Origin of the sequence: Pseudoflavonifractor sp. HCP28S3_F10, assembly GCF_052065415.1 — a bacterium.
Classification (GTDB): Bacteria; Bacillota; Clostridia; order Oscillospirales; family Oscillospiraceae; genus Pseudoflavonifractor_A.
On the sequence record NZ_JBQHUB010000003.1, the window covers coordinates 1 to 56527 of the forward strand.

The window sequence follows — 56527 nt, forward strand, 5'->3', positions numbered from 1 at the left end:
AGTTTCTTAAATTCTGGCATATATCGTTTGTTTGGGATCCCTTTTGGCATAGTAAACACCCCACTTGTTAGATAGTATATCATACTGTCTAACAAATGGGGTGCAGTTCACGCAGGCGGGGAGGGAACTTCTGTTTCAATAGGGCAAAGGCAACCGTTACAGCAGCTCCTTTTCGTAGCAAACCAGGACCTCGTCGATGACATCCTCAAAGTGGAAGTCGGCGCTGCCGGCCAGGCGGTAGCCCAGCTTCTCATAAAAGGCCCGGGCGGGGGTGTTGCCCTCGTAGGTATCCAGCCGGATGGCTTTGCAGCCCATGCCCTTGGCCAACCCCTCAGCAAAGGCCACGAATTTCCGGCCCAGGCCGTGCCTGGCGATGACCGGATGGACCACCAGGGTGTGGATGACCAGCACCTCGCTCTTTTTGGCGGGGATGGACCAGGGGATCCCGGCGTACTCGGCGGGCTGGATCTGGTTCAGGTTGGCACAGGCGGCCACCTCGCCGCCCTGGACATCCACATAGAGGGTGCCGGCCTTGCCTGCCTTCCGGGCGGTGTCCCGGGTGGGATAGAGGTCCCGCTTCCAGTTGGTGACGCTCTGGCCGGAGCGTTCCTCCCGGCGGAGGATGGCGTCATAGATATCGCAGATCCCGTCCAGGTCGTTGGGGGTGGCTTTCCGGATCATGGTTCAAAACTCCTTCCGTCATATGGCGGCAGGAAAAGGGAAAACGCCCCGGGGTGGGCATGGATTGCCTTTTCCGGCCGTCTCCATTATAATGATACCATGTGAAAAAGTCAAACCGCGGCGGCCGGAGACGCGCCGGAGCGGGGATAGGAGACCGTTATGGCAAAGACGCTGGTACTGGCGGAAAAGCCCTCGGTGGGCCGGGAGCTGGCCCGGGTGCTGGGCTGCAAAAAGAGCGGCGACGGCTATCTGGAGGGGGAGAAATACATTGTTACCTGGGCGCTGGGCCACCTGGTGGAGCTGGCCGCCCCGGAGGACTACGACAAAAGCTGGCAGAAGTGGGATATGCTCACCCTGCCCATGCTGCCCGAGCGGATGAAAACGGTGGTCATCCCTCAATCCGGACGGCAGTTCCGGGCGGTGCAGGCCCTGATGCGCCGGGGAGACGTGAACGAGCTGGTCATCGCCACCGACGCCGGCCGGGAGGGGGAGCTGGTGGCCCGGTGGATCATGGAGAAGGCGGGCTGGAAAGGCCCGGCCAGGAGGCTGTGGATCTCCTCCCAGACCGACAGGGCCATCCGGGAGGGATTTGCCAACCTGAAGCCGGCCCGGGACTATGACAACCTCTTCTATTCCGCCCGGGCCCGCAGCGTGGCCGACTGGCTGGTGGGCCTCAATGTGACCCGGGCGCTGACCTGCAAGCACAACGCCCAGCTCTCCGCCGGGCGGGTGCAGACCCCCACCCTGGCCCTCATTGTGGACCGGGAGCGGGAGATTCGGGAATTCCGGCCCAAGGAGTATTACACCGTCACGCTGAAATGCGGCGGCTTTACGGCCACCTGGCGGGATAAAAACGGCCAGACCCGCATCTTCGATCAGGCCCGGGCCCAGGCCCTCTGCGCCAGGCTGGAGGGGAAGGAGGCCCGGATCACCGAGCTGAAACGGACCTGGAAGCAGACTCCGCCCCCGGCGGCCTACGACCTGACCGAGCTGCAGCGGGACGCCAACCGGAAGTACGCCTACACGGCGAAAGAGACCCTGTCCATGATGCAGTCCCTTTACGAGACCCACAAGGTGCTCACCTACCCCCGGACCGACTCCCGGTATATCTCGGACGACGTGGTCCCCACCCTGCCCGAGCGGCTCTCTGCCGCGGCAGTGGACGTGTACCGGGACCTGGCCCTGTCTATCCGGCGGCAGCGCCCCCTCCAGACCCGGTTTTTGGTGAACAATGCCAAAGTCTCCGACCACCACGCCATCATCCCCACCGAGGAGCAGGTGGACCTGTGGCGCATGAGCGGCGGGGAGCGGAACATCTATGACCTGGTGGTGCGCCGCTTTCTGGCGGTGCTGCTGCCCCCCTTCGAGTATGAGGAGGTGCGCCTGACCCTGACGGTGGATGGGGAGACCTTCACCGCCCGGGGCAAGATCGTGAAGAACCAGGGCTGGAAGGCGGCCTATGACCGCTCCTTCGGCGCGCTGGAGGAGGACGACGGGGAAGAGGACGAGCGGGAGCAGGCCCTGCCCGAGCTGCGGCAGGGGGACCGGGTAAAGGTCCTCTCCGCCCGGGTGAACACAGGCCATACCGCCCCGCCGGGCCGTTATACCGAGGCCACTCTCCTCTCGGCTATGGAGCACCCCGGCGCCCAGGTGAACGACCGGGACCAGAGCCGCATCCTGGAGGAGACCGGCGGCCTGGGCACCCCTGCCACCCGGGCCGATATCATAGAGAAGCTCTTCTCCGCCTTCTATGTGGAGCGGCGGGGAAAGGAACTGGTGCCCACCTCCAAGGGCATGCAGGTGGTGGAGCTGGCTCCCGCCGACCTGCGCTCGGCCGCCCTCACCGCCCGGTGGGAAAAACGGCTGGGAGACATCGCCCAGGGCCGGGAGAAGGAGCAGGACTTCATTGCCGAGATGCGGCGGTATGCCGCCCATCTGGTGGCTGAGGTGAAGGAGAGCGACGCCACCTATACCCATGACAACGTGTCCCGGGAAAAGTGCCCCGACTGCGGCAAATTCCTGCTCAACGTAAAGGGGAAGCGGGGCAAGATGCTGGTCTGCCCCGACCGGGAGTGCGGCTACCGCCGCAGCGTCACCCAGACCACCAACGCCCGCTGTCCCAACTGCCATAAGAAGATGGAGCTGCGGGGAGAGGGGGAGAACCAGATGTTCGCCTGCGTCTGCGGCTACCGGGAAAAGCTCTCCGACTTCAAAAAGCGCCGGGAGACCCGCTCCGCCGGCAAGGGGGATGTGCGGCGCTATCTCCAGCAGCAGGAGCGGCAGGAGGACAAGGGCAATTCAGCCCTGGCTGAGCAGCTGGCCAAATGGATGGCCCAAAACCAGAAATAGCGAGAAAAGAGGCCCCGGAGCAGCAGCTCCGGGGCCTTGGCATGTAATAAGCTCCAGGCTCCGCTTTCGCCGCGAGGCGGAAGCGGAGCTTAGCGGACTTTGTAGCAGGGGACCCAAGCGAAGCCCAGCGGAGCGGGTTCGATTGGGAAAGGAGGAGCAAGGGAGCGTGCGCAGCCTTCGCCGTGAGGCGGAAGCGGAGCTTAGCGGACTTTGTAGCAGGGGACCCAAGCGAAGCCCAGCGGAGCGGGTTCGATTGGGAAAGGAGGAGCAAGGGAGCGTGCGCAGCTTTCGCCGCGAGGCGGAAGCGGAGCTTAGCGGACTTTGCGACGACGCCTAGCCGGGAGGCCAGGTCATATCCCGGCCTGCCAGCACGTGGAAGTGCAGGTGGGGCACAGTCTGCTGCCCCTGCTCGCCGATGTTGGAGACCACGCGGTAGCCCTTTTCGGCAAAGCCCAGCTCACGGGAGAGCCTGGCGATGACGGAGAAGATGTGGCCCACCACCGCCTCGTTCTCCGCCGTGATGGCGGCGGCAGACTGGATGTGGGCCTTGGGCACCACCAGGAAGTGGGTGGGTGCCTGAGGGTCGATGTCATAGAAGGCATAGCACTGCTCGTCCTCATAGACCTTGTTGGAGGGGATCTTCCCCGCCACGATCTTGCAGAACAGACAATCGGACATGATTAACTCCTTTCTGCGCGCTCGATGCCGAGCACGTCATAGTATTCGTCGGAAAAACACAGGATATCGGGGTCAAAAGCGGCCTGCATGGCACGTACCGGAGCATAGGGGTCGGCCGGAGCCAGGGAAAAGGCGCGGGCAATGACCTCCAGAGCCTTGTTCCTGCGGGCCAGGAAGGGCTTACAGCCCTCCCAGTGGGCGGTGGCGTCCTCCTCCAGCAGGGAGCGGAACTGTTCCTCCTCCAGCCACCAGAGCTGGGCGATGGGGTTGCTGTCCCGGCAGAAAAGGAGGAAGGAGAGAAACTGCCGCAGGTCCTCCGCTACGGGGAGCACGTATTTGTCCGGCTCCCCCATGGCGGGGTCCACACAGAAGATCCGCTCATCCCCGGGCAGAAGGACGAAGTGGACCCCGTCGCAGCCCGTCCGGCCCACGTGTTCCGCCCCCAGAGGGGTGCAGAAATAGGGCTCCTGAGGCACGCCGGGCTCCAGCAGGCCGATGGACTCAAAATCGATATCCAGGGCCCGCAGCCGCGCCAGATCGTCCCGGGTCATCTTTTATACCCCCAGCTTGGCGGCCACGAAGTCGTCCACGCTGGCCAGCGTGTCATCCAGCTTGAGGATGTTGGAGCCGCCGCCCATGGCGGAGTCGGGCTTGCCGCCGTTCCCCGGCCGGCGTGGAACACCGTCCGGGGCCCCCTTTGGCTTTGACATCCTCGGGCGAAGTGAATTCGCCCTGCGGCAAGGACTTGCTGACGCAAGACCCTTGGACGCGCCTGAGCGGCGCGGCTCGCCTTCGCTGGCGGGCGGCGGAAGAAAGCGGTGGTCATAGGCGGCTTACAGGCCCAGCTTGGCGGCCACGAAGTCGTCCACGCTGGCCAGTGCGTCATCCAGCTTGAGGATGTTGGAGCCGCCGCCCATGGCGGAGTCGGGCTTGCCGCCGCCCTTGCCGCCGCAGATGGCGGTGACGGACTTGATGATGTCTCCGGCCTTGACGCCCTTCTGGACGGCCTCCTTGCCGCACACGGCCAGGAAGGTGATCTTCTCGCCGCTGACGGAGGAGAGGACGGCCACCACATTGGGCTGCTTGTCCCGCAGCATGTCGCCCATCTGGCGCAGCTTGTTGGCGTCGGCCTCGGGGAGGGTGGCGGTGAGGACCTTCAGATCCCCTACGAGGTGACCGCCCATAAGGAAGCGGTCGGTCTCGCCGGCGGCCTCGCGGGCCTTGTACTTCTCAATGGTGTGGCGGAGCTGGCGCAGCTCATCCATGTTCTGCTCGGCCTTCTCCCGCAGCTCGCCGGGCTTGGTCTTGAGAATGGCGGCGGCCTGGAAGAGAAGCTCCTGGTTGCGGTTCATGGTCTCCAGGGACTTGACGCCGGTGGTGGCCTCGATGCGGCGGACGCCGGAGGCCACGGAGAACTCGCTGTCGATGTGGAACACGCCGGCCTTGGCGGTGTTGTCCAGATGGGTGCCGCCGCAGAATTCCACGGAGTAGCCGCCCATGTCCACCACACGGACCCGGTCGCCGTACTTCTCGCCGAAGAGGGCCTTGGCGCCGGTCTTGCGGGCCTCGTCAATGCTCATCTCGTTGGTGACCACGGGGTAGCCGGTGAGGATGGACTCATTCACCAGGCGGGAGACCTCAGCCAGCTCCTCGGGCGTCATGGCGGAGAAGTGGGTGAAGTCGAAGCGGAGGAAGTCGGGCTCCACCAGGGAGCCGGCCTGGTTCACGTGGTCGCCAAGGACGATCTCCAGGGCCTTCTGCAGCAGGTGAGTGGCGGAGTGGGCGCGGGCCAGGGCGTGGCGGCGCTCCACATCGATGGCGGCGGTGACGGTGTCGCCCACCTTCAGCGCGCCGGCCTTGACCACGCCGGAGTGCATATACTTGCCGCCCTTGTTCTTCTGCACGTCCCGGACCTCGAAGAGGGCGGTGTCGGTCTTGATGATGCCGTGGTCGGCCACCTGGCCGCCCATCTCGGCGTAGAAGGGGGTCTGATCCAGCACCACGATAGCCTCAGCGCCGGCGCCCACCTCGTCCCGCAGCTCCTCTTCGGCCACCAGGGCCAGAATCTGTCCCTGGGCCTCATTCCGGGTATAGCCCAGGAAGGTGGTGGCGGGCATGTCCTTGCCGAACTCGATGCCGGCCCAGCCCAGGTCGCCCAGAGCCTCGCGGGCCTTGCGGGCCCGGATACGCTGCTCCTCCATCAGGGCCTTGAAGGCGTCCTGATCCACGGTCATGCCGGCCTCTTCCACCATCTCGATGGTCAGGTCAATGGGGAAGCCGTAGGTGTCATAGAGCTTGAAGGCGTCCGCGCCGGAGAAAACGGTCTCGCCCTTTTCCCTGTGGCCGGCCATCATGTCGTCGAAGATCTTCATGCCGCCGTCGATGGTCTTGGCAAAGTTCTCCTCCTCCACCCGGATGATCTTGGTGATATAGGCCTGGCGCTCCCGCAGCTCGGGATAGTGGCCCTCGTTCTCGTGGACCACCGCGTCGCACACCTCATACAGGAAGGGATCGTTGACGCCCAGCAGCTTGCCGTGGCGGGCGGCCCGGCGGAGCAGGCGGCGCAGCACATAGCCCCGGCCCTCGTTGGAGGGGAGCACGCCGTCACAGATCATGAAGGTGGCCGAGCGGATGTGGTCGGTGATGATGCGCAGGGAGACATCGGTTTTGTGGCTCTCGCCGTAGTGGGCGTGGGTGATCTCACTGACCTTGTTGGTGATGTTCATGACGGTGTCCACATCGAAGAGGGAGTCCACGTCCTGGCACACCACGGCCAGGCGCTCCAGGCCCATGCCGGTGTCGATGTTCTTCTGGGCCAGCTCGGTGTAGTGGCCCTCACCGTCGTTGTTGAACTGGGAAAAGACGTTGTTCCAGACCTCCATATAGCGGTCGCAGTCGCAGCCTACGGTGCAGCCCTCTTTGCCGCAGCCGTACTTCTCTCCCCGGTCATAGTAGACCTCGGAGCAGGGGCCGCAGGGGCCGGAGCCGTGCTCCCAGAAATTGTCCGCCTTACCGAAGCGGAAGATGCGCTCGGCGGGGATGCCAATGTCCTCGTGCCAGATGCGGAAGGCCTCGTCATCATCCTCGTAGATGGAGGGGTAGAGGCGGTCGGGGTCCAGGCCCACCCACTCGGGGGAGGTCAGGAACTCCCAGCACCAGGCGATGGCCTCCTTCTTGAAGTAATCGCCGAAGGAGAAGTTGCCCAGCATCTCAAAGTAGGTGCCGTGGCGGGCGGTTTTGCCGATGTTCTCGATGTCGCCGGTACGGATACACTTCTGGCAGGTGCACACCCGGTGGCGGGGGGGCTCCTGCTCGCCGGTGAAGTAGGGCTTCATGGGGGCCATGCCGGAGTTGATGAGGAGCAGGGACGCGTCGTTCTGGGGGATCAGGGAAAAGCTGGGGAGACGGAGATGGCCCTTGGTCTCAAAAAAGCTGAGGAACATCTCGCGGAGTTCGTTGACTCCAAATTTCTTCTTCATGGGAATCTACCTCCAAACAAATGTTGACATGGGGATGGGGACGGAGCGGGACGAAAAAACCGCCCCCGGCTCACAGCCAGGGGCGGAAAAATTCCACGGTACCACCCTGATTATCCCCGCGATGGCGCGGGGCGTCTCCTGTCGCCCGGTAACGGGGGCGGGACGGTCCGCTCATCACGGACGGCTCGGGAGTGGCGCGCGGTTCCCGACGGCCGGGGGCTCTCACTCTTCCCCCTCGCTCATGGCCAGGTATACCGCTTGGTTCCGTCAAAGCCTGATCTGATATTTGCCTGGGCGGGCTGCCGCCGGTGCGGCGGACGGCCAAGCGAAACTATTGTACCACACTTTCACCGCTTGTCAACCGTCGTTTTCCACGGAATCTTCGTATTTCGATCCATTTCCCGTTGACAGGCCGCGGCGCACCTCCGTTACAGCCCCTGGGCCCGGCGGCGCAGGAGGGACAGGGCGGGAGCCGGGTGGGGGAGCCGGATGGTGAACGTCATCTGGGGGGTGCGGGGCTCCTCCAGAGGGAAGCCGTCGCTGTCCGCCATCACCGGGACGGAGAAGGAGACGGGCTCCAGGCCGGGACCGATGAGCTCCAGCTCGTCCCCGGCGCGGAACTTGTTGCGCAGGGAGCACACCGCCTGCCCGTCGGGAGTGCAGGACTCCACCACGGCGCAGACCTGGTAGTCCCGGATGTAGCGGGCGTCCTCGGTGTACTGGCCGGGCTGGCCGAACCAGAAGCCGGTGGAGTAGTGCCGGTGGCTCACCTTCTCCACCTCGTCCCGCCAGACGGGGGCGAGAGGCTCACCAGCCAGGGCGGCGTCCACCGCATGGCGGTAGGCGCCGGTGACCACAGCGGCGTAATAGGCCGACTTGGCCCGGCCTTCGATCTTCAGGGAGTCCACCCCGGCCTCCATCAGCTCGGGGATGTGGTCGATCATGCACATGTCCCGGCTGTTCATGATAAAGGTCTCGCCGTTTTCCTCAAAGACGGGGAAATATTCCCCGGGGCGCTTCTCCTCCATCAGGGCGTATTTGTACCGGCAGGGCTGGGCACAGGCGCCCCGCTGGGCGTCCCGTCCGGTCATGTAATTGGAGAGCAGGCACCGGCCCGAGTAGCTCACGCACATGGCGCCATGGACAAAGGCCTCGATCTCCAGCTCTTTCGGGGTCTTGGCCCGCAGTTCGGCCACCTCGTCCAGAGAGAGCTCCCGGGCCAGGATGACCCGGTGGGCCCCCAGGTCGTGCCAGGCACGGGCCACCTCGTAGTTGGTGACGCCGGCCTGGGTGGATACATGGCGCTTGAGGTGCGGGGCGTAGCGTTTGGCCAGGGAGAACACGCCCAGGTCGGCCATGATGGCCGCGTCCACCCCCGCGTCGTCCAGCAGCTCCAGCCACTGGGGCAGCCGGGCCACCTCATCGTTGCGGGGCATGGTGTTGCAGGTCACGTGGACGTGTACCCCCCGGCTGTGGCAGAAATCCACGGCGGCACGCAGGTCCTCGGGGGAGAAGTTGCCGGCGAAGGCCCGCATCCCGAAGTCCTGGCCCGCCAGATACACCGCGTCGGCGCCGTAGGCCACCGCCATGCGCAGGCGCTCCATGTCGCCGGCGGGGGCGAGAAGTTCCGTTTTCATGGGGATATCCCTCCATCGAAAGGCGGCGGACGCAGAGCTCCGCGTCCGCCGCACAGGGTGTTTATTTCTGATAGAGCTGCTGGGAGGCGGTGAAGTTCTCCAGCTCCCGCAGGGTCTTGAAGAAGTGGTGGACCCCGTCGTCGCCCAGGGCATAGTAATAATAGTTGGTATCGGCGGGGCTGAGAGCGGCCCGGAGGGCGTCGATGCCGGGATTGGAGATGGCCGTGGGGGGCAGCCCGGCGTGCTGATAGGTGTTGTAGGGGTTGGAGGCGTCCGCCGTGTCGGCTGAGGTCACCGGGATGCGGCCGGTGTAGTAGATGATGGTGGCGTCAATGTTGAGCAGGCCGTAGGTGCCGCCGGCGGCGCTGTTTTCCAGACGGTTGTAGATCACCGAGGCGATCTTGGCCTGATCGGTGCCGTCGGTTTCCTTTTCGATCATGGAAGCGATGTTCGCAATGTCTCCCACAGAGTAGCCCTTCTGGGCGGCCAGATTGCGCATATCATCGGTGAACATCTCGTCAAAGCGGAGGATCATCCGGTTGATGATCTGCAGCGGGTCGCCGCCCATATAGAACTCATAGGTGTCGGGGAAGAGGAAGCCCTCCAGCCGGTGATAGTCACCGGTGGGCAGGTCCTTGAGGAAGGAGTACTTGAAGGTGTGGTTGGCGGCCACATCCCTCAGCTTCTCCACGGTGGACACGCCCTGTTCCTCCAGCATGGAGAAGATCTGGTCCAGGGTCATGCCCTCGGTAATGGTCACCTTCACCGCCTTGCGGCTGGCCGAGCCCTTGCCCATGCTGCTGATGAGGGCGCGGTAATCCATATCGGTATCCAGTTCATAGGTGCCGGCAGTGATCTTGTTGTCCCGCTCCACATGGGTCAAAGAGGCGAAGAGCTTAAAGACCGGCTTGTACTCGATCAGGCCGTTTTCCTCCAACAGATCGGCCACCTGGTCCAGGGTGGCGCCCTCCTCAATGGTGATGGTGGCATAGTGCTCCGGCTTGTTGAGGGCCAGCATATCGCTGGCGGCCACCCAGCACAGTCCGGCCAGCAGGGCCGAGATGCCGATGACAAAGATCACATAGAGCAGCGGGCCGAAACCGCTCTTGCGGCGTTTGCGGCGGGTCCGGCTGCGGGAAGACCGGGAAGCGGCGTCATCGCCGCCGCGGCGCGGCTGCTCCAGATGGGAAGGTTCGTACTGCCGGCGGCCCTGTACGCGCTTTCCCGGCTGTCTGTCGTATTCCTGTGACATGGATTCAACTCCTAACTGTGCGTCCAAAGCGGAAGGTAAAAGGGACAGCCGGCCGGCCGCACCACCGGAGGACCGGGCGCATAGGATAGGTCAGTCCGGCCGGAAGATCAAATTCCACCCGGATGAAAAATCATGAGAGGTGTGACCTATTTTATGTGCTGTGGTAACAATGGGTTTGGCGGCTGTGGCTGCCTGTGGATCATCCTGATCATCATCGTTCTGGTCTCCTGCTGCGGCGGCGGGAACTGGGGCGGCTGCGGCAACGGCTGCGGCAATAACTGCGGGTGCGGCGAAAACTGCTCCTGATACATGCGGGGGTGCGGCCCGGTGGCGGGGCGAAAGCCCCGCCTTTCGGTGTTTTACGGGCACGGAAGACGGTATGTCCCGGTCTCGGTGATCACCTGATCCACCCGGTGGTCGTGTTCTTCATGAGGGACCGCGTCCAGGAGAAAGCAGTCCCGGCACAGGGCCACGGCGGCGCCGGAAAACCGTTCCAGATACCGGTCATAGTATCCCCCGCCCTGGCCCAGACGATAGCACTGCCGGTCGAAGGCCAGACCGGGCACCAGGATCAGGTCGATGGCTTCCGGGGGAATCACCGGGCGGTCGGGTCCGGGCTCCAGCATGCCGTAGCGGTGACGGATGAGGACGGTGTCCTTCTCCACCGGCCGGGCGTCCATGACGCCGGGCTCATCGGTGCACCGGGGCAGGGCCACCGTCTTGCCCATGTCCAGCAGGGCAGGGATGAGCCGGGCGGTATCCAGCTCGGCGCCCATCCCGTGATAGAGCAGGATGACGCCGGCCTCAGCCACCGCCGGCAGGGCGAGAAAACGGGCAAAAAGGGCGTCATCGCTTTTTCGGCGCTCCTCCGGGGAGAGGGCCTTCATCCTGGCGCGGATCTCCTTACGGAGGAGGGCCTTGGCATCAGAAATGGTAGTGGACGGCATGACGTACCTCCCCGGCGGCGTCGGTCCCGCGGAGGACCTCCACCAGCTTCAGACCGAAAGCGAAGGCGGAGCCGGCGGCCTCCGCGGTGATGATATGGCCGTCCTCCACCACGGGCGTACCCTTGCAAACCACGGCCGAGCCCATCTCGTCCTCCATGCCGGGGTAGCACACGGCGCTGCGCCGGTCCAGCAGGCCCATACCCGCCAGAATGGTGGGGGCGGCGCAGATGGCGGCCAGCCAGATGCCCCGGTCATAGGCCCCCTGGATCAGCCCCTGGGCAGTGAGGCTGTTCTGGATGGCGTTCACGCCGCCCAGACCGCCGGGGAGAATGACCATTTCGGTTTCGTCCACGCGGACCTGGGAGAGCAGGAGATCGGCGGTGACGGTGATGCCGTGGCCGCCGGTGACCTGGAGTGAATCCAGTCCCACCAGCCTGACGTCCGCGCCGGAGCGGCGCAGCAGATCGGCGGGGACCAGGGCCTCGGACTCCTCAAAGCCCGTACCCAGCAGGATGATGACCATATCAGTTTCCTCCTTTGATATCGGATGAAAGGGAGCGGGACAGACGGTCCCAGATCTCGGAATGGAGTTCTTCGATGGGTCTTACCCGTCCTGTTCCGTCCACACAGGAGACGGTCTGCCAGCCCAGGCACCGGGCGGCGGCGCGGGCGGTGCGGCGGCACAGGGCCAGATATCCGGTGTCCACCTCGTGGATATCCCCTGAGGTATGGGTGGCGGCCTCCCGGCTGCGGAGCATCTCCACTGCGCGGTCGGTGGGCATATCCAGATAAAACACCAGGTCGGGCCGGGGCAGGCCCAGCTTGGTATGCTCAAAATCGTCCAGCCAGCGGAAAAAGTCCTCCCACTGGTCCTCGGGCAGCTTGCAGGCCTGATGGACGGCGTTGGAGGTGGTGTACCGGTCGGAGAGGATCAGCCCCCCTTGCCGGTAGTAGTCCCCCCAGACCTTCTTCCAGGAGGCGTACCGGTCCACCGCGTAAAAGGCGGAGGCGGCATAGGCGTTCACATCGGAGGGATGGGAGCCGAACTCGCCGCCCAGATACATGCGGATCAGGGCGGAGGAGGGCTCGCCATACTGGGGGAACACCAGACGCTGAAAGGGAATGGAGCCCTCCTCCAGCCGCCGGCACAGGCGGCTGAACTGGGTGGACTTCCCCGAGCCGTCGGTACCCTCGAACACGATCACTTTACCGGACACGCAGGTCCCTCCTCTGACTGAATGATAGCGGGGCGGCTCACTTGCCGCGGACACGCTGGCCCGCCGCCTGGAAGAGCACCAGGGGCAGCCGGGCCATGCGCTTGATGCGCTTGGGGTCCTTGACCAGACGGTAGAGCCATTCCATGCCCACCTTCTGCCAGGACTCGGGGGCCCGCTCCACCACACCGGCGAACACGTCCAGCGCGCCGCCCAGGCCCACCATAAACTTCACGCCGGTGGCGGGGCCGTTCTGAGCCATCCACAGCTCCTGCTTGGGGGCGCCCAGGCAGACCAGGGCCGCGTCGGCCCCTGACTCCCGGATGGCGGCGATGACGGGGGCGTCCTCTTTAAAATAGCCGTCGTGGGTGCCGCAGATGGCAAGACCGGGGTGCCGCTCCCGCAGGGCGGCGGCAGCCATTTCGGCCACACCGGGCTTGGAGCCCAGCAGGAAGAGCCGCTTGCCGGTTTGAGCCATCCAGGCCATCAGGCTGTCGGCAAAGTCGATGCCCGGCACCCGTCCCGCCAGGGGGCGGCCCAGGATGCGGGAGGCGTACACCACCCCCACGCCGTCGGGCATGGAGAGATCGGCCTGGTTGAGCGCAGTGCGGAAGGCCTCGTTTTTCTGCGCGGTGAGCAGGAATTCGGGATTGGGCGTGACCGCGTAGTGGAACCCGCCGGCCTCGATGAGGGAGACGGCGGTGTGAACCATTTCCTCCGGAGAGAGATCGTCAAAACGGACGCCCAGAATTTCAGTCTTCAAGATGTGTGACCTCCGAATATCACAGGATTATCCATAGGTTTCTTTAGTTTATCACAACCAGAGTAAAAAGTCCATGGAAAACCGCCCGTCTGCCCATGCGGGAGGGGTTTCGCGCCGGCGGGGAGGGGGGTGACAAAAAATAGGGGTTGACAATTTTAAGACACGTCATTATAATGAGGACAATTCAGGGCCTTGGGGCGCTTTTTTTGCGTTCCATCACTTTAATACTTAAAAGCATAAGTGTGTTAAAGACGCCCGCCATTTTGGAGGAATCTGACATGAAGAAACTGTCCAAGCTTGCCGCCATGGCGCTCACCGTGGCGATGACGGCCTCTCTGGCCGCCTGCGGCGGCGGTACCGCCAGCCAGCCCAGCACTGCTCCCGCTCCCTCTGCCGCTCCTCAGGAGTCTGTCCAGCCCAGCGCCGCCCCCAGCGGCGAGAAGTACGTGGTGGGTATCTGCCAGCTGGCTCCCCACCCCGCGCTGGACGCCGCTACCCAGGGCTTTAAGGATGCTCTGACCGAGGCGCTGGGCGACGCCGTGGAGTTCAAGGAGCAGAACGCTGCCGGCGACAGCCCCACCTGTGCCACCATCGTCAACGGCTTTGTGTCTGACAATGTGGACCTGATCATGGCCAACGCCACCCCCGCCCTCCAGGCCGCCGCTTCCGCCACCGGCGACATCCCGGTGCTGGGCACCTCTGTCACCGAGTACGGCGTGGCTCTGGGCATTGACAACTTCAGCGGCACTGTGGGCACCAACGTGTCCGGCACCTCCGATCTGGCCCCTCTGGACCAGCAGGCTGCCATGATCAACGAGTGGTTCCCCGACGCCAAGACCGTGGGCCTGCTCTACTGCTCTGCCGAGGCCAACAGCCAGTACCAGGTGGACGTGGTCCAGAAGTGCCTGGAGGATATGGGCTACACCTGCACCCAGTACCCCTTCTCCGACACCAATGATATGGCCTCTGTGACCCAGAGCGCTGCGGACAACAGCGACATCCTCTATGTTCCCACCGATAACACTGTGGCCAACAACACCGGCGTGGTGGACAACATCTGCCATGGCAAGGTGCCTGTGTTTACCGGCGAGGAGGGCATCTGCGCCGGCTGCGGCGTGGCCACCCTGTCCATCAGCTACTATGACCTGGGCGTGACCACCGGCCAGATGGCCGCCAAGATCCTCAAGGGTGAGAGCAGCGTGTCCGAGATGCCCATCGAGTACGCGCCCAATTACGTCAAGAAGTACAACGAGACCATGTGCGCCGACCTGGGCCTGACCGCCCCCGAGGGCTACGAGGCCATCACTGCCGGCTAACAGTTTCCGCGTCACTGAAAACAGTGGAAAAGGGTACTTCCCTTTTCCACTGTTTTTTGTTATACTATTGAAGTCTATCGAGTTTTTTCGAGGAGGAACATGCTTATGTCAGGCTTCATCAACGCATTGCCGGGCGCTGTGTCCCAGGGATTGATCTGGGGCATCATGGCTATCGGCGTGTACATCACCTACAAGCTGCTGGATATCGCTGATCTGACGGTGGACGGCTCGTTCTGTACCGGCGGCGCGGTATTCGTGGTGCTCTTCACCAACGGCGTCAACCTGTTCGCGGCGCTGCTGGCCGCCGTCCTGGTGGGTATGCTGGCGGGACTGACCACCGGACTGCTCCACACCTTCTGCGGTATTCCCGCTATCCTGGCCGGCATCCTGACCCAATTGGGGCTCTATTCCGTCAACATGGCCGTGATGAGCATGAAGGCCACCGTGGCCATCAACGTCACCAACCCCGATGTGCTGGACCGTCTGCTGGTCTCGCTGCGCTTTGTGGGCGACGTGGCCAAGGGGACCCGGTCCTTCGTCCGCCATCCCATTTTCGTGGTGGGACTGGTGACGGCCGTCCTTATCGCGGCGCTGTACTGGTTCTTCGGCACCGAGCTGGGCTCCGCCCTGCGGGCCACCGGCTCCAATCCCAACATGGCACGGGCCCAGGGCATCAATACCAATTTCACCAAGGTGCTGGGCTTGATGCTCTCCAACGGCATGGTGGCCCTGTCGGGCGCCCTGCTCTCCCAGTACAACGGCGGCTGTGAGATCAACATGGGCCGCGGCGCCATCGTGATCGGCCTGGCGGCGGTCATCATCGGCGAGGTCATCTTCGGCAAGGCCTTCCGCAACTTCGGCCTCAAGCTGGCGGCGGTCTCTTTGGGCGCTATCATCTACTACATCGTCATCCAAGCCGTGCTGTCCAGAGGCCTGAATCCCAACTATCTGAAGCTGCTCTCCGCCATGGTGGTGGCCATCTTCCTCTCCATCCCCTACTGGAAGGGCAGATACTTTGCCAGACCCACAAAGAGAGGGGGCGTTCGTAATGCTTGAGATCAAAAACATTTACAAGACCTTCAACGCGGGCACTGTCAATGAAAAGACCGCCCTGAACGGGGTCTCTCTCCACCTGAAGGAATGTGAATCCGTAGCCGTCATCGGCGGCAACGGCGCCGGCAAGTCCACCCTGCTCAACGCCGTGGCCGGCGTGTGGACGGTGGACGAGGGTTCCATCACCATCGGCGGGGTGGATGTGACCCGCCTGCCCGAGCACAAGCGGGCCAAGTACATCGGCCGCGTGTTCCAGGACCCCATGATGGGTACCGCCGCCACCATGCAGATCGAGGAGAACCTGGCCCTGGCAGCCCGGCGCGGCCAGGGGCGTACCCTTCGTGCCGGCATCACCAAGGCCGAGCGGGAGCAGTTCCGTGAGATGCTCAAGATCCTGGATCTGGGTCTGGAGGACCGCATGACCGCCAAGGTGGGCCTGCTGTCCGGTGGCCAGCGCCAGGCGCTCACCCTGCTCATGGCCACGCTGCAGAAGCCCAAGCTCCTCCTGCTGGACGAGCATACCGCCGCACTGGATCCCAAGACGGCTGCCAAGGTCATGGAGGTTACCCGCCGCATCGTCAACCGGGACCGGCTGACCACCCTGATGATCACCCACAATATGCGGGACGCCATCGAATACGGCGACCGGCTCATCATGATGTACGAGGGCCGGATCGCTCTGGATATTGCCGGCGAGGAGAAGCAGAAGCTGACGGTGGAGGATCTTCTGGCCAAGTTTGGCCAGGCCACCGGTTCCAGCGAGGCCGATGACAAGCTGCTCCTGTCCTGATCGGGATGGATCGAACAATAAGCGCCCCTCCGCCAACGGCGGAGGGGCGCTCTTAATTGATATCCTCACCGGGGCCGCTTTTTTTGCCCCGGGTACTTCTGCTGCGGAGGAACGCGATATTTTTTCCCGGCGGCGGCATACTATGGGGTGGGAGGTGGATGTCATGAGCGAAGTCAATGCCGACGGCGTCCTGCTGGACCCTGAGGAGGCGCTGCTCCAGCTGGTGCAGCACCGGACCAACGCCCTGATGGCGGAGCGTCCCCGGCATCTGGAGGAGTTTGAGAGCTGTTCCGAGACTGCCTATGCCGCCAATGGAGAGTGGGCGGGGCCTGTGGGCGGTATGCCCCATATGCCGCCGGACCTTTCTGCCCGCCGGAGTGTGGAGCAGCATTGGGCCGTCCGTCCCGGGCCGCAATAGCACCCCTGCGGCCTCCGCTTGAACGGGTTGTCATAGCGGAGGGCGCCGCCGCATATAAATGCCACATGCAGACCTGGAAATGATACACAGGAGTGTGGCAGTATGGAAACAGAGTGGAATGAAAATCAGGCTTTTCTCCGGGGGACCGTGCTCCTCGATCCGGCGCCCTCCCATGAGAACCACGGCGTGGTCTACGACGCCTTTCCCCTGAGTGTGAGGCGGCTGTCCGGCGCCGAGGACCGGGTCAACGTGATCGCAGCCCGGCCCCTGCTGGAGCGCTGTCCCGTCCGGGCAGGGGAAGAAGTGGAAGTGGAGGGAGAGGTACGCTCCTTCAACAACAAGAGCGGCAGAGGGAGCCGCCTGGTCATCACCCTCTATGCCAGGGCTATCCGCCCGGCGGAGGGGGAACATGTGAACCAGCTGGTGCTCTCCGGCGCGCTGTGCAAACCGCCGATCTTCCGGCGGACCCCCATGGGGCGGGAGATCTGCGACCTGCTGCTGGCCGTGAACCGCCGTTATGGACGGGCCGACTACTTGCCCTGTATCGCCTGGGGAGCGCTGGCCCGCCGCTGTGCCGCCCTGGAGGTGGGCGACACCGTGCGGCTGGAAGGCCGGTTTCAGAGCCGCAGCTACATCAAGGTGGAAAACGGCGAGAGCAGCCAGCGCACCGCCTATGAGATTTCAGTCATGCGTCTGGAAGAGCCGGATCATCCTCTCGCGGCGGCGGGAGGGAACAGGATTTCCGCAGCGGAGCGGTGAAAGACAGGGCGGGATACCCCATGGGGTACCCTGCCCTGTTTTTTTATAAATACGGCAGTTTCCTCTTGACAACTGTGTATACCGCATATATACTGTACACATCGGATATATACAGTATAACAGAGGTGTGCCATGGACATCGTCATCCGAAACACGGGCGAAGTGCCCATTTACGACCAGATCACCCGCCAGGTCAAGGGCCTGATCCTGAAGGGTGAGCTGCGGGAGGGGGAGGCCCTGCCCTCCATGCGGCTGCTGGCCCGGGATCTGCGGATCTCAGTGATCACCACCAAGCGGGCCTATGAGGAGCTGGAGCGGGAGGGCTTCATCACCACCGTTCCGGGCAAGGGGTGCTTCGTGGCGCCCCGGAACCTGGAACTGGTGCGGGAGGACGCCCTGCGCCGGGCGGAGGAACATCTTTCCGCCGCGGTGGAGGTGGCCCGCACCGGGGGCGTCACCCTGGAAGAGCTCTCACAGACCCTGACTATCCTGTATGGAGAGGAAACACTATGAAAACTGACAATGCCATTGAGATCTCCCATCTCACCAAGGATTACGGCTCCTTCCGGCTGGATGACGTATCCCTCGCCGTGCCGGGAGGCACCATCCTGGGCCTGATCGGGGAGAACGGAGCGGGAAAGACCACCATCATCAAGTGCATCCTGAACCTGATCCGCACGGACGGCGGCCAGATCAAGGTATTTGGGCTGGACCACGCGGCAGACGAGCGGGCGGTAAAGGAGCTGGTGGGCGTGGTGCTGGACGAGTGTCCCTTCCATCCCATGCTCACCGCCGGACAGGTGGGCGATATCCTGTCGGGGATATATGCCTCCTGGGACGGGAAACTCTTCCGGAGCTATCTGGAAAAATTCGAGCTGCCCGGAAAAAAGACAATAAAGGAGTACTCCCGGGGCATGAAGATGAAGCTCTCCATCGCCGCAGCCCTGGCCCACCGGCCCCGGCTGCTGCTGCTGGACGAGGCCACCAGCGGCCTGGACCCGGTGGTGCGGGACGCCATCCTGGACGAGTTTCTGAACTTCATCTCCGATGAGGAGCACGCTATCCTGCTCTCCAGCCACATCACGTCGGACCTGGAGAAGGCGGCCGACTACGTGGCCTACCTGCACCACGGAAAGCTGGTGCTCCAGGGGGCCAAGGACGAGCTGCTGGCCGACCACGGCCGCCTGGCCTGCACCCGGCAGGAGCTGGAGCGGGTGGACCCGGCCTTCGTTGTGGGCGTGCGGTCCAGTCAGTACCGGTGCGAGGCCCTGATCCGCAGCCGCCGGGACTTCCGCCGCCTTTACCCGGAGCTGACGGTGGACCCGGCGGATCTGGAGGATATCATGGTGTTTACCACAAGGGGGGAACAGGTATGAACGGCCTGCTGAAAAAGGAATTCTTCGTGCTGCGCAAACAGCTGCGCACCTGGACGATGCTCTTCGTGCTCTACGCGGCCATTGCGGTCACCGGCGTGTGGGGGCCCTATATCCTGACCACTCTGGTGACGGTGATGACTCTGATGACCCCTCTGTCCGCCTTTGGTTATGACCAGTCCACCGGATGGGAGACCTTTGTGGCTACCCTGCCCGGCGGGCGGGAGAAGGCGGTGGGCGCCCGCTACCTGTTCTGTCTGCTGGTGGACCTGGCTGCGGCAGCGCTGGCCCTGGGGCTGACCCTGCTGCTGGGCCTGCTGGGGTTTGCGGACGTAGCGCTGGACGAGGCGGCGGCCAGCACGCTCTCCTGCGCCGCCGTGGCGCTGCTGATGATCGCGGTGGCGCTGCCCCTGTGCTACAAGCTGGGGGTGGAAAAGGCCAGAGTGGTGTATATGGCGGTCTTTCTGGCGGCTTTCGGCGGAGGCCTGGCCCTGGTGAATCTGCTCTCCGGCCGCATCGCCCTGCCGGCGTGGCTGGGCTATGCCCTGCTGGCCGCCGTTGTGCCGGTGCTGGCGGTTGTGATGTACCTGTCCTACCGGACGTCGGTCTCCATCCTGCGGGAAAAAGAGTACTGAGATGCCCCTTGTTCCCGGCGAAGGTTCGTGCTAAACTGGAAAAAACGAGCCTGCGGCATTGGTTTTCCGCCGCCGGGCGGGGAGGAGTGAGGGATATGACGGAGGTATCCGCGGGGATCATCCGGGACCGGCTGGGCCGGGTGCTCATCTGCCGGCGGAAGGAGGGGAGCAACGCCCACCTGTGGGAGTTCCCCGGCGGCAAGCGGGAGCCGGGGGAGGACGCCGCCGCCTGCCTCATCCGGGAGTGCCGGGAGGAGTTGGGCGTGGAGCTGGAGACCGGCGATGTGCTGGCCAGGTACGTCCAGGCCGGGCCGGAGCGGGTGCTGTCCTTCACCTTTCTCAGCGCCCGCATCGTATGGGGAAAGCCCGTCCTCCGGGTCCATGAGGCCATGGAGTGGGTCTTTCCCGCCGATCTGAAATACTATCCCTTCTGTGAGGCGGACGCGGCCATCCTGGGCCGTCTCACAGACTGAACCGAAATTCAGCAGGCCCCGCGCCCTCCGGCGCGGGGCCTGCTGCTGCACGATATCCGGTTGCGGGAGCGGTGGGGCTTTTGGGCCCTGCCGCTCCCATTTGATTTGCGGCGCGGCGTAGCGTGGGCCTATGCGGCCATATGTTCCGACGCGATACGCTTCATGGGTTTGATGAGAAACAGGCAGAGCAGGATGGTCAGCACATCGGCGGCGGGCTGGGAAAGATAGATGCCGGTGACGCCCAGCAGCTTGGGCAGGATCAGAATAAACGGCACATAGAACAGTCCCTGGCGGATCAGGGAGAGGAAGAGCCCCATTTGGGACGAACCGATGGTCTGGAAGGTGATGGTCATCATATAGCACAGGCCGAAGGCGGGGAACAGGATGACCTGGGAGAAGAGCAGCCTGGCGCCATAGTCTACGATAATAGGGTTGCGGTTAAAGAGCATGATGAGGGGGTGGGATAGGACGATATAGGCGGCGGCCACTACTGCTGCCAGCGCCAGGGAACCCTTCAGGGCAAAGCGGACAGAGTCATGGAACCGCTTCTCGTTTTTGGCGCCGAAGGCATAGGAGGCCACGGGCTGATAGCCCTGCATGAAGCCCATGATGACGTAGCTGCCGATGAGAATCAGACGCTGCACCACGCCGTAGGCGGCCATCAGCTCGGTGGAATCGGCCATGGGCTTGATAGCCATGTTGGTCAGAGCGCTGGCCAGAGCCAGGCAGATCTGAATGATGGCGGTGGGTATGCCGATAAGGGCCACGGTCCTGATGAGCTTCCAGCTGGGCTTGAAGGCCTTCAGACGGAGCTTGATGATGGACTTGCCGCTGAGGTAGAAGCCCGCCATGATGAAGAAGGTGACGAACTGGGACACGGTGGTGGCCAGGGAAGCGCCGGCCACCTTCATGCCGAAGCCCCAGTCGAACATGAAGATAGGGTCCAGGATGATATTCAGCGCCGCGCCGGTAATGACGGCAACAGAGGTGATCTTCACGGAGGACTCCGCACGGGCGGCGCAGTTCATGCTCTGGGCGGGCAGATTAGCCAGGGCTGCGATAAACATCCAGAAGGCGTAGTCCTTGGTCTGGCCAATGGTGACGTCATCAGCACCGAAGGTACGCATGACGGGGTCGAGGAAAATAAGGCCGAACACGCAGAGGAATATGCCGATGATGGTGGACACGCCGATGATGGTGGTGACGGTGCGGCTGGCCCCCTCCTTGTCCTCGCTGCCCAGCTGACGGCCGGCCAGAACGGCGGCTCCGGCGGCGAAGATGTTCTCAATGGAGACCATAATAAGCAGCAGGGGAACGGTGACGCCCACGGCGGCCAGAGCCACATCGTCCTTTAACATACCGATATAGGCGGTGTCCACGATGTTGTAGACCGCTTTGGCCAGCAGGGCCAGGGTGGCGGGGATGGCCAGATTTACGATGGCTTTCGATGGTTTTACCGTGGAGAGCAGGGACTCTCTTGAAGACGGATTATTCTGCATGTTTCTCACCAAATACACCGTAGAGCAGGACGTCCAGCTGACGGTGACACCTTTCTTCATGTTCCCGGAGAAGGTCGCTCATGGAGCGCTCTCCGCAAAGATCTGCCTTGAAATGCAGGTTGAAATAGTCCATATACAGCCTGAAATCTTCCACCACCGTGCTGACGGTGAGGCCTTTTCTCAGCGGTTCGCTTTTCAGCAGATCGGTCAGCACGGAAATATTCAGTGCGTCAAAGGCCTGGCGGCACTGCGCGATCTCCTCCCGCAGTGCTGCCGGGGGACGGAACGCGGCATCGGCAAAAAGGGCCAGGTACAGCGGGTGCCCGGCAAAAAAACGGAGCCTGGCGTCAAAGTAGCCCTGCAGCCGTGCCTGGGCAGAGCCGGCCAGCGACCCGGCTGCGTTTTGCAGATACGCGGTGAAGGCGTCAAAGCAGTGCCCGACGCACAGGAGATACAATTCATCCTTATCTTTAAAATAGTGATAAATGATCCCCTTTGAGATCCCCTTTTCCGCGCAGACGGTGTTCAGAGAGGCACCGTCATAGCCGTTGCGGGAGAATTCCTCCATCGCGGCATCCAGAATGCGCTGTCTGGACAGAGCATTTTTTTCTTCCCGTTTCATAAAAGACCTCCAAATAAAAAAGACCATCCGGTCTGTTTCGGATTATAGCACAAACAGACCGGGTGGTCAATTATTTTTCGGCCTGTTTCTGGTGCCGCTGGATTTTCAAAAAGGACCATGGAAAAGCGAAGAGCGGTCGTTCTTCACAATTCCAATCAGGTATTTTTGCGCAGAAGAGAGAAAATACGGCGTACTGAGTACCGATGATTGAAATAGTAGTACTAATGTGGTATTATATGAGCATAGTCTTATAAGGATACAAAAGGACTTATGAGGAGTATAATATGGGAAGGACGAACCTCAGTTCTTATATGGAAGTAAAACGCCGGCTGCTGGAGATCTTCCGTACCGAGCGTTTTCCGGACAACAAGCTACCCTCTGAGGAGAAGCTGGCCAAGCGGCTGGGCATCAGCCTGGTCACACTGCGGGAGGGACTGCTGATGCTGGCCCTGGAGGGCTACATCACCAAGCGCCACGGCGTGGGCAATTTCGTCCATCCCAGTGTGCTGGACCCGGCCAACCGGCAGGACCAGGGCTTTTCCTTTGCCGATACCTTCCGCCAGAACGGCCGGGAGCCGGGGATGAAGATGCTCTACCTGGGCATGGAGCCGGCGGATGAGCATGCGGCCGGGCGGCTGAACGTCCCGCCTGGGGCCTGGCTGCAGCGGAACGAGACCCTCTACACCGCCGACGGGGAGCCCGGCGTGTTCACCATCAGCCTGCTGCCCGCCGCCATTATCAAGCGGCCCTTCCGGCCGGAGGAGAACAACTGGTACGTCCATGAGAGCATGTGGGACCACTGCGGAAGGCATCTGGCCCATTCCCTCAACGACTACCGGGCCGTCCCCGCCGGGGAAAAGGAGGCGGAGCTCTTCCGCCTGCCCGGGGGAACGCCCCTCCTCTATTGTGAGCAGCTCTTTTATGACCTGCAGGACCAGCCGGTGCTGCTCAATTATCATTATTTTCATCCACAGAACTACGGCATGCGTATCCTGCAGAACTGGGACATCGAATCCGGCCGCTGAGCCGGGAGAGCGAAAGGGGAGACGCTGGGACACGACGCCATCTCAGATACACAACAGGCCGGGGCATGTCTGTCCCCGCGCAGCAAGGAGAAGTGCGTTATGAAATACATTGGAAAGCCCACGCCCACCATCGACGCTGCGGCCAAGGTTACCGGCGAGGCCAGGTATACCGACGACCTGCGTCTGCCGGGGATGCTCCACGGAAAGGTGCTCACCAGCCCCGTGGCCCACGCCCGCATCAAATCCATCGACACCAGCCGGGCGGAGGCTCTGCCCGGCGTCCGGGCGGTCATCACTTATCAGGATTCCCCGGACGTGACCTTCAACCGCATCATGCGGTGGGCAAAAGACCCCCTGCCCGCCACCGAGCGGGTGCTGGACCGGGTGGTCCGCTTCGTGGGGGACGAGGTGGCCGCCGTGGCCGCCGACACCGAGGCCATCGCCCGGAAGGCCGCCGGCCTCATCCAGGTGGAGTATGAAGAGCTGCCCGCCGTATTTGACCCGGAGGAGGCGCTGAAAGAGGGCGCGCCTCTGGTCTATCCGGAGGGCAACCTGCTCAAGGCGCAGCGGGCCGAGTGCGGCGATGTGGACGCCGCCCTGGCAGAGAGCCCGGTGGTGGTGGAAAACCGCTTTGCCACCGCCATGATCCACCATGGCGCCATCGAGCCCCATGTGTGCATCGGCCAGTGGCACCGGGGAGACTTTCTGGAGGTCTGGGAGCCCCAGCAGGGCGTCCACCGGGCCCAGATCATGCTGGGCAAGATCTTCGGCCTGCCCTACACCCATATCACCCTTCACGGGGAGCTGATCGGGGGCACCTTCGGCGGCAAGGACGGCATCCTGCTGGAGCCGCTGACCCTGCTCCTGTCCAAAAAGGCGGGGGGCCGGCCGGTGAAGATCCGCTACAGCCGCGGCGAGTCCATGGTGTCCACCTACACCCGCCACGCCATCAAGCTCTACGGAAAGATGGGCGTGGACCGGGACGGCCGGATGACCGGCTTTGAGATCCGGTCCTTTATGAATTCCGGTCCCTACTGCGGCGGCAGCATCAACGTCCAGTCCGCTATGTGCGGCAAGATGTTCAAGGTCTATCAGACGGAGAACCAGCGCTTTGACGGCAAGGCAGCCTATACCAATACCCCGGTGGGAGGCGCCATGCGGGGCTTCGGCTCTCCCAAGGTGTTCTCTACGCTGGAGCTGCTGGTGAACAAGGCGGCCCGGGCGGTGGACATGGACCCGGTGGAGTTTCGTGAAAAGAATCTGGTGCGGCCCTACGGGCTGGACCGGGGGGCCAACGATACTCTGGGCAACGCCCGGGTCCACGACTGCCTGCTCCGGGGCGCCGGGCTCTTTGACTGGAAGCGGAAGTGGGCGGAGCGCAAAAGCCTGGAGGACGGGCGCTATGCCTACGGTTACGGCGTGGCCACCGCCCTCCACGGAAACGGCGTGGCCCCCTTCGCACCTGACATCACCGTAGCGGAGCTGATGCTTCACGAGGACGGCTCGGTGCTGCTGCGCACCGGCCTCACTGACCACGGCGCGGGCACCTATACCCTGATGAAGCAGATCGTGGCCGAGACGCTGGATATCCCCTTCGACCAGATCGAACTGACCCATTCGGACACCCATACCTGTCCCTACGACATGGGCTCCGGCGCCAGCCGGAACACCTGGTCGGGCGGCGCGGCGGTGGAGACCGTCTCCCGCCAGATGGCCAACACCCTGCTGGAGGTGGCCGCCGCCATGCTGGGCTGCGGGAAAGAGGCCGTCCGGTTTGAGGACGGGCGCTATTCCACGGACGGAGATGACCGCCGGCTCACCCGGGCCGACCTGGCGTGCTACGCTTACGACAAGCAGAAGCGCAAGATCCTGGAGACCGTGTCCTACTGCTCCGACCACAACGCCGGTTCCTATGGCGCCCATTTCGCTAAAGTCCGGGTGGACAAGGAAACCGGCGAGGTGAAGGTGATGGACTATCTGGCGGTGTGCGACGTGGGCACCGCCCTCAACCCCATGCTGCTGGAGGGACAGATCGAGGGCGCCATCCTGATGGGTATGGGCATGGCCCTCTTCGAGGGCATCGAGCTGGATGATAAGGGAAAACCTGTCAACGCCAGTTTTCGGAAGTACCGGATGCCCCGCTCCACCGACGTGCCCCCCATCACCATCCGCTTTGTGGAAGCGTTTGAGCAGGGCGGCCCCTACGGCGGCAAGAGCATCGGCGAGGCCTCCATCGTCCCCGTGGTGCCCGCCATCGTGGGCGCGGTGAATGACGCCCTGGACCGGGAGCTGGAGATTCTGCCCCTGACCCCGCAGCGGGTACTGGAGGCACTAAAAAAGTAGTACAAAGCAATTAAAAACTGTTGTAAAAGTAGTACAAGAAATTTATAATGAGAGTATAAAAACGCTTCCGAGGGGGACTGCGGTCCCGTCGGAAGAAGCGGGAAAAAAGGAGTGCGTGAAAGATGGTAAAGATCCTCGGTATCTGCGGCAGCCCCCGGAAGAAATCGGCCTACACCGCGCTGAAGGCCGCGCTGGAGGCGGCTGAGGCCACCGGCGACGTGGAAGTGGAGCTGGTGGAGCTGCGGGGCCGCAAGCTCAATTTCTGTATCCACTGCAACCGGTGCACCAGAGAGGGCGTGACCTACTGCCCGGTCTACAAGGACGATGACATGACCGAGCTGTATGAGAAGTTCTACAACGCCGACGGCTACATCATCGCCACTCCGGTGTATGAGATGAACATCACCGCCCAGCTGGCCACCTTCTTCAACCGGTTCCGTCCCACCTGGACCATCCTGAAGGATGACCCGGACTTCTTCTCCCGGAAGGTGGGCGGCGCCATCGCCGTGGGCGGCACCCGCAACGGCGGCCAGGAGCAGGCAATCAACGGCATCCTGGGCTTCTACCACACCCAGGGCATCACCGTGTGCAACGGCGGCGTGTGCGTCTACGCCGGCGCCAGCCTGTGGAACCCCGGCGACGGCTCGGGCACCATGGATGACCCCGAGGGCATGGAGAAGGCCCGGGGCATCGGCAAAAAGGTGGCCATGCTGACCAAGCTGCTGGCTCCCAAGAAGGACTGAGCGCGGGCCCTTGTCTGCGAAAAAAGACCGGAAGGCGGTATTCTGCCGCCTTCCGGTCGTTTTGTATTCACTTAGCGGCCCAGCCGCTTGCCCGCGGCCATAAAACCGAAGGCGGTACCCGATGCGCCCCCCACCAGGTGCATGAAATGGGCCACGTTGTCCTGCACGAAGAGGGTGGAGTATACCTCCTGCCCCAGATAGATGATACCCACCAGGATCAGGGTCAGGGGAATGGAGCCCGCCCGCATGCCCGCCAGAGAGGAGAGCATGATGAGCATGAACACAATGCCGCTGGCTCCCAGCAGAGCCGTGTCCGGGAAGAGCAGGCACTGGAGCAGACCCGAGATGAGGGCGGTGACCAGGATGCCCGAGAGCAGCGCCCGGCTGCCGTACTTCTCCTCCATGGGAGGGCCTACCACCAGCAGCAGCACCATGTTGCCCGCGAAGTGGGCATAGCTGCTGTGGCCCAGCACATGGCCGAAAAGACGGAAGAAAAAGAGGGGGGTCAGCGGGGCGCGATAGACCGAAAAGAGGGCGGCGGTGCTGTACCCTTTGGTGAGGGCGCCCATGAGCAGCGCGCCCAGGGAGAGAAAGAAATAGGTCAGGATGACCGGGGAATTGTAATGGATCCGTCTCATCTGAATACCTCCGGCGTATGAGTGTGGGGATGGAACGGGGACGCTGCCCTCATTTTATAACAGGTCTGCTCTTATTGCAAGAAAAGGGGTGGATCGGGGCGGAAAAGGGCTTTACACTGATTAAACTATATGGTATACTTTTATAAAAAGCGATACTGATGCGGAAGGACCTGGTCCTGACGGGGAAGGGGAGCGGAACAGAACACAAAGTCCTCAGTGTGCGAGGGCTTGTTTTGGCGTACCCTTCCGGGTGCGCCTTTTGTATTTTCACACAGAGAGGATGATAGATATGGAAAACCGTGTGGCCCTGCTGGGGCTGGTGGTGGAGCAGCCCGATTCGGTGGAGCCCCTCAACGCCCTGCTCCACCAGTACAAGGACTATATTATCGGACGGATGGGGCTGCCCTACCGGGAACGGAAGATCAGCATCATCAGCATCGTGCTGGACGCGCCGGGGGACGTGATCAGTACCCTGTCGGGCAAGGCGGGGATGCTGCCCGGCGTCACCGCCAAGGCGGTCTACTCCAAGCTGACGGAGCACCGGGATGAGAACACTGCTGGATAAGCTGGAGCGGGAGGGGACCCTCACCGGAGCGGAGTTCGCCGCCCTCATCCGGGGGCGGGACGAGGCACTGGCACGGGAACTCTTCCGCCGCGCCGATGTCCGGCGCAGGGAGTATTACGGCGCCGATGTGTACATCCGGGGCCTCATCGAGTTCACCAACTACTGCAAAAACGACTGCCTCTACTGCGGCATCCGCCGCTCCAACCGGAACGCCCGGCGCTACCGGCTCAGCCGGGAGGAAATTCTGGCCTGCTGCCGGGAGGGCTATGCCCTGGGCTACCGCACCTTCGTCCTCCAGGGGGGCGAGGACCCCTGGTACACCCCGGAACGGGTGGAAGAGCTGGTGCGCGCCGTCAAGGCCGCCCACCCGGACTGCGCCCTGACCCTCTCGGTGGGGGAGCAGCCCCGGAAGGTCTATCAGGCCTGGTTCGACGCCGGGGCAGACCGCTATCTGCTGCGGCACGAGACCGCCAATGACGATCATTACCGCTCCCTCCACCCGGCGGAAATGTCCCCGGAGAACCGGAAGCGCTGCCTGTGGGATCTGAAAGACATCGGATACCAGGTGGGCTGCGGCTTTATGGTGGGCTCCCCCGGGCAGACGCCGGAGCATCTGGCCGAGGATCTGCTCTTCCTCCGGGCGCTGGAGCCGGACATGGTGGGCATTGGGCCCTTCATCCCCCAGCACGACACCCCGCTGCGCTATCAGCCCGCCGGGACTCTGGAACTGACCCTGTTCCTGCTGGGACTCATCCGCCTGATGCTGCCCGATGTGCTCCTCCCCGCCACCACCGCCCTGGGCACCATCCACCCCCGGGGGCGGGAGCTGGGCATCCAGGCCGGGGCCAACGTGTGCATGCCCAACCTGTCTCCGGCGGAAGTACGGGAGAAATACGCCCTCTATGACAACAAGATCTGCACGGGAGACGAGGCGGCCCAGTGCCGCCGCTGCCTGGAGGCGCGGATGGCCTCCATCGGCTACCGGGTGGTGGTCCACCGTGGAGACCATATCGGCAAAAACAAAAAAATCTCTGAAGGGGAAGCTCCGCGCTGACCCAAAAGAAAGGAAGTAGACACACCATGTACGATCCTAAATCCATGAAAGCCGAGGAATTCATCGACCACCAGGAGATCCTGGACAGCCTGGCCTATGCCGACGCACACAAGACTGACGCTGCCCTCATCGACTCTATTCTGGAAAAGGCCCGGCTGCGCAAGGGCCTGAGCCACCGGGAGGCCTCCGTCCTGCTGGCCTGCGAGCTGGAGGACAAAAACCAGGAGCTCTACGCCCTGGCCCAGCAGATCAAGAAGGACTTTTACGGCAACCGCATCGTCATGTTCGCCCCCCTGTACCTCTCCAACTACTGTGTCAACGGCTGTCTCTACTGCCCCTACCACGCCAAAAACAAGCACATCCCCCGCAAGAAGCTCACCCAGGAGGAGATCAAACGGGAGGTCATCGCCCTCCAGGACATGGGCCACAAGCGTCTGGCGCTGGAGGCCGGCGAGGACCCGGTGAACAACCCTCTGGAGTATATCCTGGAGTCCATCCAGACCATTTATTCCATCAAGCACAAGAACGGAGCCATCCGCCGGGTGAACGTGAACATCGCCGCCACCTCGGTGGACAACTACCGCAAGCTGAAAGAGGCCGGCATCGGCACCTACATTCTCTTCCAGGAGACCTATCACAAGGAGAGCTATGAGAAGCTCCATCCCACCGGCCCCAAGAGCAACTACGCCTACCACACCGAGGCCCACGACCGGGCCATGCAGGGCGGCATAGACGACGTGGGCCTGGGGGTCCTCTTCGGTCTGGAGCTCTACCGCTACGAGTTCGCCGGTCTGCTCATGCACGCAGAGCACCTGGAGGCTGTCTTTGGCGTGGGACCCCACACCATCAGCGTGCCCCGTGTCTGCCCTGCCGACGACATCGACCCCGGCGCCTTTGACAACGGCATCTCCGACGATATCTTTGCCAAGATCGTGGCCTGTATCCGGGTGGCGGTGCCCTATACCGGCATGATCGTCTCCACCCGGGAGAGCCCCATGGTCCGGGAGCGGGTGCTCCACCTGGGCATCTCCCAGATCTCCGGCGGCTCCCGCACCAGCGTGGGCGGCTACGTGGAGCCCGAGCCTGAGGAGGAGAGCTCCGCCCAGTTCGACCTGTCCGACCGCCGTACCCTGGACGAGGTGGTCCGCTGGCTGATGGAGATGGATTATGTGCCCTCCTTCTGCACCGCCTGCTACCGGGAGGGCCGCACCGGCGACCGCTTCATGTCCCTGTGCAAGTCGGGCCAGATCCAGAACTGCTGCCTGCCCAACGCCCTGATGACCCTGAAGGAGTACCTGATGGACTACGCCGCCCCCGAGACCCGGGCCATTGGAGAAAAGGTGATCGCCCGGCAGCTCGTCGATATTCCCAAGGAAAAGGTGCGTCAGATCGTGGTGGAGCGGCTGGAGAAGATCGCCCAGGGTGAGCGGGACTTCCGTTTCTAAAAGGAGGACGCTGTGAGCGGTATGAATCAGACCCCCGCCGGCGAGCGGGTCCACATCGCCTTTTTCGGCCGGCGGAACGCAGGCAAATCCAGCCTGGTCAACGCCTTCACCGGCCAGGAGACGTCCATCGTCTCCGATGTGAAGGGTACCACCACCGATCCGGTGTCCAAGGCCATGGAGCTGCTGCCTCTGGGGCCGGTGCAGATCATCGACACACCGGGCATCGACGACGAGGGGGCGCTGGGGGAACTGCGGGTGCGCCGTACCCGGCAGGTGCTGAACAAGACCGACCTGGCGGTGGTGGTGGCCGACGCGACCCTTCCCCTGGGAGCGGCGGAGGAGGAGCTCCTCTCCCTCATCCGGGAGAAGGAGATCCCCTTTGTAATGGCCCGGAACAAGGCAGACCTGCTCCCTGCCGTACCGGAGGGGGAGGGAAACACCCTCTGGGTCAGCGCCAGGACCGGCCTCCACATCCATGAGCTCAAGGAGCTTGCCGCCCGGCTGGCCCAGCCGGAGGAACCGCGCCGTCCACTGGTGGCCGACCTGCTCTCGCCGGGGGATACGGCGGTACTGGTGGTGCCCATCGACAAGGCGGCCCCCAAGGGCCGGCTCATCCTGCCCCAGCAGCAGACCATCCGGGACATTCTGGAGGCCGGGGCCTCCGCCCTGGTGTGCCGGGACAGCGAGCTGCCCCAGACGCTGGAAAAGCTCACCGTACCCCCGCGTATGGTCATCACCGACAGTCAGGTCTTTGGCGCGGTGAGCAAACTGGTGCCGGAGTCGGTGTTCCTTACCTCCTTCTCCATCCTCATGGCCCGGTACAAGGGTGACCTGCCCCTGGCCGTGGCGGGGGCGGCGGCGGTGGACCGCCTGCGGGACGGGGACAAAGTCCTCATCGCCGAGGGCTGCACCCACCACCGTCAATGCGGAGACATCGGCACCGTCAAGCTACCGGGCTGGATCCGGAGACGAACAGGGGTGGAGCCGGAGTTCACCTTTACCTCCGGCGGCCAGTTCCCCGAGGACCTGAGCCCCTATAAACTGGTGATTCATTGCGGGGCCTGTACCCTGCCGCCCCGGGAGATGCGTTACCGTCTGCGCTGCTGTCAGGACCAGGGGGTCCCGGTGACCAATTACGGCATCCTCATCGCCTATCTCAACGGCATCCTGCCCCGGACAGTGGAGCTCTTTCCTCAGGTGGCCGCCCTGCTGGGCGGTGCGTAACTGCAAACGAAATAGAAAAACCGGGGGACCGCGTCTGCGGTCCCCCGGCTTTTCTGCTGGGAAGCTGAGAGAGATTTGCTTACTCCTCGTCCTCCGCCTTCTTGCGGCCGAAGGTCAGGTGCAGGCCGGCTCCCACCAGGGAGAAGGCCAGGGCCACCAGTCCCAGGGTCACAGAGGGCTCCACAGGCGCGGCCACCATGCCGGTCTGGGGAAGATCGCCCTTGGGCGTGCCGGGCTCCTCAATGTCGATGCCGGGCTCGGTGGGATCGGTGGGCTCGGCAGGCTCGGTGGGCTCAGGAATCGGCTCGGGCGTGGGCTCGGGGGTCTCGGAGGGCTTGGGATCCAGCGGGGTGCTGGGCTCGGGCAGCTCCACTTCGGCGGTGTACCACACGTTGATGACCTTGTCACGGTTCAGGGTGCCGGTCAGGGCGTCGCCAGTGGTCTCCACATAGGTGTAGCCGTCGATGCTGATGGCGTCAAACCCGGTCACATCGTACTTGTAGCCGGAGCGGTGGCGCTCTGTGTGCTGCTCGTGCAGGACCTTCCCGGTGCCCTGCTCCAGGTAGTTGACGGTGATGTCATACTTGGTGGAAGTGCCGGGATCATAGGGGGTGGTGTAGCTGTAGGCATAGTAGAGGTCGATCACATAGGTAACGCCGTCCTTGCTCAGATGGACGCTGATGGGGCTTCCGGTCAGGGCAGAGACATCGTCCTCCACTGTCAGGGTGCTGTTCTGGTACGTATAGGTATACTTGCTGCCGTCGGCGGCGGTGTACTCCCGGGCGGCGTCGGGGGTCAGGCTGACGGTCTGATCGCCGTGGTACCGGGTCTCCACGCTGCCGGTCTGGACCTCGTTATCCACCACGACGGTGCCGTCGATGGTGGCGGTATAGTGGTAGTTCACCTGGTACTGATAGGTCTTGTAGGTGTTGGTGAAGCTGGTCACGCCATTGGCGGTGGAACTGCCGGCGGTGAAGCCGTCCACGGCCTTCTCCTTGAGCTCGTAGGTATACTCGTGGCCGTCAGTGGCGTACTTGGGCAGGGCCTTGCCCTCCAGGTCGTTGGTGATGGAGAAGGTGAACTGGGCCTTGTCGGACGCGATCTTCTGCTCGAAGAGGAAGCTCTTGTCCCGCCAGACCTCCACGGTGATGCTGTAGTCATCGCGGGTGGCTTCAGGCTGGAGGGTCCAGGTCTTGCTGCCGTTCAGGACAGCCTCGCCGGGCTTGATGGTGTTGAGGAAACTGTTGCCGGCGGCCCTGGAGGAGGTGAAGTCGGTGGGAACAGTGGTCTCCTCCACGGTGTAGGTATAGGCGGTGTGGCCGTCAGCGCTGAACTTGGGCAGGTTGGGGGCGGTGTAAGTGTACAAGCCCTTCACGGCGTCGTAGGTCATATCCCTGGAGGACACGATAGCATGTTCAGTGCCGTTGCGGTAGATGGTGAAGATGGCCTCGGGCAGGTTGTAGCCCTCGGGAGCCGCCCACTGCTTGGTAAAGGTCAGGCTGGTAGTGGGATCAGTGGTGATCTCCTTGAGCTTGTTGGTGATGCCAAAGCCAGAGATGGTGGTGTCGTAACCCTCCACGGGGGCCTCTTCCACGGTGTAGGCGTACTTGCCGGTGACCTTGCCGTCACCGTCGAACTTGAACACCGGGAGAGTTTCCTTCCCCTCGCTGTCCACGCCGAAGGTGTGGGTGACGGTGGGGCTCTTCAGGGTGGTGGTGCCGAAGGGCTCGCCGTCCTGCTTCAGGGTGATGGTGATGTCGGGGCGGTCGGTGCGGCCGCCGTCGATCCAGGTCTTGCTGACCTCCACCTTGGTGTACTGCTGCTGGAGGTCGTTGGTGAAGTTGTAGCCGTTGGGAGTGGAGGTGTAGCCGTGGACGGCGTCCTCGCTGACGGTGTAGGTGTACTTCACACCCTGGCTGTCGTACATGGGCAGGTTGTCGAAGGAGTAGCCGGCGTCGTTCTTGCCGATGGTAGTGGTGCGGAAGGCCTCAGCGCCGCCGTTCTGGTACAGCTTGAAGGTGATGGTCTCGGGACGGGTGCCGTAGGCGTTGTTGTTGTCGTTCCAGGTCTTGGTGCCCGAGACGGAGGTGGTGCCGGTGAGGGTGTTGGTGATGTTGAAGCCGTCGTAGCTCACATCATAACCGGAGACCCTGGCCTCCTTCACGGAATACACGATCTTCACGGCCACCTCTTCGGTGACAGCGGGGGTGTCGGGAGTGGCCTCTTCCACCACCACGGTCTCATAGCGGTACTCCTCCAGACCGGTGAAGCGGTACTGCCAGGCGCCGTACTCGCCGGTGGCATCGGCGGCCAGACCCTCGTCGGCAGTGCCGTCCAGGACCACGGTCTTGCCGGTGGGCTCATTGTCGGCGTAGAGCTCCACAGTCACGCTGGAGGGACGGGTGCTGTAGGCGTTGTCGTTGTCCAGCCAGGTCTTGGTTCCGGAGACAACAGTGGTGTCGTGATAGTAGTTGGTGAAGTCGTCGCCGTCCTTCTCGGGGACATAGTGGGTGTCGGCGGAGCTGTCACCGGCGTACTGGACCTCCACGGCGGAGTAGTTGATCTTCTCGCCGCTGGCGTAGTACTTGGGCAGATCCTCGAAGGAGTAGGTGCCGTCGGCCTTGAGCTCGGTGGTCCGGCCGGTGCCGGGGATGATGAAGCTGACCTGGGGCCGCTCAGCGCCGTCGGGCTCCACCCAGGACTTGGTGCCGGAGATGGAGACAGTGCCGGTGAGGGTGTTGGTGATGATGTTGCCCATCACTTTGCACTCGTAGGAATCGCCGTCGTTATTGACAGTACCGATCTCATCCTCAGACAGGGTGTACCAGATCTTCTCGCCGTTGACCTTGCCGTCGCTGCCCACGCGGTAGACCGGCAGGGCCTCGCCCTGGGCGTCGGTGGTAAAGGTGTAGCTCCACAGGTTGGCGTTGCCGGCAGCGGCATTGGCGGAGGACAGCTCCGCGCTGCTGACCACTTCGCCGTCAGCCAGCAGGTTGACCGTGATGGTGTCGGGACGGGTGCCGTAGGCGTCGCTGTTGTCGAACCAGACCTTGGAGACGGAGACGGTGGTAGTAGTCTGGTTGATGCGGTTGGTGAAGTCGTTTCCGTTCTTTTCCTCAGAGTAGTTGGCCAGGTCGGTGTTCTCGCGGACGGTGTACTCGATCTCGCCGTCTGCATCATATTTGGGCAGATCGGGGAAGGAGTAGCTGGTCTCGCCGCTCTTCAGGGTGACCGTTTTGGCGGGGGAGAGGGGCTCGCCGTTGGCCAGCAGCTCGATCTCGATGTCGGGATGGCTGGTCTCCGAGTCGATCCAGGTCTTGGTGCCGGAGACGGAGGTCTTGTCATTGGCGTAGTTGGTGACGGTGTAAGTATCGTCGCTGTAGGAGGTGCTGTAGCCGCTGACGGCGGACTCGGCGACCTTGTAGGTGTACGGAGTGTTGTCGTTTACGTCCTTGATGGGCAGCTTCTCGGTCTGAGACGCACCGAAGGTGTAGCTCCACTGGGTGGGCTGGCCGTCCACGGCGTCGGCAGAGGTGAGAGTCTTCTCCCAGGTCTTTCCGGTAGCGGTATCGCCCTTGTACTGAGTCAGGGTCAGGGTGATGGAGGGGCGGTTTGCGCTGCCGCCGTCCACCCAGATCTTGGTGACGGGGATGGTGGTGTACTCCTCGCTGAACTTGTTGTCCACCACATTGGGGACGGTGGTGCCGCTCTCGTCCAGCGCTCCCCAGGCCACCTTGACGTCATAGGGACCGGCAGCGGTATAGCCCGCCGGGGCGGTCTCGGTCAGGGTGTAGGTGTGGCCGGAGGGGATGCCCGAGAAGGAGACCGTGCCGTCATTGCCGGAGGTGGCGGTGGCGCTCCAGTTGGAGGAGATGCCGCAGGCGCAGTCGCTCTTATGGGTCAGGGTAAAGACGGCACCGGCAAGAGGCTCGCCGTAGGCCTTCTTGGTGAAGGTCAGGGTGCCGGCGAATCCCTCTACCTGGGGGATATCCACGATCTTAGCGGTATGAAGGGTGCTGTCCAGGTTGCCGTTTTCATCGGTGAGCATATAAGTAAGGGTGGTGCTGCCGTTGGTGGCATAGTCTGCCCCTGCGATAAAGCCGTTGTCCAGCGTATCCAGACGGACGATATAGCTCTCCTCATAGACGTACCAATTTACATTGTCCACGGGCTCTGCTCGGTCTGGGGCGTCACCCTTCAGATTCCAGACCAGCTGCTTATTTGCGGTGTCGTAGTAAAATACGTTATCCGTATTATCCAAAGGAATGTTGCTGTTGTCCTCGGGAAGGAACTTGATATGGTTCTCAGCCGGGATAAGGTCGGTCAGGATCCAGGCCTTGGCCTGATTCTTAATAATGTCGGTGATCTGTCCAAGACCCCAGTCAATATCATTGCCTGCGGGGACATTCTTGTTGGCGAAGCTGGAGAGCCACGTGTCAATGGGCTGATTGTTGACCTTATCCCGGATGCTTCCGTAGGACACGGTATACAGCAGGGCGTTCTCCTTGATGTCGCTGGCCACATTGGGCACATCTACATAATCGTTGTGCGTGGCCTGGTTGCCGCCGCCCTTTTTGCCATCAATGAAGGTGGTGCTGGTGGGGGCACCTTCCACATAATACGTGGGCACGCCGTCTGTGATCAGCACCACATACTTGTTTTCGATATCAGTGGTACTCAGAAGGTTGCCGGCCAGCCGGAGACCGCCCTCGATGTTCGTTCCGCCGCCGTCGGTATAGGAATCGCCGTGAGGTCCGTCAAAACTCTTGGTGTGGATATGACCCTCGTAGCCTTTTTCAAACAGCGTATGCCAGCGGAGACTGCCGAGAATGCTGTCTTTCACATAGTACTCACAACCCGGAACATTGCAGCGCCATTGCAGGTTCAGGAAACCGCCCCACTCAATGGTATTGACCTCGTGGGTGTGCGAACCGGAAATGGTGCATGCCGGATAGCTGAAGTTGACCTTGACATTATCCACTGCGCTCTTGGCAGTGTCTGTATCGGCCCAGCCCTGAATGGTATAGGCGGAGGAACCAAACTCCACGATAGAGACCTGCCGCCGGGCATCTCCGGCCTCTGCGGCAAAGCTGTCAATGAATTTCTTCGCCGCGGCCTTCGCCTTGTAGATCCGCATGTCCTCCTCGCGTTTGGGATCGCTGCCGCTCACAGTCTCCTTCATGCTGTTGGAGACGTCCATGACCAGCACGACCGCGGCGTCGGGGGAGACGACCTGTTCTGTGACCTCCTCCGAGGTCTTTATGGTCAGGGTAATTTTAAACTCATTCTCTCCAAGTTGTTCAATCATTTTGGAGTGCTTGACTTTGCCATCGTCAGTGACAACTTCCTTGCCGTCTCTGACTATCTGGTTTTTGTCTGTCCCCGCCGCGAAGGCCGCGGTGGGCAGCAGGCCGAGGACCATGATAACGGCCAGCAGGGACGAGAGCAGACGGTTGAGCTTCTTTTTTGCCAACATCTTTCATTCCCCTTTTCTAAAGATTTGGTGAGAATGGAATCAGTGGCGGCCGGACTGGCGTGGCGGTCTCCCGCGTTAGCCTCCTGAGCTTTGCGTCCCGGCCTTTCGGCCGGTTTGCCCTTTTCACGGTTCCCGCTTTCCGGTTTCCGGAAAGCGGATCAGGGCTTCTCCCCGATCAGAACGGACTTAAGATCATGGCTTCCGAAGGCGGGCGTCAGGCCAGCTCCGGCTGGAACTCGCCTCCTTCCTCTGACAGCGTACTGTCGATGAGCTTCAAAAGCTCCAGCGCGCTGCGGAACGGCGCCTGTTTCTTTCCGCCTGACCAGGAAACAGTACCCTGCCATGTGGAATTCTGGGCGCTTATCACTTGAATGACAAAGGTCTCATGCATACGGATCTCCTCCAAGCCGGGATCTGAGGGGTACCGGGGTTCTTAGTATGGCATCAGTATACAGCGCAATGGTTACATCTTGGTCACATTTTGAACCGCTGCCGTACATAATTAAAAAATTTTTTAAACCCTTCTCTGTCCGCGTGGAGCCGGGAAAGGGCAGAAAAGCCCGTCTCCGGCAGGAGGCGGGCCCTCGTTTTGCATTTTATATCAGTTCTGCCCGCAGGCGCGCTCAGCGGCCTCCACCACATGCCCAACCAGCACGCAGGTGGTCACAGAGCCCACGCCGCCGGGGACGGGAGTGATAGCGTCCACCACAGGTTCCACCTGGTCAAAGGCCACATCGCCGCAGAGCCTGCCCTCCTCATTGACATTGATGCCCACATCCACCACCACCTGACCGGGGGCGGCAAAGGATGCGTCCACCACGCCGGCTCTTCCGGCCGCGACCACCAGGATCTCTGCCTCCCGGCAGACAGCGGGCATGTCCGCCGTGCGGGTATGGCAGATGGTGACGGTGGCGTTTTTCTGCAGCAGCATCATGGCCACGGGCCTGCCCACCACCAGGCTGCGGCCTACCACAGCCACCTTTTTTCCGGTCAGGTCGTAATTATAGTGGGCCAGGATCTCCATGCAGGCCTGGGCGGTGCAGGGGGGAAAGCCCCGCTTCACCCCGGCGAACACACCGGCCAGCGAGCCGTCGGTGATGCCGTCCACGTCCTTCTCGGGGGCCAGCGCCTGGCGGACGGCCTCGTCGTCGATGTGCCGGGGCAGGGGACGGAAGAGCAGGCAGCCGTGGATGCCCGGGTCGGCATTGACCCGGCCGATGACCTCCAGCAGTTCTTCCTGGGTGCATCCGGCGTCCAGCACGAAATGGCGCACCGCCACGCCGATCTTCTCGCAGCGCTTGACCGCGCCCCGCTCGTAGCTGAGGTCATCCTCACGCTCGCCCACCCGCACGATGGCCAGGGTAGGGGTCACGCCTCTGGCCGTCAATGCAGCGGTCCGCCGGACCAGGCTGTCGCTGAGGGCGGCGGCAACTTCTTTACCGGAGAGAATGGCAGCCATATGAATTCACGCTTCCTTTCATAGATCGATCAGTGGAACCGGGCGGCCACGTCGGCGTAGATGGCGTCGGCCATGGCACAGTACCGCTCCAGCATGGCGTTGGCCTCATTTTCCAGACGGATGGCCTTGTCCCGGTCAGTCATGGACTTGGTGTTGATAAATACGTTAAGGCTGGCGCCCTGGAGGGCGGCCTTGCAGCACACCACGCCCACGCCCACGTCGGAGATGGCGATGGCAGAGCCCATACGGGCGTAGTCTTTATGAAGTTCAATGGCCTCGCACACGGCGCGCATGATGTCCATGGGCACGGCGCAGGCGGCGTCCAGGGCCTGGGCCATGACCTGGGCCTTATAGGCCCGCTGCTCCTCGGTCTCCCTGGGCAGGCCATAGGCCCGGGAGAGGGGCTCGAAAGCCTCCGCATCAGCAGCCACCAGATCCGCCAGCCGGCGGCGCAGGGCCCCGGCCTTCTGATCCAGGGCGATCACGTCGGCCTCTACACTGGCGTATTTCTTCTTCCCAACGGTGAGATTACCTACCATATTGCCCAGGGCCACGCCTACCGCGCCCACCAGGGCTGAGGCGCCGCCGCCGCCGGGGACGGGAGCCTTGGAGGCCAGCGCGTCCAGAAACTCCGTACAGGTCTGTGCTGTCAGATTCATGTCCATCCCTCGCTTTATTATATTGGGTCGAATGCCCGCGCTGACGGGGCACAGGATCGTTTCTACCCTATCATGATAACGGACGGTCCCCGAAAAAGCAAGACTTATCAGTTTAAAGAACGGGAAAAGAAGCCCGGAACGGACGGGGAACGGCCGGCAGTCAGGGAAGGGGCATTCTCCGGACGGGGGAGTTTTTGCGCTTCCTCTTGCAATCAGGGGATCGATTCGTTATAATATAAAAGATTCCGTAAAAAACCGGTCGGAACAGGGAAAAAAGGCCGGAGATGATACTTTTTAGGAAAGTGTGATAGCGTTGAAGTACGATTTCGCATCCATCGAGCCCAAGTGGCAGAAGAAGTGGCTGGACGAAAAGACCTTCCACTGCGAGGAGCACGGCAGCGGCAAGCCCAAGTTCTACGCGCTGGTGGAGTTCCCCTACCCCTCCGGACAGGGCCTGCATGTGGGCCATGCCCGCCCCTACACCGCCATGGACGTGGTGGCACGCAAGCGCCGGATGGACGGCTATAATGTGCTCTTCCCCATGGGCTACGACGCCTTCGGCCTGCCCACCGAGAACTACGCCATCAAGAACCACATCCATCCCGCCAAGGTCACTCACGACAACATCGAGAATTTCCGCAGCCAGCTGCAGATGCTGGGCTATTCCTTCGACTGGGACCGGGAGGTCAACACCACCGACCCCAGCTACTACAAGTGGACCCAGTGGATCTTCCTCCAGCTCTATAAGCACGGGCTGGCCTACAAGACCACCATGCCCGTGAACTGGTGCACCTCCTGCAAGTGCGTGCTGGCCAACGAGGAAGTGGTGGAGGGCGTATGTGAGCGCTGCGGCTCCCCCGTCATTCGCAAGGAGAAGAGCCAGTGGATGCTGAAGATCACCGAGTACGCCCAGCGTCTCATCGACGATCTGGACGATCTGGACTTCATCGAGCGGGTCAAGATCCAGCAGAAGAACTGGATCGGCCGCTCCACCGGCGCCGAGGTCACCTTCAAGGCCACCACCGGCGAGGATATCGTGGTCTTCACCACCCGGCCGGACACCCTGTTCGGCGCCACCTATATGGTCCTCTCTCCCGAGCACGCCCTGGTGAAGGGCTGGCTGGAGCAGGGCCTTCTGGCCAACGCCGGCGAGGTGAGGGCCTATCAGGCCGCCGCCGCCTCCAAGAGCGATATGGAGCGCACCGAGCTCAACAAGGAAAAGACCGGCGTGTGCCTCTCCGGCGTGAAGGGCGTCAACCCCGTCAACGGCAAGGAGATCCCCATCTTCATCTCCGACTACGTGCTCTCCACCTACGGCACCGGCGCCATCATGGCCGTGCCCGCCCACGATGACCGCGACTGGGAGTTTGCCAAGAAGTTCGGCTGCGAGATCATCGAGGTGGTCTCCGGCGGCGAGGACGTGCAGAAGGCCGCCTTTACCGCCAAGGACGAGACCGGCATCCTGGTCAACTCCGACTTCCTCAACGGCATGACCGTGAAGGACGCCATCCCCGTCATCACCAGGTGGCTGGAGGAGAAGGGCATCGGCAAGGCCAAGGTCAACTTCAAGCTCCGGGACTGGGTGTTCTCCCGCCAGCGCTACTGGGGCGAGCCTATCCCCATGGTCTACTGCGAGAAGTGCGGCTGGCAGCCTCTGAGCGAGGACCAGCTCCCCCTGCTGCTGCCCGACGTGGAGAGCTATGAGCCCACCGACGACGGCGAGAGCCCCCTCTCCAAGATGACCGACTGGGTCAACACCACCTGCCCCCACTGCGGTGGCCCCGCCAAGCGTGAGACCGATACCATGCCCCAGTGGGCCGGCTCCTCCTGGTACTTCCTGCGCTATATGGACCCCCACAACGACAAGGCCCTGGCCTCCAAGGAGGCGCTGGAGTACTGGTCCCCCGTGGACTGGTACAACGGCGGCATGGAGCACACCACCCTGCACCTGCTGTACAGCCGTTTCTGGCACAAGTTCCTCTATGACATCGGCGTGGTCCCCACCAAGGAGCCCTACAAGAAGCGTACCAGCCACGGCATGATCCTGGGCGAGGGCGGCGAGAAGATGAGCAAGAGCCGCGGCAACGTCATCAACCCCAACGACGTGGTGGCCCAGTACGGCGCCGACACCATGCGCCTGTATATCATGTTCATCGGCGACTTTGAGAAGGCCGCCGCCTGGAGCGACAACGCGGTGAAGGGCTGCAAGCGCTTCCTGGACCGTGTGTGGAACCTGGCCGAGCAGTGTACCGATTCTCCGGACTACACCGCCGCCAACGAGAGCGCCATCCACAAGGCCATCAAGAAGGTCTCCGCCGACATTGAGGCCATGAAGTTCAACACCGCCATTGCCGCGCTGATGGCCCTGGTCAACGACTTCTATCAGAACGGCTGCTCCAAGGGCGACATGAGCGCCCTGCTGCTGATGCTCTCCCCCTTCGCGCCCCACATGGTGGAGGAGCTGTGGGAGATCCTGGGCTTTGCCGCCGAAAAGGGTATGGCCTGCCAGCAGTCCTGGCCCACCTACGACGAGAGCAAGACCGTGGCCAGCGAGGTGACCATTGCCGTGCAGGTGTGCGGCAAGCTCCGCGGCACCGTGGTGGTCCCCATGGACAGCGACGAGGACACCGTGGTGGCCGCCGCCCTGGCCGACCCCAAGGTGCAGAAGTTTACCGAGGGCAAGAACCTGGTCAAGACTATCCTGGTGAAGAACAAGCTGGTCAACCTCATCGCCAAGTAAGATGAGGGGCGTGCATCATATCTCCCTCAAGACCGGGGGAGAAGCGGAGTTTCAGGCGGCGCTGGATTTTTACGGCACCGTCCTGGGGTGCCCGCTGGTCCGCCGGTGGGGCCAGGGCGAGCGCCGGGGCGCCATGCTGGACCTGGGCAACACCCTGCTGGAGGTCACGGCGAGCGGCGCCGGTGAGCGGAAAGGGGCCTTTGCCCACATCGCCTTCGCCACGGACGACGTGGACGGCATGATCGAGCGGGTCCGCGCGGCGGGCCGCCCGGTATTCATCGAGCCGGTGGACAAGTGCCTGGGGGAGGATTATCCCATCCGTATCGCTTTCTGCACCGGCCCCGCCGGGGAGGATATCGAGTTTTTCCAGGAACGCTGAGGCTGTTTTTCCCTTTTTGAAAATCATCCTTGACAATATGGCGGGCCTTGGATATAATATATTAATGTTAAAGCCATAACTATCAGTATGTGGCCCTTTGGCGGCGTTGACCGCCGCTTCGGAGGGAGGGGAAATCAATGTCGGAAGTCCGTGTTAAGGACGGCGAGTCTCTGGAGAACGCTCTGAAGCGCTTTAAGCGTAGCTGCGCCAAGTCGGGCGTCCTGGCCGAGGTGCGTAAGCGTGAGCACTACGAGAGCCCGAGCGTCAAGCGCCGCAAGAAGTCTGAGGCTGCCCGCAAGAACCGCAAGAAGTTTTACTAAGTCATAAGACAAGAGCCAGAGCCCCGCACCACCGGTGCGGGGCTTTTCTTGTTTGCCCGGAGCTGCCCTTTCTTGCAGCCGGGAAAAAGATGTGATAAACTAACCATTTAGAATGGGCGGACATACCCATAGAAAGGAGGGCGGAGCACGCCATGATCTACCGTTGTACGCAGGAAGAGTGCCCGTGCATCGTGGAGCAGGAGGAGCGGCCGGAGTGCTGCCCCGACTGCGGACATACCATGGAGCCGGCGGAGGAGGCGCAGCTCTCCGGAAGGGAGTGGGCCCTGCTGGGAAGCTACTGGATCGAGGGCCCGGCGCGGGATGAGGCGCGCGCCCTGGCCTGCTTCCGGCATTCCGCTGGCATGGGCGAGGCCTGCGGCATCAGCAATCTGGGCTGGTGCATGGAGAATGGGGTGGGCATCCAGGCCGACCCCCGGCAGGCCGCATGGCTCTATGAGCAGGCCGCTCTGCTGGACTATGTGCCCGCCATGTGTAATTTCGGCTTCTGTCTCCAGCAGGGGATCGGCGTGGGGCCGGACGTAGTCCGGGCGGCAGAGTGGTACCGCCGGGCGGCGGAGGCCGGCTTTCCCCGGGCCCAGATCCTGCTTTCCCGCTGTTATCATGACGGTATCGGCGTGGAATGCTCTCCGTCGGCAGCGGTGGAGTGGCTGAAGGCCGCCGCCTTCCAGGGCGACCCGGTGGGACAGGCCCAGCTGGGCCGCTGCTTCGAGTTCGGCGACGGCGTGGAGCGAAACGCGGAGACCGCCGTTTTGTGGTACGGCCGGGCGGCAGCCCAGGGCAGTACGGATGGTCTGTGCTGCCTCGGGGTATGCTATGAGTACGGCATCGGCGTGCAGCGGGACAGCCGTCAGGCGGCAAAGCTCTACTGGAAGGCCGCCCGTGGAGGAGATACCCGCGGCATGTGCAACCTGGCCTGGATGTATCAGAATGGCGTGGGCGTGGGCCGGAATCTGGGCCGTGCCATCATCTGGTACACCGACGCCGCCCGGAAAGGGGACCCCCGGGCTCAGTGCGAGCTGGGCGTGTGCTATGAGTACGGCGCCGGCGTGGAGAAGGATATGGCCCAGGCCATGGAGTGGTACAAGCGCTCGGCGGCCCAGGGGTATCCTCAGGGCCTGACCAACCTGGGCGTGTGCATGGAGGGCGGCCGGGGCATGGAACCCGACCGGGCGGGGGCCATGGCCCTCTACCTTCAGGCGGCGGAGCAGGGATATGGCCGTGCCCAGTGCTACGTGGGCATCAACTATTTTTACGGCGACGGCGGCGTGGAGCGCTCCCCGGAAGAGGCGGCGCGCTGGTTTGCCCGTGCGGTGGAGAACGGATATGAAGAGGCCTGCTACTGGATGGGCCTGTGTCTCTGGAGCGGTCAGGGCGCGGCGGAGGACAAGGCCGGTGCGGTCAAGTGGTTCCGCCGGGGCGCCGGGGCCGGGAATGCCCGGTCGGGCTTCTATCTGGGTCTCTCCTTTGACCAGGGCTGGGGCAGCGAGCCTGACGAGGCCAAGGCGGTGCACTGGTACCAGTGGGCCGCCAAACGGGGGGACAGCCTGGCCCAGTACAACCTGGCCTGGCGCTACGCCAACGGCCAGGGCGTGGAGCGCAGCGATGAGCGGGCCACCGAACTCTTCCGCCGGTCCGCCGGGCAGGGGGACGCCGACGCCATGTGCAGCCTGGGCCTGCGGTATGAGCAGGGCCTTGGCGTGGAGCGGGATGTAAAGCAGGCGGCTGAGTGGTACCGCAGGGCGGCGGAGCTGGGGCAGCGGCAGGCCCAGTGCAACCTGGGCTGGTGCTACGACAGCGGCCTGGGCGTCCGCAAAAGCAAGAAGCAGGCTGTACTCTGGTACCGGCGCTCTGCCGGGCAGGGGCTGGCCCGTGCCCAGTACAATCTGGGCCACTGCTATAAGGACGGCTCTGGGGTGGAGCAGGATGACGCCGCCGCCATGGAGTGGTTCCGCAAGGCCGCGGAACAGGGCCACGGCGACGCCATGTGTTCCATCGGATGGCTGTGCGAGCAGGGCCGGGGCGCCGAACAGAGCTGGACCGAGGCCGCCGGGTGGTACCGGAAGGGAGCCGAGGCGGGCAGCACCGCCGCCATGTGCAATCTGGCCTGGTGCTATGAGCGGGGCCTGGGGGTGGAGAAGGATTACGCCCAGGCCGCGAACTGGTACCGGAAGAGCGCCGACGAGGGGAGCCTCCGGGGCATGAACAACCTGGGAGAGCTCTACCGGAAGGGCTGGGGCGTGCCCCGGGATTATACCCAGGCCGTCCGCCTCTATGAACAGGCCGCGGGAGCGGAGGATGACACCGCCCTCTACAACCTGGGCGAGTGCTATGAACTGGGGCAGGGAGTGGAGCCCGACCTGAAAAAGGCCCTGTCCTATTACCGCCGGGCCGCCCGGCTGGGAGAGGGCAGTGCCCTGTGCGCCCTGGGCCGGTTCTATGAGAACGGTATCCAGGTGCCGCCCAACCAGGCCAAGGCCCTGGAATACTACCGCCGCTCCGCCGACGGCGCCGACGCGGAGGGGATGTACTATCTGGCTCTGTGCTATGCCGAGGGCAAGGCGGTGGAGCCCGACCGGAAGGAGGCCCTGCGCATCTGCCGGGATGCTCTGGCGTGCAAGGACCTGGAGGAGCAGGACAACCCCGGCCTGCGGGAGAAGCTGGAGGCACTGGCCGCCCGGCTGAAGGCGTGAGCTACGGCTTGAGCAGCCGGGGCAGCAGGTCGTCCACCTGTCCGTAGGGCAGGAAGGCCCGGGTGATGCCCATGCGCCCGGCGATGTCCAGTTTTTTACGGATGGAGCCCGCGTCGTCGTACAGGACGAAGTGGACTCCATTCTCTTTGGACATATAGGTAAAGTAGTGGGCACAGAGCTCCCGGGAGAAGTATACCGTGGGATGGAGCTCCTCCAGCCGGGCGCGCAGCTTCTCCCGGCTGAGGGGGACGCCCTGCCCGGTGGGGGAGGGAAGGAAGAAGTCCATGGCCACCCGCTCCACCGCCAGGGTGACCCGCTCCCGGCCGAAGCGCTCCGCCGCGTCGGAGAGCCGCTGCTCCAGCGAGCCGCCGGACAGGGCGGTGGGGATGAGCACCCGGGCGCGGCGCAGGCCGTGAGCGTAGGCTTCGGGGACATAGAGGGGCCAGCCCCGGCGTTCCAGCAGGTCCTCCAGTTCGGCCGCCGCCTGCCGGAGCAGGGGAAAGGGACGGCCCTCAAAGGCGCAGTACACCCCGGTGAACCCCCGGGCGCTGCACTCCCGCAGGATCTCCTGGCACAGGGCGGAGGGCTCGCCGCGGCCGTCAAAACCCCGGCAGTCGGCCGCCAGCAGACCGCCCCGGGCAGCCACTGGCAGGTTGGAGCGGAAGAGGTGGGGCCCACTGCCCACACGGTAAGCCAGATGGGCCACCGGCAGACCGGCAGCCTGGGCGGCTGCGCTCTCCCCAGGAGCCGCGATCAGCGTGAGTTCACAACTGGAAGCCATAGGACAACCCCCTTGTTTCGCCTTGAAACGGATGCTATAATAATGTCTGCTGAATAAACCGCTTTGCGGTTTATTCGTGCGGCAGCAGCCGCACAATTCGATCAAAAGGGCCATTCTCAGCCCTTTTGATCGAATTCAGGCATTGTAACAATGCGTACTGAACAAAAACAGGACATATGACACTCATGAGCTGCCGAATGGGACATTTTGGGATAAACAGCCCGTGATCGACTGTGTTATGTTACAAAAAGCGGTATTTCTGACCACTTTATGTGATCAAGCCGCGGATATGGGATGCGGCTGCGCCCGTGATAGGAATCTATGCAGGGGAACGCGCAAATAGCCCTTGCGGAAAGGCGGTGGCCCTTGGGCCTGTCTCTCTTGGCGGACCGGGTGTTCCGCAGTATTTATGATATTGATCCGCAGGAACTGGCCCGCTCCGGCATCCGGCTCCTGCTGGCCGATCTGGACAATACGCTGGCGGCCTACGGCGTGCCTGAGCCGGATGAGGCTGTCCGGGCCTGGGAGCGGGAGCTGCGGGAGGCGGGGGTGACCCTCTTTATCCTCTCCAACAACCGAAAACCTGACCGGGCCCGCCGCTACGCCCGGTCACTGGGCATCCCCTTTATCGGCCACGCGGGCAAGCCCCGGGCGGGCTCCTTCCGCCGGGCCATGGAGGAGATGGGGGTCACCCAGCGGGAGACCGCCATCGTGGGGGACCAGATCTTTACCGATATCCTGGGCGGAAAGAACGCCGGCGTGACCACATTGCTGGTGGAGCCCATCCGGCTCTCGGGCAATCCGGGCCGCTACCTGCGCTATGCCGCGGAGTGGCCCTTCCGCCGGCTTGCACAGCGAAGGAGGAAAAGCATATGAGCGCACTCTTCGGACCTGCCGGCAATTCGGATTCCTTTTCCGCGGTCCACAAGTCCTCTCTTGCCGCGCCGGAGTGGATCGCAGGATTTGGGCTGGACGCCTATGAGTACCAGTGCGGCAAAGGGGTGAATGTGGGAGAGGCCACGGCCCGCAAGCTGGGGGAGAACGCCAGGGTTTACGGCGTCCGCCTCTCGCTCCACGCACCCTATTTCATCAATCTGGCCAACCCGGATCCGGAGAGCCTGCAAAAGACCATCGGCTATATTACCGCCGCCTGCCGGGCGGCAGACTGGATGGGGGCGGACCGGGTGGTCATCCACTCGGGGGCGTTGATGAAGCGCACCCGGCGGGAGGCACTGGACATCGCCCTCCGGTCCATGGAGCAGGTGGTGGCAGCCTGCGACGCCGCCGGGTACGGGCACATTACCCTCTGCCCCGAGACCATGGGCAAGATCAACCAGCTGGGGGACCTGGACGAGGTGCTGGAGCTGTGCCAGGTGGACGGGCGGCTGCTGCCCACGGTGGATTTCGGCCATCTCTATGCCCGCAGCCTGGGGGCCGATGAGGGGGAGGAGGCCACCGAGCGGATGCTGGACCGGATGGAGGAGCGCCTGGGCGGGGAGCGGGCAAGCCGCTTCCACAGCCACTTCTCCCGTATCCAGTTCACCCCCGGCGGAGGCGAGAAGATGCACCTGACCTTTGCTCAGGACGAGTTCGGCCCCGACCATATGCCGCTGATGAGATCCCTGGCCCGCCGGGGCTGGAGCCCCACCATTATCTGCGAGTCGGCCGGGACCCAGGCCGAGGACGCGCTGACCATGAAGACGGCGTACCGGCATTTTCTGGCGGGATCGGAATAAGAACCTGTTTGAAGAGAACAATGACAGAAAGGAAGTTTTCTCCATGAACCATCTGAACAAGATCGCTTCCAAGCTGCCCGAGTACGGCCTGGACGCCATGCTCATCACCAGCGAGCCCGGCGAGTTTTACGCCATCGGCTTCCACGGCGAGGGCGTGACCCTGGTGACCCGGGAGGGCAGCTACTACTTTACTGATTCCCGGTATATCGAGGCATGTGAGAAGCAGGTCACCGACTGCGCCGTCTCCATGCCCGAGGGCCGCAGCTACAAGACCGAGGTCCGGGACCTGGTGGTCAGGCACGGCGTCAAAAAGCTGGGCTTTGAGGACGGCTATATGTCCGTGAAGGAGTACAACGCCTGGACCGCCGCGGTGGAGGCCCAGTTCGTCCCGGCCAACGATCTGCTGGACGAGCTGCGTACCTACAAGGACGCAGAGGAGATCGACCGGATGATCAAGGCCCAGCGCATCTCGGAAAAGGCCTTTGAGGAGATCCTGGGGTTCATCAAGCCCGGCGTCACCGAGAAGGAGATCGCCGCCCGGCTGGAGTATGATATGATCCGCTTCGGCGCCGAGAAGATGAGCTTCGATCCCATCGTGGCCTCCGGCCCCAACGGCAGCATGCCTCACGCCATCCCCGGCGACAAGCCGGTGCGCAGCGGTGAGTTCATCACCATGGACTTCGGCTGCAAGTTCGGCGGCTACTGCTCCGACATGACCCGCACCGTGGCCCTGGGCGAGCCCACCGAGGAGATGAAGAAGGTCTATCAGACCGTGCTGGAGGCCCAGCTGGCGGGCATTGCCGCCGCAAAGGCCGGTGTGGTGGGCGCCGACGTCCACGAGGCGGGCCGGAAGGTGATCGCCGACGCCGGCTACGGCGACTATTTCGGCCACGGCTTTGGCCACAGTCTGGGCATCGAGATCCATGAGGACCCCCGGTTCTCCCCCAAGTGGGACAAGCCCATCGGCGCCGGCGCCGCCCTCTCCGCCGAGCCCGGCATCTACCTGCCCGGCAGGTTCGGCGTGCGTATCGAGGACGTGGTCATCCTGACGGAGGACGGCTGCGAGGTCATCACTGTAGCCCCTAAGAACCTGATCATCCTGTAAAAAGTACCTGAAATCCGGCCGGACTTGCCCCCGCGTGTATGATTCCAGCCGAATTCCATGCTACCCCCTTGCAAATAGAGACAAAGTAGGGTAAAATAGTGTCGCTTATTTTTGAAATACCTTTCTGAAGGATGTGTTACCAATGATTACTGCCAGTGATTTCCGCAATGGCGTGACCTTTGAGATGGATGGCCAGGTCATGCAGGTCGTCGAGTTCCAGCACGTGAAGCCCGGCAAGGGCGCCGCCTTCGTCCGTACCAAGATGAAGAACGTCATCACCGGTGCCGTGACCGAGACCTCCTTCAACCCCACCGCCAAGTTCGAGCCCGCCTACGTGGAGCGCAAGGACATGGAGTACAGCTACAACGACGGTGATCTGTACTATTTCATGGACCCCGAGACCTATGATCTGGTGCCCATCGGCGCGGATACTCTGGGCGACAACTTCCGCTTTGTCAAGGAGAACATGGTCTGCAAGATCAGCAGCTACAAGGGCAAGATCTTTGCCGTGGATCCCCCCACCTTCGTGGAGCTGGAGGTCACCGAGACTGATCCCGGTTTCCGGGGCGACACCGCCACCAACGTGACCAAGCCCGCCACGCTGGAGACCGGCACCGAGATCAAGGTCCCCCTGTTCATCAACCCCGGCGACCGGATCAAGATCGATACCCGCACCGGCGAGTACCTGGAGCGCTGCAAGGCTTAAAAGCCCCATGCATGGAACAGCGGAGCGATGGGGAAACTGTATCCGCCATTGATCTGCCAAGGAAAAGGAGAAATAAAATGACGATTTCTGAGAAGGTCGCGTACCTGAAGGGACTGGCCGAGGGCCTGAACATCGACACCGAGAAGTCCAAGGAGGGCAAGCTCATTTCCGTGATGATCGGCATCCTGGAGGAGATCGGCCTGTCTATTGAGGACCTGGAGGAGAACACCGTCGCCCTGGGCGAGGAGATTGACGCCATCTCCGACGATCTGTCCGACGTGGAGAGCGTGGTGTTCGAAGAGGACGACGATGACGGCGACTGCTGCTGCGACGATGACGATGATGACGACGACTTCTTTGAGGTGGAGTGCCCCAACTGCAAGGAGACCCTGGTCATTGACGAGGACGTGCTGGAGTCCGGTGTGATCCAGTGCCCCAGCTGCAAGGAGAAGTTTGCGCTGGACCTGTCCGACTGCGACTGCTGCTGCGATGAGGACGAGGATGACTGCGGCTGTGGCTGTGGCTGCCACGACGAGGAGTAAACCCATCCTGAGGTGAGAAAATAAGACCGGCGGCTCGGAAGAGCCGCCGGTCTTTTGCGTCCAGGCGGCCGTCTCTGCTAAAAATATGAGATGGGTATTTTCTTTTTATGGCGGCCGATGTTATAATGTGACAGGGAAGCGCTGCCGGGGCAGGAAACCGTGCTCCGGGCGGCTTCCGTATTTTGGCCTCGGCCTGCCGGGGCCCATAGGAGTTTGTACATGGAAATCGTTTTATTGACTGCCCTGGGTGTGGGAGGGGCTACTGTGGTGGGCGCGCTGCTGGGCTTCGCGTTCAAAACGGTGTCGCACCGGTTCAGCGACATCGTACTGGCGTTCGCCGCCGGGGTCATGCTGGCCGCCGCCGTCCTGGGTCTCATCCTGCCCTCGCTGGAGTACGGGGGAAGCGGCGGCCTGCCCGTGACAGTGATCGGCATCTTCTGCGGCGCTTTTGGCCTGAACCTGATGGACAGGGCGGTGCCCCACCTGCATCACCTGGCGGGCGTGGACCAGGAGGGGCACCCCGCCCGGACCGAGCAGCTTGACAAGGTGCTGCTTTTCGTCATGGCCATCGCCATCCACAATCTGCCTGAGGGCATCGCCGCCGGGGTAGGCTTCGGCACGGGCAATACCGGAGAGGCCCTGACCATTGCGGGCGGCATCGCCCTGCAGAACATCCCGGAGGGCATGGTCATCATCGCACCCATGCTGGCTGCGGGGATGAGCCGGGGAAGGACCTTCGCAGTGGCCCTGGCCACCGGCATGATCGAGGTGGTGGGCACCCTTCTGGGGTATTTCGCCGTGAGCCTGTCCGCCGCAGTGCTGCCCTTTGCGCTGGCCTTTGCCGGAGGGACCATGCTCTACGTGATCAGCGACGAGATGATCCCCGAGACCCATGCTCACGGGTGTGAGCGGGGCGCTACCTACTCCCTGCTTGGAGGCTTCTGCCTGATGCTGGCCATGACCCATTGGCTGGGCTGAGCGGAGCCGCTGTTCCAAAATTGCTATCATACCGGTTTTATCCGCACTGGGTAAGGGTATTATAGAGTCATCCAAACAGACAAGGAGGTCATGATTATGAGATTGAAAGACAAGGTCGCTGTGATCACCGGCGGCAGCCGGGGCATCGGCTATGCCACTGCCGAGGCGTTCCTGCGGGAGGGAGCCAGCGTAGTGGTGGCCGGCAGCCGCCCGGAATCCGCGGACCGGGCCGTAGCGCAGCTGAAGGAGAAATTCCCCGGTGCCGCCGTCTCCGGCATCAGTCCCGACCTGGCCGATCTGGAGGACGTCCGCAAGGCGTTTGGCCAGGTGATCGAACAGTACGGCCGCATCGACATCCTGGTGAACAATGCCGGTACCTCTGACAGCGCTCATTTCGTGGATTACAAAGAGGAGACCTTTGACAGGATCATGGATCTGAACGTGAAGGGTGTGTTCAACGCAGCCCGGGCCGCGGTGGACTGCATGGTGGAGCAGGGGTCCGGTGTGATCCTCAACACCTCCTCCATGGTCAGCCGCTATGGCCAGCCCAGCGGCGTAGCCTATCCTACCTCCAAGTTCGCGGTTAACGGCCTGACGCTCTCCCTGGCCCGGGAGCTGGGTCCCAAGGGCATCCGTGTCAACGCCGTGGCCCCCGGCATTACCGAGACCGACCTGATGAAGGCCGTCCCCAAGGAGGTCATCGATCCCCTGATCAAGCAGATCCCCCTGCGCCGCCTGGGCCAGCCTGAGGATATCGCCAATGCCTTCGTGTTCCTGGCCTCGGAGGAGGCCTCCTATATCACCGGCGTGGTGCTCAGTGTGGATGGCCTGGCCAGATGCTGATGGTTCATCAAACCGGTATGACAGCGTAAGGAGAGCGCCCGGCCCTGATTGGGACGGGCGCTCTCCTTTTTGGGGAAAGGGGAAGGGCCGGGCTGCGACCGCCTTGACAGGGAAGTGGGGTTAGAGTATAATAACTGCGCCTGTAAAAAGAAGCAGCCAAATTGAGCCAGATGAGATGAAACAGATATGAAAACGGAAGCAAAAGCAAAAAAAGGAACCCTGGAAGAGCTCTCGCCCGGCGAGAGCGGCATCATCCTCCGGACGGGCAATGAGCGGGGCCCGGTGAAGCGCCGCCTGGTGGACATGGGCCTGACCCCCGGCACCGAGATCACCGTGCGCAAGATCGCACCCTTCGGCGATCCCATCGAGGTCAATGTCCGGGGTTACGAGCTCTCCCTCCGGCGGGAGGACGCGGCCCAGATCGCCATGGCCACCGGCGAGGAGGCCAAGGCCGCCAGCCTGATCCGCCGGAAGCGTGCTGGCATGGTGCAGCACATCCCCGACGAGGAGACCCTGCGCCGCATGAGCGCCGACCATGCCCACGAGGCACGGGAGCACGGCGGCGAGCCAGACTATGCCAGCCATGACACCCGGGAGATGAAGCTGGCCCTGGTGGGCAATCCCAACTGCGGCAAGACCACCCTCTTCAATGCCCTCACCGGCTCCAACCAGTATGTGGGCAACTGGCCCGGCGTCACGGTGGAGAAGAAGGAGGGCAAAGCCAGCGTGGACGGCAAGCCCGTCACCATCGTGGACCTGCCCGGTATCTACTCCCTGTCTCCCTACTCCATGGAGGAGATCGTGGCCCGGGACTTCATCGTGGGCGAGCATCCGGACGCCATCATCGACATCGTGGACGCCACCAACATCGAGCGCAATTTGTACCTGACCGCCCAGCTGCTGGAACTGGAGCGGCCCATGGTCATCGCATTGAACTTTATGGACGAGGTGGAAAAGCACGGGGACCGGATCGACGTGGGGGCCCTGTCCCGGGCTCTGGGCGTGCCGGTGATCCCCATCACCGCCCGGACGGGAAAGAACATCGACACCCTGCTGGAGGTGGCCCACCGGCAGATGCACGTGGGCGTGACGGTGGAACCGGACGACCTGTACGACGACTTTACCCACCAGATCCACCACAAGATGGGCGAGCTCATCCACGATAAGGCCTATTCGGCCGGCGTCCCCGCCCACTGGGCGGCCATCAAGCTGCTGGAGGGCGACCGCCTGGTGCAGGAGGCGCTGGGCCTGAGTCCGGAGGAGCGCCGGCAGGCCGAGACGGTGTGCGCCGAGTATGAGGGAGCCTACGTGCTGGGCGACCGGGAGACATTGATCGCCGACAGCCGTTACCGCTTCATTCAGGAGGTGGTGGGCCTGTCGGTGCGGAAGGGGCAGAGAAGCGGTGAACTGACCCTCTCGGACAAGATCGACTCCATTGTCACCAACCGGTATCTGGCGGTACCCACCTTCCTGATGATGATGCTGGCCATGTTCGCCATTACCTTCGGCCCCGGACAGGCGCTGGCCGACGGGGTGGACGCCCTCATCGGCGGCGTGTTCGCCGAATGGGTGCGGAGTTTGCTGGCGGCGGCCGGAGTGGCCCCCTGGGTGGAGAGCCTGCTGGTGGACGGCGTCATCGCCGGCGTAGGCGGTGTACTTACCTTCCTGCCCCAGATCGCCATCCTCTTTATCTTCCTCTCCTTCCTGGAGGACTCGGGCTATATGGCCCGGGCCGCCTTCATCATGGACCGGCTGCTGCGGCGGTTCGGTCTGAGCGGAAAGGCCTTCATCCCCATGCTGATGGGCTTTGGCTGCACGGTGCCCGCCGTTATGGGCGCCCGCACCATGGAGAATGAGAAGGACCGCCGCATGACCATCATGCTGGTGCCCTTCATGTCCTGTTCGGCCCGGCTGCCGGTGTACGGACTGATCACCGCGGCATTCTTTGCCCGGTACAGCGGCCTGGTGGTCTTTTCCCTCTACCTGCTGGGGCTGCTCTTCGCCATCGCCTCGGGCGTCCTTCTGAAGAAGCTCGTCTTTAAGGGAGAGCCCGCCGCCTTTGTGCTGGAGCTGCCGCCCTACCGGCTGCCCACCCTGAAGAACATCAGCCTGCACGTGTGGGAGAAGGTGCGGGGCTTCCTGGTCAAGGCGGGCACCCTGATCCTGGCCATGAGCGTGCTGCTCTGGTTCCTCCAGTCCTTTGGCTGGCAGGACGGCGTGGTCATGGTGGACCAGGCCGGGGATTCCTTCCTGGGCGCCGTGGGCGGCGCCATCGCCCCGGCGCTGCGGCCCCTGGGCTTCGGTACCTGGCAGGCCGCGGTGGCCCTGCTCACCGGACTGGTGGCCAAGGAGATGGTGGTCTCCTCCATGAGCCTGTTTTACGGCTTCTCGGTGAGTGCCAGCGGCGCGGTGGTGGCCTCGGCCCTGTCCGGGACCTTCGCTACTCCGGTGGCGGCCTATGCCTTCCTGGTATTCGTGCTGCTCTATGTGCCCTGCGTGGCGGCGGTGTCCACCATTTACCGGGAAATGAACAGCCTGAAATGGACCCTGGCCTCCATCCTGTGGCAGCTGGGCGCCGCCTATCTGGGTGCGCTGATCGTCTATCAGGTGGGCTCCCTCCTGATACACTGAGGTGAGCGTGTGAAGTATGTGATCTATCTGGCCGTAGCCGCCCTGGTGGTCTGGTCGGTGTGGTATGTGGCCCGCCACATCCGCCGCCAGCTCCGGGGAGACTGCGGATGCGGATGCGGGTGTTCCGGCGGCTGCGAGTGCTGCGGCACACCCTGCGGCAAGCGGAAAAAATAAAAGAAAAGCCCGGCTCTCGTGTGAGAGCCGGGCTTTTTTGCTGTTGTAGGATGGAAAACGCTCATACTAAAACCTAATAAAAAGCTTGAAACGCTTTTATAGCGCGCAGCGCGTCAGGTTTTTATGAGACGCGGTATCATGCGGCATGCATGATACCAGTGCGCGCAGCGCACGGAATTTCAAATGAAAGCATTTCATTTGAAATTCGTATCAGACGGTCTCCCGCTCCGTATTCTCCCGTATCAGGCGCTGGATGGTGTCCTCCGGATAGGAGAGCAGCCGCCCGAATTCCAGGGCCAGGCGGCTGCGGTTGCCGCCGAAATAGGCCCGGGAGGCCACGGTGGACTCCTTCCGATTCTTCAGCCTTATGTACTCCTCGATGACATGGTCCGCCTGATAGAAGAGAATATTGAATCTGCCGCGGGTCATGGAAAGGGGAAACAGATCAGTGGTGAGCAGGTCGTCCTCCGGGTAGAGCTTGGTCCCGTGCCGGCGGCAGCTCTCTTTGGCGTAGTCGATAAGGGCATCCCGCTCCGCCTTTTGCTTCAGGGGAGGGGTGAGGGCCAGCGACCGGATGCCTGCCGCCACCATTTGGTTCAGGCTGTCGATCATGCCGCACTGGTAAGAAAAGGAATCAATCATTTGCATAGCTGGGGCCTCCTGTCTGACGTATCACCTATTCTACTGCTTTTTTCAGAGAGGAGCAAGCGAAAATGGAAGAAAAAGGATGCTAAAGATAAATTTTATGTTACCCGGCTTACTGATGTGCCCAGCCCCGGCTGCGGTCTACCGCCCGGTGCCAGCCGGAGAGCAGGGTCTCCCGCCGGGCGGGTTCCATGGCGGGGGAGAAGGCAGTGTCACAGCTCCACAGGGAGCGGATTTCCTTCCGGTCCTTCCATACGCCCACCGCAAGACCGGCCAGATAGGCGGCGCCCAGGGCGGTGGTCTCCCGGATCACGGGGCGGAGGACCTGGTGGCCCAGGATATCGGCCTGAAATTGCATGAGAAAGGCGTCCCGGCTGGCGCCGCCGTCGGCCTTGAGCTGGGAGAGGGGGAGGCCGGTGTCCTTCTCCATGGCGGCCACCAGGTCGTGGACCTGATAGGCGATGGACTCCTGGGCGGCCCGGATGATGTGCTCCCGCTTGGTACCCCGGGTCAGGCCCACCATGGCCCCCCGGGCATACATGTCCCAGTAAGGAGCGCCCAGCCCGGTAAAGGCGGGCACCAGATAGACGCCGCCGGTGTCGGGCACCTTCTGGGCGTAGTACTCCGCGTCCCGGCTCTCGTCCAGGAAGCGCAGCTCGTCCCGGAGCCACTGGATCACCGCCCCGCCCACAAAGACCGAGCCCTCCAGTGCGTACTCTACTTTGCCCTCCAGACCCACGGCGATGGTGGTAATGAGCCCGTTCCTGCTCTGGCAGGGCTGCTCGCCGGTGTTCATCAGCAGGAAGCAGCCGGTACCATAAGTGTTCTTCGCGTCACCGGGGGAGAAGCAGGTCTGGCCGAACAGGGCGGCCTGCTGGTCGCCGGCGATGCCTGCAATGGGCACCCGCACGCCCTGGATGTCCGCATAGCCGTAGATCTCGCTGGAGGAGCGGACCTCGGGCAGCATGGCCCGGGGGATGTCCAGGGCCTGGAGCAGGTTTTCATCCCAATCCAGCTTGTGGATGTTGTAGAGCATGGTGCGGGAGGCGTTGGTCACGTCGGTGACATGGGCCGCGCCGCCGGTGAGCTTCCACACCAGCCAGCTGTCCACCGTGCCGAACAGGATCTCGCCCCGCCGGGCCCGCTCCTGCGCGCCCTCCACGTGGTCCAATATCCACCGGATCTTGGTGGCGGAGAAGTAGGCGTCGGGCACCAGGCCGGTGGCCTGCCTGATATAGTCGCCCACGCCGTCAGCCAGCAGGCCGTCCACGATGCCCGCCGTCCGGCGGCACTGCCAGACGATGGCGTTGTGGATGGGCCGGCCCGTCTTTTTGTCCCACAGGATGGTGGTCTCCCGCTGGTTGGTGATGCCGATGGCGGCGATCTCCGCCGGCGACACGCCGGACTGGGCGATGACTTCCATCATCACGCCGTACTGGGAGGACCAGATCTCCATGGCGTCGTGTTCCACCCAGCCATCATGGGGATAGAACTGGGTAAATTCCTTCTGGGCCACGCCCACGATGTGCTGTTCCCGGTCGAACAGGATGGCGCGGGAGCTGGTGGTGCCCTGGTCCAGCGCCAGCAGATAGGGTCCCATACTGATTCCTCCTTTTTACTCTGCGGAGCGGAAAGATCCCCGTTTTGGGGGAACCTTTATCCCGCGA

Annotated in this window: 53 protein-coding genes and 1 riboswitch (1 of these 54 cut by a window edge); of the genes, 31 read left to right on the top strand and 22 right to left on the bottom strand. The window is 62.9% G+C overall.

Going from position 1 to position 56527, the window contains the following annotated elements; all coding sequences use genetic code 11:
• Positions 1–156 precede the first annotated feature (156 nt).
• On the bottom strand, positions 157–681 hold the full coding sequence (locus ACTNBZ_RS02445; RefSeq protein WP_441208057.1) for an N-acetyltransferase family protein: 525 nt from the start codon (positions 679–681) through the stop codon (positions 157–159).
• Between the two features lie 159 nt (positions 682–840).
• Between ACTNBZ_RS02445 and ACTNBZ_RS02450 the strand changes: the two genes are divergently transcribed.
• Positions 841–3030 (top strand): DNA topoisomerase III, encoded by a 2190-nt coding sequence (locus ACTNBZ_RS02450; RefSeq protein ID WP_441208058.1) that lies wholly within the window; start codon positions 841–843, stop codon positions 3028–3030.
• 333 nt (positions 3031–3363) lie between these two features.
• Here the strand turns inward: ACTNBZ_RS02450 and ACTNBZ_RS02455 are convergent, their stop codons facing one another.
• The 6 genes from ACTNBZ_RS02455 to mltG all read right to left on the bottom strand — a co-directional run bounded on the left by ACTNBZ_RS02455 (position 3364) and on the right by mltG (position 10076).
• On the bottom strand, positions 3364–3708 hold the full coding sequence (locus tag ACTNBZ_RS02455; RefSeq protein ID WP_441208059.1) for a histidine triad nucleotide-binding protein: 345 nt from the start codon (positions 3706–3708) through the stop codon (positions 3364–3366).
• Positions 3709–3710: 2 nt separating this feature from the next.
• The gene (locus ACTNBZ_RS02460) at positions 3711–4259 is read right to left on the bottom strand and encodes a hypothetical protein (protein ID WP_441208060.1); all 549 of its coding nucleotides are present in this window, start codon (positions 4257–4259) and stop codon (positions 3711–3713) included.
• 3 nt (positions 4260–4262) lie between these two features.
• Positions 4263–4418, bottom strand: a complete 156-nt coding sequence (locus ACTNBZ_RS02465; protein ID WP_441208061.1) for a hypothetical protein — start codon at positions 4416–4418, stop codon at positions 4263–4265.
• A 123-nt stretch (positions 4419–4541) separates the two neighbouring features.
• On the bottom strand, positions 4542–7187 hold the full coding sequence (alaS, locus tag ACTNBZ_RS02470) for an alanine--tRNA ligase (protein ID WP_441208062.1): 2646 nt from the start codon (positions 7185–7187) through the stop codon (positions 4542–4544).
• A 428-nt stretch (positions 7188–7615) separates the two neighbouring features.
• Positions 7616–8824, bottom strand: coding sequence for a peptidase U32 family protein (locus ACTNBZ_RS02475; RefSeq protein ID WP_441208063.1), 1209 nt, complete (start codon positions 8822–8824; stop codon positions 7616–7618).
• A 61-nt stretch (positions 8825–8885) separates the two neighbouring features.
• On the bottom strand, positions 8886–10076 hold the full coding sequence (mltG, locus tag ACTNBZ_RS02480; RefSeq protein WP_441208064.1) for an endolytic transglycosylase MltG: 1191 nt from the start codon (positions 10074–10076) through the stop codon (positions 8886–8888).
• A 153-nt stretch (positions 10077–10229) separates the two neighbouring features.
• Here mltG and ACTNBZ_RS02485 point away from each other — a divergent pair, with 153 nt between their 5' ends.
• On the top strand, positions 10230–10382 hold the full coding sequence (locus ACTNBZ_RS02485) for a hypothetical protein (protein ID WP_441208065.1): 153 nt from the start codon (positions 10230–10232) through the stop codon (positions 10380–10382).
• A gap of 53 nt (positions 10383–10435) precedes the next feature.
• Here ACTNBZ_RS02485 and ACTNBZ_RS02490 read toward each other — a convergent pair whose 3' ends face one another.
• From ACTNBZ_RS02490 to ACTNBZ_RS02505, 4 genes are read right to left on the bottom strand one after another with little or no spacing between them, the layout of a single operon-like run.
• On the bottom strand, positions 10436–11023 hold the full coding sequence (locus tag ACTNBZ_RS02490; protein ID WP_441208066.1) for a 5-formyltetrahydrofolate cyclo-ligase: 588 nt from the start codon (positions 11021–11023) through the stop codon (positions 10436–10438).
• The gene (locus tag ACTNBZ_RS02495; protein WP_441208067.1) at positions 11001–11546 is read right to left on the bottom strand and encodes a DJ-1 family glyoxalase III; all 546 of its coding nucleotides are present in this window, start codon (positions 11544–11546) and stop codon (positions 11001–11003) included. The genes ACTNBZ_RS02490 and ACTNBZ_RS02495 overlap by 23 nt, the downstream gene beginning before the upstream one ends.
• 1 nt (position 11547) lies before the next feature.
• Complete coding sequence (locus ACTNBZ_RS02500; protein WP_441208068.1) at positions 11548–12240, bottom strand: dTMP kinase; 693 nt, start codon at positions 12238–12240, stop codon at positions 11548–11550.
• Between the two features lie 37 nt (positions 12241–12277).
• A complete protein-coding gene (locus tag ACTNBZ_RS02505; protein WP_441208069.1) occupies positions 12278–13000 on the bottom strand; it encodes a WecB/TagA/CpsF family glycosyltransferase in 723 nt (240 codons plus the stop codon).
• 278 nt (positions 13001–13278) lie between these two features.
• Between ACTNBZ_RS02505 and ACTNBZ_RS02510 the strand changes: the two genes are divergently transcribed.
• From ACTNBZ_RS02510 to ACTNBZ_RS02550, 9 genes are all read left to right on the top strand, one after another.
• Entirely contained in the window at positions 13279–14316 is a 1038-nt protein-coding gene (locus ACTNBZ_RS02510; RefSeq protein ID WP_441208070.1) for an ABC transporter substrate-binding protein, read from the top strand.
• 105 nt (positions 14317–14421) lie between these two features.
• Complete coding sequence (locus tag ACTNBZ_RS02515; RefSeq protein ID WP_441208071.1) at positions 14422–15372, top strand: ABC transporter permease; 951 nt, start codon at positions 14422–14424, stop codon at positions 15370–15372.
• Positions 15365–16159 (top strand): ABC transporter ATP-binding protein, encoded by a 795-nt coding sequence (locus tag ACTNBZ_RS02520; protein ID WP_441208072.1) that lies wholly within the window; start codon positions 15365–15367, stop codon positions 16157–16159. Before ACTNBZ_RS02515 ends, ACTNBZ_RS02520 begins: the two co-directional genes overlap by 8 nt.
• Before the next feature lie 163 nt (positions 16160–16322).
• On the top strand, positions 16323–16577 hold the full coding sequence (locus ACTNBZ_RS02525; protein WP_441208073.1) for a hypothetical protein: 255 nt from the start codon (positions 16323–16325) through the stop codon (positions 16575–16577).
• Between the two features lie 102 nt (positions 16578–16679).
• A complete protein-coding gene (locus tag ACTNBZ_RS02530; RefSeq protein WP_441208074.1) occupies positions 16680–17336 on the top strand; it encodes a single-stranded DNA-binding protein in 657 nt (218 codons plus the stop codon).
• Positions 17337–17468: 132 nt separating this feature from the next.
• The gene (locus ACTNBZ_RS02535) at positions 17469–17849 is read left to right on the top strand and encodes a GntR family transcriptional regulator (RefSeq protein WP_441208075.1); all 381 of its coding nucleotides are present in this window, start codon (positions 17469–17471) and stop codon (positions 17847–17849) included.
• On the top strand, positions 17846–18712 hold the full coding sequence (locus tag ACTNBZ_RS02540; protein ID WP_441208076.1) for an ABC transporter ATP-binding protein: 867 nt from the start codon (positions 17846–17848) through the stop codon (positions 18710–18712). The genes ACTNBZ_RS02535 and ACTNBZ_RS02540 overlap by 4 nt, the downstream gene beginning before the upstream one ends.
• Positions 18709–19344 (top strand): ABC-2 transporter permease, encoded by a 636-nt coding sequence (locus tag ACTNBZ_RS02545; protein ID WP_441208077.1) that lies wholly within the window; start codon positions 18709–18711, stop codon positions 19342–19344. The genes ACTNBZ_RS02540 and ACTNBZ_RS02545 overlap by 4 nt, the downstream gene beginning before the upstream one ends.
• Before the next feature lie 95 nt (positions 19345–19439).
• On the top strand, positions 19440–19817 hold the full coding sequence (locus ACTNBZ_RS02550) for a (deoxy)nucleoside triphosphate pyrophosphohydrolase (protein ID WP_441208078.1): 378 nt from the start codon (positions 19440–19442) through the stop codon (positions 19815–19817).
• Between the two features lie 128 nt (positions 19818–19945).
• Here the strand turns inward: ACTNBZ_RS02550 and ACTNBZ_RS02555 are convergent, their stop codons facing one another.
• Both ACTNBZ_RS02555 and ACTNBZ_RS02560 read right to left on the bottom strand, forming a co-directional pair.
• Entirely contained in the window at positions 19946–21316 is a 1371-nt protein-coding gene (locus ACTNBZ_RS02555; RefSeq protein WP_441208079.1) for an MATE family efflux transporter, read from the bottom strand.
• Entirely contained in the window at positions 21306–21938 is a 633-nt protein-coding gene (locus ACTNBZ_RS02560) for a TetR/AcrR family transcriptional regulator (RefSeq protein ID WP_441208080.1), read from the bottom strand. Before ACTNBZ_RS02560 ends, ACTNBZ_RS02555 begins: the two co-directional genes overlap by 11 nt.
• A 284-nt stretch (positions 21939–22222) precedes the next feature.
• On the opposite strand from ACTNBZ_RS02560, the gene ACTNBZ_RS02565 reads away from it, so the two are divergent.
• The 3 genes from ACTNBZ_RS02565 to ACTNBZ_RS02575 all read left to right on the top strand — a co-directional run bounded on the left by ACTNBZ_RS02565 (position 22223) and on the right by ACTNBZ_RS02575 (position 26049).
• The gene (locus tag ACTNBZ_RS02565; RefSeq protein ID WP_441208081.1) at positions 22223–22963 is read left to right on the top strand and encodes a GntR family transcriptional regulator; all 741 of its coding nucleotides are present in this window, start codon (positions 22223–22225) and stop codon (positions 22961–22963) included.
• A 99-nt stretch (positions 22964–23062) separates the two neighbouring features.
• Positions 23063–25306, top strand: coding sequence for a xanthine dehydrogenase family protein molybdopterin-binding subunit (locus ACTNBZ_RS02570; RefSeq protein WP_441208082.1), 2244 nt, complete (start codon positions 23063–23065; stop codon positions 25304–25306).
• Between the two features lie 122 nt (positions 25307–25428).
• Complete coding sequence (locus tag ACTNBZ_RS02575) at positions 25429–26049, top strand: flavodoxin family protein (RefSeq protein ID WP_441208083.1); 621 nt, start codon at positions 25429–25431, stop codon at positions 26047–26049.
• Between the two features lie 71 nt (positions 26050–26120).
• Here the strand turns inward: ACTNBZ_RS02575 and ACTNBZ_RS02580 are convergent, their stop codons facing one another.
• Positions 26121–26687 carry a rhomboid family intramembrane serine protease gene (locus tag ACTNBZ_RS02580; protein WP_441208084.1) on the bottom strand — a complete coding sequence of 189 codons (567 nt, stop codon included), beginning with the start codon at positions 26685–26687 and terminating at the stop codon, positions 26121–26123.
• 289 nt (positions 26688–26976) lie between these two features.
• Here ACTNBZ_RS02580 and ACTNBZ_RS02585 point away from each other — a divergent pair, with 289 nt between their 5' ends.
• The 4 genes from ACTNBZ_RS02585 to hydF are packed head-to-tail and all read left to right on the top strand — an operon-like array spanning position 26977 to position 30975.
• Positions 26977–27252, top strand: a complete 276-nt coding sequence (locus tag ACTNBZ_RS02585; protein ID WP_441208085.1) for a TM1266 family iron-only hydrogenase system putative regulator — start codon at positions 26977–26979, stop codon at positions 27250–27252.
• A complete protein-coding gene (gene hydE / locus ACTNBZ_RS02590) occupies positions 27233–28306 on the top strand; it encodes a [FeFe] hydrogenase H-cluster radical SAM maturase HydE (protein WP_441208086.1) in 1074 nt (357 codons plus the stop codon). The genes ACTNBZ_RS02585 and hydE overlap by 20 nt, the downstream gene beginning before the upstream one ends.
• 26 nt (positions 28307–28332) lie before the next feature.
• A complete protein-coding gene (hydG, locus tag ACTNBZ_RS02595; protein ID WP_441208087.1) occupies positions 28333–29751 on the top strand; it encodes a [FeFe] hydrogenase H-cluster radical SAM maturase HydG in 1419 nt (472 codons plus the stop codon).
• A 21-nt stretch (positions 29752–29772) separates the two neighbouring features.
• A complete protein-coding gene (hydF, locus tag ACTNBZ_RS02600) occupies positions 29773–30975 on the top strand; it encodes a [FeFe] hydrogenase H-cluster maturation GTPase HydF (RefSeq protein WP_441208158.1) in 1203 nt (400 codons plus the stop codon).
• A gap of 79 nt (positions 30976–31054) precedes the next feature.
• On the opposite strand, the gene ACTNBZ_RS02605 is transcribed toward hydF, so the two are convergent.
• The 4 genes from ACTNBZ_RS02605 to ACTNBZ_RS02620 all read right to left on the bottom strand — a co-directional run bounded on the left by ACTNBZ_RS02605 (position 31055) and on the right by ACTNBZ_RS02620 (position 38563).
• The gene (locus ACTNBZ_RS02605) at positions 31055–36451 is read right to left on the bottom strand and encodes a Cna B-type domain-containing protein (RefSeq protein ID WP_441208088.1); all 5397 of its coding nucleotides are present in this window, start codon (positions 36449–36451) and stop codon (positions 31055–31057) included.
• Between the two features lie 41 nt (positions 36452–36492).
• Positions 36493–36580: riboswitch (cyclic di-GMP riboswitch) on the bottom strand.
• Positions 36581–36665: 85 nt separating this feature from the next.
• Positions 36666–36842 (bottom strand): hypothetical protein, encoded by a 177-nt coding sequence (locus ACTNBZ_RS02610; protein ID WP_441208089.1) that lies wholly within the window; start codon positions 36840–36842, stop codon positions 36666–36668.
• Positions 36843–37052: 210 nt separating this feature from the next.
• Entirely contained in the window at positions 37053–37910 is an 858-nt protein-coding gene (locus tag ACTNBZ_RS02615) for a bifunctional 5,10-methylenetetrahydrofolate dehydrogenase/5,10-methenyltetrahydrofolate cyclohydrolase (protein WP_441208090.1), read from the bottom strand.
• Positions 37911–37939: 29 nt separating this feature from the next.
• Positions 37940–38563, bottom strand: coding sequence for a cyclodeaminase/cyclohydrolase family protein (locus ACTNBZ_RS02620; protein ID WP_441208159.1), 624 nt, complete (start codon positions 38561–38563; stop codon positions 37940–37942).
• Positions 38564–38882: 319 nt separating this feature from the next.
• On the opposite strand from ACTNBZ_RS02620, the gene leuS reads away from it, so the two are divergent.
• The 4 genes from leuS (at position 38883) to ACTNBZ_RS02640 (ending at position 44719) form a co-directional block, all read left to right on the top strand.
• Positions 38883–41309, top strand: a complete 2427-nt coding sequence (gene leuS / locus ACTNBZ_RS02625) for a leucine--tRNA ligase (RefSeq protein WP_441208160.1) — start codon at positions 38883–38885, stop codon at positions 41307–41309.
• Positions 41310–41319: 10 nt separating this feature from the next.
• A complete protein-coding gene (locus ACTNBZ_RS02630) occupies positions 41320–41688 on the top strand; it encodes a VOC family protein (RefSeq protein WP_441208091.1) in 369 nt (122 codons plus the stop codon).
• 137 nt (positions 41689–41825) lie between these two features.
• Positions 41826–42008 (top strand): 30S ribosomal protein S21, encoded by a 183-nt coding sequence (gene rpsU, locus ACTNBZ_RS02635; RefSeq protein ID WP_101693723.1) that lies wholly within the window; start codon positions 41826–41828, stop codon positions 42006–42008.
• A gap of 152 nt (positions 42009–42160) precedes the next feature.
• Positions 42161–44719, top strand: a complete 2559-nt coding sequence (locus tag ACTNBZ_RS02640) for an SEL1-like repeat protein (protein WP_441208092.1) — start codon at positions 42161–42163, stop codon at positions 44717–44719.
• 1 nt (position 44720) lies between these two features.
• Here ACTNBZ_RS02640 and ACTNBZ_RS02645 read toward each other — a convergent pair whose 3' ends face one another.
• Positions 44721–45500 carry a hypothetical protein gene (locus ACTNBZ_RS02645; protein ID WP_441208093.1) on the bottom strand — a complete coding sequence of 260 codons (780 nt, stop codon included), beginning with the start codon at positions 45498–45500 and terminating at the stop codon, positions 44721–44723.
• 366 nt (positions 45501–45866) lie between these two features.
• Here ACTNBZ_RS02645 and ACTNBZ_RS02650 point away from each other — a divergent pair, with 366 nt between their 5' ends.
• From ACTNBZ_RS02650 to ACTNBZ_RS02690, 9 genes are all read left to right on the top strand, one after another.
• Entirely contained in the window at positions 45867–46376 is a 510-nt protein-coding gene (locus ACTNBZ_RS02650) for a YqeG family HAD IIIA-type phosphatase (protein WP_441208094.1), read from the top strand.
• Positions 46373–47236 (top strand): TIM barrel protein, encoded by an 864-nt coding sequence (locus tag ACTNBZ_RS02655; RefSeq protein WP_441208095.1) that lies wholly within the window; start codon positions 46373–46375, stop codon positions 47234–47236. Before ACTNBZ_RS02650 ends, ACTNBZ_RS02655 begins: the two co-directional genes overlap by 4 nt.
• A gap of 43 nt (positions 47237–47279) precedes the next feature.
• The gene (locus tag ACTNBZ_RS02660; RefSeq protein WP_441208096.1) at positions 47280–48341 is read left to right on the top strand and encodes a M24 family metallopeptidase; all 1062 of its coding nucleotides are present in this window, start codon (positions 47280–47282) and stop codon (positions 48339–48341) included.
• Between the two features lie 142 nt (positions 48342–48483).
• Complete coding sequence (gene efp, locus ACTNBZ_RS02665) at positions 48484–49047, top strand: elongation factor P (RefSeq protein ID WP_441208097.1); 564 nt, start codon at positions 48484–48486, stop codon at positions 49045–49047.
• A gap of 77 nt (positions 49048–49124) precedes the next feature.
• Positions 49125–49589 (top strand): CD1247 N-terminal domain-containing protein, encoded by a 465-nt coding sequence (locus tag ACTNBZ_RS02670; protein WP_441208098.1) that lies wholly within the window; start codon positions 49125–49127, stop codon positions 49587–49589.
• Between the two features lie 219 nt (positions 49590–49808).
• Positions 49809–50567 carry a ZIP family metal transporter gene (locus tag ACTNBZ_RS02675; RefSeq protein ID WP_441208099.1) on the top strand — a complete coding sequence of 253 codons (759 nt, stop codon included), beginning with the start codon at positions 49809–49811 and terminating at the stop codon, positions 50565–50567.
• 96 nt (positions 50568–50663) lie between these two features.
• Entirely contained in the window at positions 50664–51410 is a 747-nt protein-coding gene (locus ACTNBZ_RS02680; protein ID WP_441208100.1) for an SDR family NAD(P)-dependent oxidoreductase, read from the top strand.
• Positions 51411–51596: 186 nt separating this feature from the next.
• A complete protein-coding gene (gene feoB / locus ACTNBZ_RS02685; RefSeq protein WP_441208101.1) occupies positions 51597–54041 on the top strand; it encodes a ferrous iron transport protein B in 2445 nt (814 codons plus the stop codon).
• Positions 54042–54050: 9 nt separating this feature from the next.
• A complete protein-coding gene (locus ACTNBZ_RS02690) occupies positions 54051–54215 on the top strand; it encodes a FeoB-associated Cys-rich membrane protein (RefSeq protein ID WP_441208102.1) in 165 nt (54 codons plus the stop codon).
• Positions 54216–54425: 210 nt separating this feature from the next.
• Here the strand turns inward: ACTNBZ_RS02690 and ACTNBZ_RS02695 are convergent, their stop codons facing one another.
• From ACTNBZ_RS02695 to ACTNBZ_RS02705, 3 genes are all read right to left on the bottom strand, one after another.
• Positions 54426–54863: a hypothetical protein gene (locus ACTNBZ_RS02695; RefSeq protein ID WP_441208103.1), complete on the bottom strand. Its 438-nt coding sequence runs from the start codon at positions 54861–54863 to the stop codon at positions 54426–54428.
• A gap of 109 nt (positions 54864–54972) precedes the next feature.
• A complete protein-coding gene (gene glpK, locus ACTNBZ_RS02700; protein WP_441208104.1) occupies positions 54973–56460 on the bottom strand; it encodes a glycerol kinase GlpK in 1488 nt (495 codons plus the stop codon).
• 56 nt (positions 56461–56516) lie between these two features.
• Positions 56517–56527, bottom strand: partial view of a NusG domain II-containing protein gene (locus ACTNBZ_RS02705; RefSeq protein ID WP_441208105.1) — the end only. 409 nt of this gene lie beyond the right edge of the window; the window shows 11 of its 420 coding nt (coding positions 410–420); the start codon falls outside the window, past its right edge; the stop codon is at positions 56517–56519.

Bases quoted from the DNA above. Each gene is read 5' to 3' on its own strand.
- ACTNBZ_RS02445 (WP_441208057.1), bottom strand. From the start codon at position 681: ATGATCCGGAAAGCCACCCCCAACGACCTGGACGGGATCTGCGATATC.
- ACTNBZ_RS02450 (WP_441208058.1), top strand. From the start codon at position 841: ATGGCAAAGACGCTGGTACTGGCGGAAAAGCCCTCGGTGGGCCGGGAG.
- ACTNBZ_RS02455 (WP_441208059.1), bottom strand. From the start codon at position 3,708: ATGTCCGATTGTCTGTTCTGCAAGATCGTGGCGGGGAAGATCCCCTCC.
- ACTNBZ_RS02460 (WP_441208060.1), bottom strand. From the start codon at position 4,259: ATGACCCGGGACGATCTGGCGCGGCTGCGGGCCCTGGATATCGATTTT.
- ACTNBZ_RS02465 (WP_441208061.1), bottom strand. From the start codon at position 4,418: ATGTCAAAGCCAAAGGGGGCCCCGGACGGTGTTCCACGCCGGCCGGGG.
- alaS (WP_441208062.1), bottom strand. From the start codon at position 7,187: ATGAAGAAGAAATTTGGAGTCAACGAACTCCGCGAGATGTTCCTCAGC.
- ACTNBZ_RS02475 (WP_441208063.1), bottom strand. From the start codon at position 8,824: ATGAAAACGGAACTTCTCGCCCCCGCCGGCGACATGGAGCGCCTGCGC.
- mltG (WP_441208064.1), bottom strand. From the start codon at position 10,076: ATGTCACAGGAATACGACAGACAGCCGGGAAAGCGCGTACAGGGCCGC.
- ACTNBZ_RS02485 (WP_441208065.1), top strand. From the start codon at position 10,230: ATGTGCTGTGGTAACAATGGGTTTGGCGGCTGTGGCTGCCTGTGGATC.
- ACTNBZ_RS02490 (WP_441208066.1), bottom strand. From the start codon at position 11,023: ATGCCGTCCACTACCATTTCTGATGCCAAGGCCCTCCTCCGTAAGGAG.
- ACTNBZ_RS02495 (WP_441208067.1), bottom strand. From the start codon at position 11,546: ATGGTCATCATCCTGCTGGGTACGGGCTTTGAGGAGTCCGAGGCCCTG.
- ACTNBZ_RS02510 (WP_441208070.1), top strand. From the start codon at position 13,279: ATGAAGAAACTGTCCAAGCTTGCCGCCATGGCGCTCACCGTGGCGATG.
- ACTNBZ_RS02515 (WP_441208071.1), top strand. From the start codon at position 14,422: ATGTCAGGCTTCATCAACGCATTGCCGGGCGCTGTGTCCCAGGGATTG.
- ACTNBZ_RS02520 (WP_441208072.1), top strand. From the start codon at position 15,365: ATGCTTGAGATCAAAAACATTTACAAGACCTTCAACGCGGGCACTGTC.
- ACTNBZ_RS02525 (WP_441208073.1), top strand. From the start codon at position 16,323: ATGAGCGAAGTCAATGCCGACGGCGTCCTGCTGGACCCTGAGGAGGCG.
- ACTNBZ_RS02530 (WP_441208074.1), top strand. From the start codon at position 16,680: ATGGAAACAGAGTGGAATGAAAATCAGGCTTTTCTCCGGGGGACCGTG.
- ACTNBZ_RS02535 (WP_441208075.1), top strand. From the start codon at position 17,469: ATGGACATCGTCATCCGAAACACGGGCGAAGTGCCCATTTACGACCAG.
- ACTNBZ_RS02540 (WP_441208076.1), top strand. From the start codon at position 17,846: ATGAAAACTGACAATGCCATTGAGATCTCCCATCTCACCAAGGATTAC.
- ACTNBZ_RS02545 (WP_441208077.1), top strand. From the start codon at position 18,709: ATGAACGGCCTGCTGAAAAAGGAATTCTTCGTGCTGCGCAAACAGCTG.
- ACTNBZ_RS02550 (WP_441208078.1), top strand. From the start codon at position 19,440: ATGACGGAGGTATCCGCGGGGATCATCCGGGACCGGCTGGGCCGGGTG.
- ACTNBZ_RS02555 (WP_441208079.1), bottom strand. From the start codon at position 21,316: ATGCAGAATAATCCGTCTTCAAGAGAGTCCCTGCTCTCCACGGTAAAA.
- ACTNBZ_RS02560 (WP_441208080.1), bottom strand. From the start codon at position 21,938: ATGAAACGGGAAGAAAAAAATGCTCTGTCCAGACAGCGCATTCTGGAT.
- ACTNBZ_RS02565 (WP_441208081.1), top strand. From the start codon at position 22,223: ATGGGAAGGACGAACCTCAGTTCTTATATGGAAGTAAAACGCCGGCTG.
- ACTNBZ_RS02570 (WP_441208082.1), top strand. From the start codon at position 23,063: ATGAAATACATTGGAAAGCCCACGCCCACCATCGACGCTGCGGCCAAG.
- ACTNBZ_RS02575 (WP_441208083.1), top strand. From the start codon at position 25,429: ATGGTAAAGATCCTCGGTATCTGCGGCAGCCCCCGGAAGAAATCGGCC.
- ACTNBZ_RS02580 (WP_441208084.1), bottom strand. From the start codon at position 26,687: ATGAGACGGATCCATTACAATTCCCCGGTCATCCTGACCTATTTCTTT.
- ACTNBZ_RS02585 (WP_441208085.1), top strand. From the start codon at position 26,977: ATGGAAAACCGTGTGGCCCTGCTGGGGCTGGTGGTGGAGCAGCCCGAT.
- hydE (WP_441208086.1), top strand. From the start codon at position 27,233: ATGAGAACACTGCTGGATAAGCTGGAGCGGGAGGGGACCCTCACCGGA.
- hydG (WP_441208087.1), top strand. From the start codon at position 28,333: ATGTACGATCCTAAATCCATGAAAGCCGAGGAATTCATCGACCACCAG.
- hydF (WP_441208158.1), top strand. From the start codon at position 29,773: ATGAATCAGACCCCCGCCGGCGAGCGGGTCCACATCGCCTTTTTCGGC.
- ACTNBZ_RS02605 (WP_441208088.1), bottom strand. From the start codon at position 36,451: ATGTTGGCAAAAAAGAAGCTCAACCGTCTGCTCTCGTCCCTGCTGGCC.
- ACTNBZ_RS02610 (WP_441208089.1), bottom strand. From the start codon at position 36,842: ATGCATGAGACCTTTGTCATTCAAGTGATAAGCGCCCAGAATTCCACA.
- ACTNBZ_RS02615 (WP_441208090.1), bottom strand. From the start codon at position 37,910: ATGGCTGCCATTCTCTCCGGTAAAGAAGTTGCCGCCGCCCTCAGCGAC.
- rpsU (WP_101693723.1), top strand. From the start codon at position 41,826: ATGTCGGAAGTCCGTGTTAAGGACGGCGAGTCTCTGGAGAACGCTCTG.
- ACTNBZ_RS02640 (WP_441208092.1), top strand. From the start codon at position 42,161: ATGATCTACCGTTGTACGCAGGAAGAGTGCCCGTGCATCGTGGAGCAG.
- ACTNBZ_RS02645 (WP_441208093.1), bottom strand. From the start codon at position 45,500: ATGGCTTCCAGTTGTGAACTCACGCTGATCGCGGCTCCTGGGGAGAGC.
- ACTNBZ_RS02655 (WP_441208095.1), top strand. From the start codon at position 46,373: ATGAGCGCACTCTTCGGACCTGCCGGCAATTCGGATTCCTTTTCCGCG.
- ACTNBZ_RS02660 (WP_441208096.1), top strand. From the start codon at position 47,280: ATGAACCATCTGAACAAGATCGCTTCCAAGCTGCCCGAGTACGGCCTG.
- efp (WP_441208097.1), top strand. From the start codon at position 48,484: ATGATTACTGCCAGTGATTTCCGCAATGGCGTGACCTTTGAGATGGAT.
- ACTNBZ_RS02670 (WP_441208098.1), top strand. From the start codon at position 49,125: ATGACGATTTCTGAGAAGGTCGCGTACCTGAAGGGACTGGCCGAGGGC.
- ACTNBZ_RS02675 (WP_441208099.1), top strand. From the start codon at position 49,809: ATGGAAATCGTTTTATTGACTGCCCTGGGTGTGGGAGGGGCTACTGTG.
- ACTNBZ_RS02680 (WP_441208100.1), top strand. From the start codon at position 50,664: ATGAGATTGAAAGACAAGGTCGCTGTGATCACCGGCGGCAGCCGGGGC.
- feoB (WP_441208101.1), top strand. From the start codon at position 51,597: ATGAAAACGGAAGCAAAAGCAAAAAAAGGAACCCTGGAAGAGCTCTCG.
- ACTNBZ_RS02695 (WP_441208103.1), bottom strand. From the start codon at position 54,863: ATGCAAATGATTGATTCCTTTTCTTACCAGTGCGGCATGATCGACAGC.
- glpK (WP_441208104.1), bottom strand. From the start codon at position 56,460: ATGGGACCCTATCTGCTGGCGCTGGACCAGGGCACCACCAGCTCCCGC.